40 protein-coding genes, 3 pseudogenes and 1 riboswitch are annotated in these 50,307 nt (G+C 63.0%); of the genes and pseudogenes, 19 read left to right on the forward strand and 24 right to left on the reverse strand.

The window, feature by feature from the left end:
* The first annotated feature begins 227 nt into the window (after positions 1 to 227).
* Positions 228 to 698 (forward strand): GNAT family N-acetyltransferase, encoded by a 471-nt coding sequence (locus E3O47_RS08540; protein ID WP_134420211.1) that lies wholly within the window; start codon positions 228 to 230, stop codon positions 696 to 698.
* A 178-nt stretch (positions 699 to 876) separates the two neighbouring features.
* Here the strand turns inward: E3O47_RS08540 and E3O47_RS08545 are convergent, their stop codons facing one another.
* Positions 877 to 1,350 (reverse strand): hypothetical protein, encoded by a 474-nt coding sequence (locus tag E3O47_RS08545; protein WP_134420213.1) that lies wholly within the window; start codon positions 1,348 to 1,350, stop codon positions 877 to 879.
* A 570-nt stretch (positions 1,351 to 1,920) separates the two neighbouring features.
* Here E3O47_RS08545 and E3O47_RS16530 point away from each other — a divergent pair.
* Both E3O47_RS16530 and E3O47_RS08550 read left to right on the forward strand, forming a co-directional pair.
* Positions 1,921 to 2,010 (forward strand): annotated as a pseudogene (locus E3O47_RS16530) (DUF2510 domain-containing protein); the annotation flags it as partial.
* Positions 2,011 to 2,022: 12 nt separating this feature from the next.
* Positions 2,023 to 2,316 carry a DUF4177 domain-containing protein gene (locus E3O47_RS08550; RefSeq protein WP_241986147.1) on the forward strand — a complete coding sequence of 98 codons (294 nt, stop codon included), beginning with the start codon at positions 2,023 to 2,025 and terminating at the stop codon, positions 2,314 to 2,316.
* A 66-nt stretch (positions 2,317 to 2,382) separates the two neighbouring features.
* On the opposite strand, the gene E3O47_RS08555 is transcribed toward E3O47_RS08550, so the two are convergent.
* A complete protein-coding gene (locus E3O47_RS08555; RefSeq protein WP_134420215.1) occupies positions 2,383 to 2,820 on the reverse strand; it encodes a GNAT family N-acetyltransferase in 438 nt (145 codons plus the stop codon).
* 63 nt (positions 2,821 to 2,883) lie between these two features.
* Positions 2,884 to 3,480, reverse strand: a complete 597-nt coding sequence (locus E3O47_RS08560) for a dihydrofolate reductase family protein (protein WP_134420217.1) — start codon at positions 3,478 to 3,480, stop codon at positions 2,884 to 2,886.
* A gap of 278 nt (positions 3,481 to 3,758) precedes the next feature.
* Between E3O47_RS08560 and E3O47_RS08565 the strand changes: the two genes are divergently transcribed.
* Positions 3,759 to 4,403: a 2'-5' RNA ligase family protein gene (locus E3O47_RS08565; RefSeq protein WP_134420219.1), complete on the forward strand. Its 645-nt coding sequence runs from the start codon at positions 3,759 to 3,761 to the stop codon at positions 4,401 to 4,403.
* Between the two features lie 235 nt (positions 4,404 to 4,638).
* On the opposite strand, the gene E3O47_RS16535 is transcribed toward E3O47_RS08565, so the two are convergent.
* Complete coding sequence (locus E3O47_RS16535) at positions 4,639 to 4,878, reverse strand: hypothetical protein (RefSeq protein WP_241986139.1); 240 nt, start codon at positions 4,876 to 4,878, stop codon at positions 4,639 to 4,641.
* A gap of 1,363 nt (positions 4,879 to 6,241) precedes the next feature.
* On the reverse strand, positions 6,242 to 8,554 hold the full coding sequence (katG, locus tag E3O47_RS08575; protein WP_134374929.1) for a catalase/peroxidase HPI: 2,313 nt from the start codon (positions 8,552 to 8,554) through the stop codon (positions 6,242 to 6,244).
* Between the two features lie 671 nt (positions 8,555 to 9,225).
* Here katG and E3O47_RS08580 point away from each other — a divergent pair.
* On the forward strand, positions 9,226 to 10,143 hold the full coding sequence (locus E3O47_RS08580) for a S41 family peptidase (RefSeq protein WP_166785356.1): 918 nt from the start codon (positions 9,226 to 9,228) through the stop codon (positions 10,141 to 10,143).
* A 127-nt stretch (positions 10,144 to 10,270) separates the two neighbouring features.
* Here E3O47_RS08580 and lepB read toward each other — a convergent pair whose 3' ends face one another.
* Complete coding sequence (gene lepB / locus E3O47_RS08585; protein ID WP_241986141.1) at positions 10,271 to 11,029, reverse strand: signal peptidase I; 759 nt, start codon at positions 11,027 to 11,029, stop codon at positions 10,271 to 10,273.
* Between the two features lie 210 nt (positions 11,030 to 11,239).
* On the opposite strand from lepB, the gene E3O47_RS08590 reads away from it, so the two are divergent.
* Genes E3O47_RS08590 through E3O47_RS08600 form a run of 3 tightly spaced genes read left to right on the forward strand, consistent with a single transcriptional unit; the run spans position 11,240 to position 15,737 of the window.
* Entirely contained in the window at positions 11,240 to 11,716 is a 477-nt protein-coding gene (locus E3O47_RS08590) for a DUF2975 domain-containing protein (protein WP_104099213.1), read from the forward strand.
* Entirely contained in the window at positions 11,716 to 11,988 is a 273-nt protein-coding gene (locus E3O47_RS08595) for a helix-turn-helix transcriptional regulator (protein WP_104099214.1), read from the forward strand. The genes E3O47_RS08590 and E3O47_RS08595 overlap by 1 nt, the downstream gene beginning before the upstream one ends.
* Positions 11,985 to 15,737 carry a hypothetical protein gene (locus E3O47_RS08600; protein ID WP_134415294.1) on the forward strand — a complete coding sequence of 1,251 codons (3,753 nt, stop codon included), beginning with the start codon at positions 11,985 to 11,987 and terminating at the stop codon, positions 15,735 to 15,737. The genes E3O47_RS08595 and E3O47_RS08600 overlap by 4 nt, the downstream gene beginning before the upstream one ends.
* An 87-nt stretch (positions 15,738 to 15,824) precedes the next feature.
* Here E3O47_RS08600 and E3O47_RS08605 read toward each other — a convergent pair whose 3' ends face one another.
* The 11 genes from E3O47_RS08605 to E3O47_RS08670 all read right to left on the reverse strand — a co-directional run bounded on the left by E3O47_RS08605 (position 15,825) and on the right by E3O47_RS08670 (position 32,958).
* Positions 15,825 to 16,193, reverse strand: coding sequence for a DM13 domain-containing protein (locus E3O47_RS08605; RefSeq protein ID WP_134374923.1), 369 nt, complete (start codon positions 16,191 to 16,193; stop codon positions 15,825 to 15,827).
* A gap of 329 nt (positions 16,194 to 16,522) precedes the next feature.
* Positions 16,523 to 16,756, reverse strand: a complete 234-nt coding sequence (locus E3O47_RS08610) for a PLDc N-terminal domain-containing protein (protein WP_158250188.1) — start codon at positions 16,754 to 16,756, stop codon at positions 16,523 to 16,525.
* Between the two features lie 655 nt (positions 16,757 to 17,411).
* A complete protein-coding gene (locus tag E3O47_RS08620; RefSeq protein ID WP_134343079.1) occupies positions 17,412 to 18,959 on the reverse strand; it encodes a 5'-nucleotidase C-terminal domain-containing protein in 1,548 nt (515 codons plus the stop codon).
* A 1,301-nt stretch (positions 18,960 to 20,260) separates the two neighbouring features.
* Positions 20,261 to 21,916 carry an ABC transporter ATP-binding protein gene (locus E3O47_RS08635; protein ID WP_198411497.1) on the reverse strand — a complete coding sequence of 552 codons (1,656 nt, stop codon included), beginning with the start codon at positions 21,914 to 21,916 and terminating at the stop codon, positions 20,261 to 20,263.
* Positions 21,917 to 22,057: 141 nt separating this feature from the next.
* Complete coding sequence (locus E3O47_RS08640; protein ID WP_134420225.1) at positions 22,058 to 23,014, reverse strand: ROK family protein; 957 nt, start codon at positions 23,012 to 23,014, stop codon at positions 22,058 to 22,060.
* 85 nt (positions 23,015 to 23,099) lie between these two features.
* Positions 23,100 to 25,580, reverse strand: coding sequence for a glycoside hydrolase family 2 protein (locus E3O47_RS08645; protein ID WP_241986143.1), 2,481 nt, complete (start codon positions 25,578 to 25,580; stop codon positions 23,100 to 23,102).
* Positions 25,577 to 26,512, reverse strand: coding sequence for a carbohydrate ABC transporter permease (locus tag E3O47_RS08650; protein WP_134343075.1), 936 nt, complete (start codon positions 26,510 to 26,512; stop codon positions 25,577 to 25,579). Before E3O47_RS08650 ends, E3O47_RS08645 begins: the two co-directional genes overlap by 4 nt.
* Entirely contained in the window at positions 26,509 to 27,444 is a 936-nt protein-coding gene (locus E3O47_RS08655) for a sugar ABC transporter permease (protein ID WP_134343074.1), read from the reverse strand. Before E3O47_RS08655 ends, E3O47_RS08650 begins: the two co-directional genes overlap by 4 nt.
* Before the next feature lie 88 nt (positions 27,445 to 27,532).
* The gene (locus tag E3O47_RS08660) at positions 27,533 to 28,852 is read right to left on the reverse strand and encodes an ABC transporter substrate-binding protein (protein ID WP_241976919.1); all 1,320 of its coding nucleotides are present in this window, start codon (positions 28,850 to 28,852) and stop codon (positions 27,533 to 27,535) included.
* Between the two features lie 83 nt (positions 28,853 to 28,935).
* A complete protein-coding gene (locus tag E3O47_RS08665) occupies positions 28,936 to 31,920 on the reverse strand; it encodes a carbohydrate binding domain-containing protein (RefSeq protein ID WP_134420227.1) in 2,985 nt (994 codons plus the stop codon).
* A 174-nt stretch (positions 31,921 to 32,094) separates the two neighbouring features.
* Complete coding sequence (locus tag E3O47_RS08670; RefSeq protein WP_134420229.1) at positions 32,095 to 32,958, reverse strand: substrate-binding domain-containing protein; 864 nt, start codon at positions 32,956 to 32,958, stop codon at positions 32,095 to 32,097.
* Between the two features lie 217 nt (positions 32,959 to 33,175).
* Between E3O47_RS08670 and E3O47_RS08675 the strand changes: the two genes are divergently transcribed.
* The 5 genes and pseudogenes from E3O47_RS08675 (at position 33,176) to E3O47_RS16545 (ending at position 38,730) form a co-directional block, all read left to right on the forward strand.
* The gene (locus tag E3O47_RS08675) at positions 33,176 to 34,357 is read left to right on the forward strand and encodes an ROK family protein (RefSeq protein WP_198418024.1); all 1,182 of its coding nucleotides are present in this window, start codon (positions 33,176 to 33,178) and stop codon (positions 34,355 to 34,357) included.
* Positions 34,350 to 35,891: a carboxylesterase family protein gene (locus E3O47_RS08680; protein WP_166785357.1), complete on the forward strand. Its 1,542-nt coding sequence runs from the start codon at positions 34,350 to 34,352 to the stop codon at positions 35,889 to 35,891. The genes E3O47_RS08675 and E3O47_RS08680 overlap by 8 nt, the downstream gene beginning before the upstream one ends.
* Positions 35,892 to 35,986: 95 nt before the next feature.
* A complete protein-coding gene (gene manA, locus E3O47_RS08685; RefSeq protein WP_166785358.1) occupies positions 35,987 to 37,159 on the forward strand; it encodes a mannose-6-phosphate isomerase, class I in 1,173 nt (390 codons plus the stop codon).
* 696 nt (positions 37,160 to 37,855) lie between these two features.
* Positions 37,856 to 38,242, forward strand: a pseudogene (locus E3O47_RS16540) (SDR family oxidoreductase); the annotation flags it as partial.
* A 236-nt stretch (positions 38,243 to 38,478) separates the two neighbouring features.
* Positions 38,479 to 38,730 (forward strand): SDR family oxidoreductase, encoded by a 252-nt coding sequence (locus E3O47_RS16545; protein WP_241973010.1) that lies wholly within the window; start codon positions 38,479 to 38,481, stop codon positions 38,728 to 38,730.
* A 32-nt stretch (positions 38,731 to 38,762) separates the two neighbouring features.
* On the opposite strand, the gene E3O47_RS08695 is transcribed toward E3O47_RS16545, so the two are convergent.
* Positions 38,763 to 39,641 (reverse strand): alpha/beta hydrolase, encoded by an 879-nt coding sequence (locus E3O47_RS08695; RefSeq protein ID WP_134420235.1) that lies wholly within the window; start codon positions 39,639 to 39,641, stop codon positions 38,763 to 38,765.
* A gap of 221 nt (positions 39,642 to 39,862) precedes the next feature.
* Between E3O47_RS08695 and E3O47_RS08700 the strand changes: the two genes are divergently transcribed.
* Positions 39,863 to 41,077 carry an MFS transporter gene (locus tag E3O47_RS08700; RefSeq protein ID WP_134420237.1) on the forward strand — a complete coding sequence of 405 codons (1,215 nt, stop codon included), beginning with the start codon at positions 39,863 to 39,865 and terminating at the stop codon, positions 41,075 to 41,077.
* A gap of 91 nt (positions 41,078 to 41,168) precedes the next feature.
* Positions 41,169 to 41,738 carry a GNAT family N-acetyltransferase gene (locus E3O47_RS08705; protein WP_134420239.1) on the forward strand — a complete coding sequence of 190 codons (570 nt, stop codon included), beginning with the start codon at positions 41,169 to 41,171 and terminating at the stop codon, positions 41,736 to 41,738.
* On the opposite strand, the gene E3O47_RS08710 is transcribed toward E3O47_RS08705, so the two are convergent.
* Positions 41,666 to 41,959, reverse strand: coding sequence for a CPBP family intramembrane glutamic endopeptidase (locus E3O47_RS08710; RefSeq protein WP_166784743.1), 294 nt, complete (start codon positions 41,957 to 41,959; stop codon positions 41,666 to 41,668). The genes E3O47_RS08705 and E3O47_RS08710 overlap by 73 nt on opposite strands.
* Before the next feature lie 551 nt (positions 41,960 to 42,510).
* On the reverse strand, positions 42,511 to 43,089 hold the full coding sequence (locus E3O47_RS08715) for a hypothetical protein (protein WP_134420241.1): 579 nt from the start codon (positions 43,087 to 43,089) through the stop codon (positions 42,511 to 42,513).
* Between the two features lie 65 nt (positions 43,090 to 43,154).
* On the opposite strand from E3O47_RS08715, the gene E3O47_RS08720 reads away from it, so the two are divergent.
* A complete protein-coding gene (locus tag E3O47_RS08720) occupies positions 43,155 to 43,742 on the forward strand; it encodes a TetR/AcrR family transcriptional regulator (RefSeq protein WP_134343064.1) in 588 nt (195 codons plus the stop codon).
* Positions 43,743 to 43,871: 129 nt separating this feature from the next.
* Here E3O47_RS08720 and E3O47_RS08725 read toward each other — a convergent pair whose 3' ends face one another.
* Both E3O47_RS08725 and E3O47_RS08730 read right to left on the reverse strand, forming a co-directional pair.
* On the reverse strand, positions 43,872 to 44,633 hold the full coding sequence (locus E3O47_RS08725; protein WP_134420243.1) for a hypothetical protein: 762 nt from the start codon (positions 44,631 to 44,633) through the stop codon (positions 43,872 to 43,874).
* 244 nt (positions 44,634 to 44,877) lie between these two features.
* Positions 44,878 to 45,168 (reverse strand): hypothetical protein, encoded by a 291-nt coding sequence (locus tag E3O47_RS08730; RefSeq protein WP_134420245.1) that lies wholly within the window; start codon positions 45,166 to 45,168, stop codon positions 44,878 to 44,880.
* Between the two features lie 769 nt (positions 45,169 to 45,937).
* Positions 45,938 to 46,031, forward strand: a riboswitch (TPP riboswitch).
* On the opposite strand from E3O47_RS08730, the gene thiM reads away from it, so the two are divergent.
* The 3 genes from thiM (at position 46,025) to E3O47_RS08745 (ending at position 48,983) form a co-directional block, all read left to right on the forward strand.
* Positions 46,025 to 46,831 (forward strand): hydroxyethylthiazole kinase, encoded by an 807-nt coding sequence (gene thiM, locus E3O47_RS08735; RefSeq protein WP_134420247.1) that lies wholly within the window; start codon positions 46,025 to 46,027, stop codon positions 46,829 to 46,831. (Overlaps the previous riboswitch by 7 nt.)
* A complete protein-coding gene (gene thiE / locus E3O47_RS08740) occupies positions 46,828 to 47,481 on the forward strand; it encodes a thiamine phosphate synthase (protein WP_166785359.1) in 654 nt (217 codons plus the stop codon). The genes thiM and thiE overlap by 4 nt, the downstream gene beginning before the upstream one ends.
* Positions 47,478 to 48,983: a bifunctional hydroxymethylpyrimidine kinase/phosphomethylpyrimidine kinase gene (locus E3O47_RS08745; RefSeq protein WP_134343060.1), complete on the forward strand. Its 1,506-nt coding sequence runs from the start codon at positions 47,478 to 47,480 to the stop codon at positions 48,981 to 48,983. The genes thiE and E3O47_RS08745 overlap by 4 nt, the downstream gene beginning before the upstream one ends.
* A gap of 74 nt (positions 48,984 to 49,057) precedes the next feature.
* Here E3O47_RS08745 and E3O47_RS08750 read toward each other — a convergent pair.
* Positions 49,058 to 49,222, reverse strand: a pseudogene (locus E3O47_RS08750) (recombinase family protein); the annotation flags it as partial.
* Between the two features lie 834 nt (positions 49,223 to 50,056).
* A partial coding sequence (locus E3O47_RS08755; protein ID WP_241986145.1) for a transposase occupies positions 50,057 to 50,307 on the reverse strand: 251 nt, incomplete at its 5' end.

The following is a 50,307-nucleotide window of genomic DNA, read 5'->3' on the forward strand; positions in this document are numbered from 1 at the left end:
CATGAGTAACGTAAGAGATGAGGGCCTCCGTTGCATCGTGTTGAGTGTGGTAACCCAATCGATACCGGAGGTCCTCACCTTTTTAGCTCACGCCACGCTCACAACCTGTATGGGAACAACATCTAGGCCAGGGTCTCATCCAATAGTTCATGCCCTCCGGCCCGTCCCCGCCCTGCCGTCGGAATGCGTCGGTGAAACCCGACGGCTCTGCCTGGAAGAATTGAGAGGTGACCGTAACCCTTCAGCGAATCCTCGCCAGCGACTTCCCGACATGGATTGAGCAAAGCTGCGCGGAGTACGTCGGTGACTTACTTGCCCAGGGGCGATCACACGAGGAAGCTCGGCGCATAGCGGTCGAGAGCATGGCTCGTTCATTCCCTGAGGGCACTCAGAGCCCCGGCAATGAGGTCTTTCACGTAATGAACGAGGTTGGCGCGGCAGTGGGATATCTGTGGATCGGGCAGGATGTCACCACCGATCCGGGGGCGTGGTGGGTCTGGGACGTTTTCATCAACGCAGACCAGCGTGGCCAGGGTCATGGGAGGACAACGATGCTGCTCGGCGAGGAATATGCACGCTCCCACGGTGCGCACTCTCTCGGCCTCAGCGTCTTCGGATTCAACACCGGCGCCAGGGGACTTTACGATTCCCTCGGCTACGAGACAACCTCGGTGAAGATGCTCAAGAAGCTCGAATGAGCCTTCTCGTCGCTATCGCTGGTTGGCGTCACCGCAGGGCGGCGCCGAGATGGACACCCATAGGTGGAACCCCTTACGGCAAGCCATTCATCCCCATTTATGCGACCTCTGCGGGCGCTCGTTTAGGCCCGTGTACGCGAGAGCGACCTGCCTCCTTCTGCGGAGTACGACGCGACCTTCAGCCGACAGAGGCGTCGTGGGTCCGAAGGCCGGCAAGGAATTCGCGTCGCTGGAGCAGTTGTTCAATCGAGTGCAGAGCCTTGAGAACGAAATACAACGCCATCTGGTCGGAATTCGTCAGTCGCAAGACGACGTTGTCGCCGTCGCCCAACGGAAGCTCTTCACGCTCCAGAACTCCCATGCTCGCCCACGACCGGCCGTGAGCGAAGCCAGACGCAAGACGCCACTCAAACTCAGCCGCCTCGCGGCCAGCTGCCTTCAGCTCTGTGAAGACGGGCGTGATCGTGAAGTTGCTGATCGCCGAGCTCGCCGAGATACCCCTGACTTCAGCGATGGCGCCCAGACGTTCAAGTTTTCCGGCGAGGTCTACGGCGCTGAAATGTGCTGTAGCCCGGTGTTGATCGCGGGCATCCTGTGCATACCAGCGCAAACTCCGACTGATGCGCTCATTACGACTAGCGGGCGAGATCACCCACAACCCCGTTACCGCGTTCTCAATTGCGCTGCGCGCAAGTGTGGCCGGCGGTCACGTGTGCAGCAGCCGGGCGTCCCAAACAAGGGCCTTCAAAGCATGAAGGTGGTCAATCGCGGAGGAAAGGCACGCGTTGGCGACGTACGTCACCGAATATGGAGCCGCTCCTCGATCGTCACCTGTGAAGGCACTGCCAGTGGCAACCGGGAAAGGCTCCGATTCTCCAATCCGGGTGGCCAGAACATCGATGAGCGGGGCTATCTCTCGCCACTTCGAATGAAGAACCTCGTCGGGGATTCGGGCTAATTGCTCCATTACGCGACAGTAGCGCGCTCACCGAAGTTTCAGCGACGAAGGAGATCCTCGACATCCGCTCCGGCTGCGACTCCGCGCGGCTGGGGGGACAAGATCGAGACTTTCACCTACACGGCAGAACCGTCCGTGCTGCTTCAGCCGGTGCGGATGGGTTAGGTCTCGACGCCTGAGACAATCGGTGCCGCCAGCGATACCGGCTGATACGTTGTAGCGCACGTCCAGGCGCGTCGCGACCTGACGGACTGAAACGAGGCAATGGTGACGAACGCAGCAGCAGGTTGGTACGACGACGGTTCGGGTCACCAGCGACGGTGGGACGGCGAGCAGTGGACGAATGTCTGGCAAGAGGAGGCGCCGGTGAACAGTCCCGCCGCGCTCATCGACCACATCAAGTCGGAGTCCGTCGCGATAGGTCGACCACGCCCAGCGCAAAACGGGCAGAGCTACGTCGTGTTGCAGGTGGTGCTGAAGGAGAGACTATTCGGTAGCGGATCTGGCAATCTCACCGAGCTAGAACAGTCCATCAACGCGCAAGCCGCCCTCGGCTATCGACTGCACACCATCACGACGTCAGCCTCAGGCAGTAAGGGCCTCGGGGGCGGTGACCGCATCCAGGCCACGCTGGTCTTCGAGCGACTGGGGATCAGCTGACGTCTATCGGCACCCGATCGGACCTCAGGCACCCACTGACCGCCCGTAAGTCGGAGCCTTCGAGCGCTACGGGCGGCGCAGGAGAAAGTGTGTCGCTGTCTCTCCGAAGGGGGTGAATCCTTCGCGCTCATAGAGTCGCTTCGCGTCTCGGTTCACCCGGTGGACCTGCAGCAAAGTACCTTGCCCTTGGCTCGCCGCCTGATCAGCGACAAGTCCAAGCGCCGCTGATCCGACGCCCAGGTTTTGCGCGGCGGGAGCCACCTCGATCAGTTCCAGCCAAGTGTCTTGATCCCTGGTGCCGAGATACACAGCGCCAACGCTCCTGCCGTCGGCTTCTAGGATCTGGATGTCGTGTTCGCTGACCAGCGACGCAAAGAATCCGATCTGTTGTTCATGATCCCAGGGCCCGTAAGCCTGTTCGACGAGGGCGCGATGCGCGCTCTCGTGGAGATCGAAAAGCCAGGAGTGATCGGCGGAGGTGGCCTGCCGCATGGTGATCTTCATACGGAATGCTTGCACAGCGGCGCTATCCGCCGCGATAGGCGCACAGCGACGCAAGAGGAAGGTCTAACGCGCCCCACGCACCGAGTAGCGGTGCATCGTCACGCCTTGGTCGAACGAACCCTGTTCCAAGAGGTCGAGTTCGACGGGCTGGTCAAGTGCATCGAAGAGGGGTCGGCCGGCTCCGAGCACGACCGGGTGCGTGAACAGCCAGAGCTCGTCGAGCAGGTGAGCCCGCAACAGCTGAGTGGCGAGGTTCGCCCCGCCAATGCCGATGTCTCCGTCAGTCTCCTGACGCAGCACGGCGAGCTGATCGATCGCGTCGTTGTCGCCACCGATGATGCGCGTGTTGTGTTCGGCCGTCGTGCGCGTGCGCGAGACGAGCACCTTGGGGATGTCCGTCCAGATCTCGCCGTATTCGCGCAGGAAGCCGGGAAGCGATTCGTCCGTGCGGGCGTTCGGCCAGAACGGATCCATCATCTCGTACACCTTCCGGCCTTGAACAATCAGTGCCAGAGCCTGCGCGCGAGCGTTGAACTCGCGGTGCAGTGGCTCGCCAAGACGGATCCAACTCGGCCCTCCGATGTCACCGTGCTCACCCGCCTCGCGCTCGATGAAGAGATCGAGCGAGACATTCATCCAATACACGAACCGACCGGCCACGACCACTCCTTCGGCGGGCCACGATTGCGGTAAAGCTCCCCACTCTCACCGGGTGGGCGAACCCGGGGCGAGTTCGGCACCACCCTACAACTCGCGCATGGCTCCAGGTCGACCGCGCTCATTGCTCCGCAAGCCGGACGGTTCCCGGCACTCGTTTTGCCCGAAGTGGGGGAGCGGCTGATGATCGCGTCCAGGGCCCGCGAGGGAACCGTCAGCGCATTCAGGCCGATCTGTTGCATACGCTGTCACTCGGGACTGAAGTTTGGGGAAGGACCGTCATGCCGGCCGAGGCCAGGGAAGGCGCAATCGATCTACGAGACCATTGGTGGTGGCGCTCCGGCTGGGAGAGAGGGACTCGCTACTACACCTGGCATCTCACCTTTGAACATGAGCCCGCGCTGCAGCGGCTCGTCCTCGACTATCAAGAGGTCCTGAGCGGCTTCTCGTTTCTGGACCCTGTACCGATCGAATGGCTGCATCTAACCCTCGTCGGGGTAGGGAATGCAACGACTGTCAATGATCTGCAAGTGCGCACGGTCATTGATCAGGTTCGAGGCGAGATCGCTGGGGGGCCACCGATCTCACTCACCTTCCAGAAACCAGTTGTTCTGCGGGAGGCGGTCTCGCTCATCGTCGAACCGACCGAATCCCTTTCGAGGCTGAGGGCAACGCTCCGCCGCGCAGTGACTGGCTCCTTGGGAGCAGCGGCTCCACCTGAGGATGCCCGCTTTCCGTTTGTCCCACACGTGACGATGGCCTACGTCAACGCTGACGCGGACGGACAAGGAGTCAGACAAACCCTGGAGCAGAAGTCGGGGCGGGTCGCGGCCGGGGTCTCGCCGGTTCTCGCACTCATTGAGCTCCACCGTGACAACCGGCAATACGAGTGGCGAACCCTGGAGGAGATCCCGCTAGCGGATTAGAGGACATTGAGCTTTTGGGGCCCCACAGCGTGCCGTCGCGCAGCCGAACGTTCATCGAAGCGGGTGGGAAACTCGATACACGGAGAATCCGTGGGGGGAGAACGATTTCGTGTTCCGAAGTGGCACTGCAGAGGATGCGGCGGCTTGCGTTTCGCTTTGGGTCGCGGCGTGCGTTGCTCGGGATGGTGAAGCGGTCGATGGAGTAGCCGAGCGAGCTCGACTCAAGTTCGACAATTCAGAATGTTGGATCGTGGCCGAGGATGCAGTCGCTGGGCTCATCGGGTTTGTACTCGCCACTAAACCGGGTTCGGGTCTGGCCAGTGATCCGCCCGACTCGCCTGTCATCGGTCTGCTCGCTGTCGCTCCTGGCGCTCAGGGGCGCGGGCTCGGCGGCGCACTTCTTACTGGAGCAACAGTCGAGCTTGCTGGGCATGGCCATGAGCGCTCTGTCCTTCACGTTCTTGCCGATCATCACGGTGCCGTGCACCTCTACGAGAAGAACGGCTGGCGACCGCTGGGAGAGCCATACCCGCATTCTCTGTTGGGACGTCCGTCGCAGACGTATGTGCTGGACCTAGATCTTCCGGGTGTCCGATAGACGGACGCTTACCGCAGTACCGGCAGCTGAGAGCTGGAGGTGTCGCCGGCCGTGAGATTTATCGTGATGAACGTCGTCAAATTCTCGGTTGATGGCACGTCGAACTCGAATGTCGTTGGGGCAGAATCTGCCGTGCAGGGGCCTTCGGTATCGACCGAAAACCCGAACGTCATCGTCTCTAGATCCGCTGAGTCCGCGTGGGGCGGACAGCTTGAGCTGCCCAACAGGACAATCGCCAGCCGCCCATCGACGACTGTTGCGTAGCCCGCAGATGGGTCGACCAGACCACTCGGCCGAGGTGTTGGCTCGCCAGGGTACGCGGTCGTTGCGACGCCCGCCGGAATATCCGTCGACGGCTCAGTCGTGCACCCACACATGCCGGCTGCTACGGCAATCGCGATCACGATCAGCCACCGTCGCTTCTGACGCATGGTCACAATGTACGGGCGAAGAATGCCCCCTCACGGAAACGAGAGGCGATCGTTACAGGGGCTTGACCGCGCTTCGAGTCTTCTAAGTCGGCGCGCATAGGATCACTTTTGCGTGGGTGTGACCTCGACGGATATTTCCGCCAAGGTCACACCTCGCCGACATGCTTCGCCCGAGATCGAACTAGGGGACGAAGTTGAGTCCGTAGCCGTTTGCCATCAGCTCTGTCACCGGCGCGTGGAGAACTGTCGCGCTGCAAACGCGTCCGCTGTCTCCCGGCTCGCCTATGCAGTTCGTGCTGTAGTTGGACACACCAATGATGATCCCAGCGGCAGAGATTCCGTGCGACGTCACGTACACCGGACGTCTACGGGCACAGATTCAGCGCCAATTCGCCGAAGCTCCGAAGTAACGGGGGGAGTGGCGTTGGGGAACCTCTACCGGTTACGCGTATTCCTCATCGGGATATGACCTCGGAAGGCTCAGGCCTTACGAGCCGCCATAGAGAACATCAGCGGCATTCTCTCGCGATTCGAGGCCAAAGCAAATCCGGCCGGCGTCTCTACGAGTGAGGGCAACGGCTTCCAGGGCATAGCGGCCCGTCCACCCTCGCAGGCCGTCGAGGTGCGAGTGTGGTCGACCACGTGCTGCCCGCGGAGGTTCCTTGGCCGTCCCCAGCCTGATCAATCCGTGCAACGTTCGGCTCGCGGCCTCAAGCGACATTCGGTCAAGGCCTCGACGGCATGGAGGCTCAGCGCGTGATCGCGCCGTGCCTCCACGCCGTCAGCTCGCCGGGACGCGACCTCCGGGGTCAGGCGGCCATCGCCCCGTAACGCTTGTGGCCCTTGACGTCGTAGCGGTCGAGCATCATGACCTTCGACCAGACGCGGATGAATTCGCGGACGAACCGCTCTTGCCCGTCGCTGCCCGCGTAGGCGTCGGCGATCGACCGCAGTTGCGCGTTCGAGCCGAATACCAGGTCATTCCGGGATGCCCTCCAGCGAGCCTCGCCGGTCGCCTGAACCCGACCAGTGAAGGTCATCGCGGTCTCGTCGTCCTTCGTCCAGATGAGGTCGGTGTCGGTCAGATTCACGAGGAAGTCGGTCGTCAGGGCTCCGACGTGATCCGTGAGCACACCCACGTCGGACCCGTCCCAGTTGCTGCCGAGCACGCGGAGCCCGGCGTGCAGGACGGTCCACTCCGGTGCGGTGAGAGTGAACAGGTTCGCCTTGTCGAGGAATGCCGCCTCGGGCGCGACGCCCGGAGCAAACTCTTCGAAGCGCTCCGACACGAAGTTGCGGAACCCGTCCGCAATGGGTCGCAGCCACTCGAACATCTCGATGTCGGTCAACTCCTGCGTCGTGTCGACACGGCCTGGCGTAAACGGCACGCTGGCGTCAGATCCTGCTGCCCGTGCCGCTTGCTCCACGGCGGCGCTGCCGGCGAGGACGATGAGGTCGGCGAGAGATACCTTCCGTCCGTCCGACGTCGCCGTGAAAGCCGCCTGCACGTTCCGCAGCGCGTCGATGACTGGGACGGTGCGTCGGTTGACCGCCCAGTCTTTCTGCGGCGACAAGGCCAGGCGGGCACCGTTCGCCCCTCCGCGCTTGTCGCTGTCGCGGTAGGTCGAGGCGGCGGAGAACGCCGTGTAGACGAGGTCGGACACGGACAGCCCGGTCGCGAGGACGGCTTCCTTGAGCGCTGCCACGTCGGCCTCGTCGAGTGAGGATCCTGCTGCGTCCGGGAGCGGGTCCTGCCAGAGCAGGTCGTCGGCGATGGTGACCTCCGGGCCGAGGTACCGGTGCTTCGGCCCCATGTCGCGGTGCGTGAGCTTGTACCAGGCCTTCGAGAACGCGAGGGTGAACAGATCGAAGTCGGCCAGGAAACGCTCGCATATGGCCCGATACTCCGGGTCGACCTTGAGTGCGATGTCCGAGGTCATCATCATGAGCGGGTTCATCTGACCGGGTACGTGGGCGTCCGGAGTCTTCGGCGCCTCCGGGTCAGTCGGTGTCCACTGCAGCGCGCCGGCCGGGCTTTTCGTCTGCTCGTAGTCGTACGCGAACAGGTTCTCGAGGTAGGTGTTGTCCCACTGTGTCGGGTTCGGAGTCCAGCTGCCCTCGATGCCGTTGGTCGAAGTGTGTTCGGCACTGCCGGTACCCACCGGGTTGTGCCAACCGAGCCCCATCGACTCGATCGGGGCTTTCTCGGGTGACGGTCCGATGTCGGATGCCGGTACCTGGCCGTGGCTCTTACCGAACGCGTGGCCACCGGCGATCAATGCCACCGTTTCCTCGTCGTTCATCGCCATCCGCGTGAACGTGATGCGAATGTCGCGTGCTGAGCCCAGCGGGTCGCCGTTCGAATAGGGCCCCTCAGGGTTGACGTAAATGAGCGCCTGGTGCGACGCGGCCAGGGGGCTCTGCAGGTCGTAGTCCGCGTCGCCGTTCTGACCATGCCAGCGTTCGTCGCGGCTCACCATCTCGTCAGGGCTCGCGACCGCGTGCGGGTTCCAGACCTCCGGGCCCCACCAGGTGCCGTCGTCCGGTTCCCACGCATCGAGTCGTCCACCACCGAAGCCGTACGTCGGCAGGCCCATCAACTCGAGGGAGCAGTTGCCGGTCAAGACCATCAGGTCGGCCCACGACAGAGCGTTGCCGTACTGGTGCTTGATCGGCTGTAGGAGTCGTCGTGATTTGTCGGTGTTGCCGTTGTCCCACCAGCTTCCGATTGGTGCGAACCGCTGCATCGCGGTGCCCGCTCCGCCACGGCCGTCGGCAATTCGGTACGTGCCGGCGGCATGCCACGCCATTCGGATCATCTGTGGACCGTAGTTGCCGTAGTCCGCCGGCCACCAGTCGACCGATGTGGTGAGCAGTCGCTTGATGTCCGACTTGAGCGTCGTGAGGTCGATCGTGGCGAAAGCCGCCGCGTAGTCGAAGTCCGCGCCGAGCGGGTCGGCGTCTACGCCATTCCGGTGGAGAAGCTCAACCCGGAGACGCTGCGGGTACCAACTGTCCAGGGTCGGCGACTGACCGAAGGTGCCACCGAGGTGGTCGCCACCTGCTGGCAGCGCACCGCTCATGTGGAAACTGCATGTGTTGGTCTGGTCGTCAGTGCCCATTGATGCTCCCTGTGTGCTTTAGCTGGATGAGAAACGGTGTCGTCGGGGTCACAATTTAACGATCAGCCGCCGCATCGCAGCAGCGTCAATCTGTGGTGCAGCGATGCTTCGACGCTGCTGTGAGGCGGTGCGTCGCGGGCTGCCGACGTGACGGGAAGCCCGATAGAAAGATCGTATTCCCGCAAGGTGTGCGTGGCATGCCAAGAAAGTGACTGACTTCTAGACGGCGGTGGTGCGGTGGCCGAGCGCACGACGGCCAAACATAATAAAGCCCTGCGCCGATTGCTGCGGTGCGGGCGATGCGAAGCCCGGTGAAACCGACGCCGGAGGATGGGGGCTGTCGAGAGCTTGATTTCCGCGAATCGTGTTCCGCTCGCGGTGACCTGGGAGCACCCCCGCCAGAGGCTCCTAGTGGGGAACGGTCAGCGGGTAGCCGAGTCGAGGTGTTTTAGGACGCGGCGCAAGTAGGTGCCCCCTATGCTTGCGGCAGAACAGGACAAGTCGCTCCATGGCGAGCGGGCTTTATAACGGGGAGACGTGCCATGGCTGCCAGTAGATGCTCTGGTCTCCGCTCTCTCGTTCTAGTCGCACTGGCCTTCGGCCTGACTGTTCCTGTGACAGGTTGCGTGCCGGCCGTGCCAGGCAAACCTCCGCCTTCGGGAAATCCCGCGGTGCGCGAATACGTGGAGTCTGCCCTCGACTTCATGAATGAAAACGGCCTCTACGCCACTCGCAGGAAGTGGAAAGAAGCTCGAGCTCTCGCATCGGTGAGCGCGTCCTCCGCAGAGACCATCGCGGAAACCCACAGTCCACTGATGCGGGCAGTGTCGGCCGCCGGAGGAAGAGCGCATAGTCGCTTCGTCCTGCCCCCAGGCCAGTTGGGCTCGGTCCAGTTGCCGCCGACGGGCGAGAACCGGCCAGTCGTCAGCTTTGCCACGGGTAGCATCGCTGCCATCGATGTTCCCTGGTTCAGTAGCAGCGACACGAGAGAAGGCCAGTCCTACATCGACGCTGGTGCGCGGGGGATTTCAGACGCAGAAACGCGGGCACGGTGCGGGTGGATCGTGGACCTGCGCGGCAATGGGGGCGGCAATTCCTTCCCCATGCTCGGGACTGTGACGCCATTGCTCTCCCAGGGCACCGTGTTGTCGTTCATCCGCCGGAATGGCAAGTCGGAAGTCGTGCGCATAGATGGCTCCGCCGTAACATACGAATCGGACGGATCAACCGAAACGCTTGCCACGTCACCCGTGACCGGCTCATCGCAAGCCGGTCGGAACATCGCCGTCCTGCAGGGTCCTGAAACCGCCAGCGCAGGCGAGTCGACACTCCTGGCATTCCGGGGTCAATCGGGCGTGCGCACTTTCGGAGAAACGACGACCGCGGGTTTCGCGACCGGGAACACGTTAAAGACGATGTCCGACGGCGCAGTTATCGTGCTGACGGTAGCCCGCATGGCGGACCGCACTGGGCTCACCTATCCAGACGGTATCGACCCCGACCAGCAAACAGGCGCCGCGGCCCTTGGCGAGGATCCGACCTGGGCCGGCGCGATCGACTGGCTCAACGCGAACTGCGAGCATCCGTAAGGCGGACGTCCATGGACGCAGAATCGGCGCCAACCGGCCGAATTTTCGACATCTCGGGGGAGTGGCGTTTGGGAACGGCTATCGGGAATCCCTCTCGGTCATGGGACGAAACCCTGAGTCGTGTGCATCATCGGTCCTGGCCAGTCTCTCGGAAGGTGTTCGGGTAGTTGTCGAGCCAGGACCAGTGACCGACGGGCCAGGTGATCACGAACGCCCGGCCGACGACATTGATAATGGGCACGAAACCTTTGCTGGGCGTGGTGGTGTGGAGCCTGCTATCCGCCGAGTTGTCGCGGTTGTCGCCCTCGACCCATAGAGAAACTGCGGGGACTGTCACGGTGAAGTACTTCTCAGGAGAACGCGTCGTCCCGGAAGATGCTTTGAGGTAAGGCTCGCTGAGAGGCGCATCGTTGACGGTGATGTGGCCGGTGGCGTCGCAGCAGGCGACTTTGTCGCCGGGCAGGCCGATGACGCGTTTGATGAGATGGTCGTTCGTTTCTTGCGCGCCCAGGCCCACCTCGGAAAAAAACCATCGGATGCCATCGGCTACAGGATTGCCCGGCTGGACAGTGCCGTGTTCGGTTGCGCTTAGCCATCCACCGGGGTCTGTGAACACAATAACATCGCCACGGGCGATGGGGATGAGGTCGGGGACGAGTTCGTTGACCATGATTCGGTCTTTGACTTGCAGGGTGTTTTCCATCGATCCCGAAGGGATATAGAAAGAGCGAATGAGGAATGTTTTGATCAGGAACGATATGAGCAGGGCAACAAAGAATATGACGAAAAGGTCTCGGAAGAAGCGCACGATTCCGTGCTTACGGTTGGAATCACCCTGGGTTCTCTTGTCCCGCCTCAGGCGCATAAGTACGTCGTGATTCGTCAACTTTCCCCCTGCGCTGATGCTGCTGGGTTCAGTGTCACCCCTCTGCACTCCCGAACTCTTTTGCGGAACCCTCACCGGGACACCTCCACGGCGTCGACGGTTACGCCTTCTCGCGTTGCGGTTAAGCCGCAGGGTGCCGTGGCTTCCATTCAGCGCAGGCAGGATGTATCGTTTGTCGATAGCAGAGCACCGATTATCGATAGGACTCACATGCACAAGGCAACCATCGTCTCGTTGAAGGCCCTCATCGTCGCGATGATCGTCCTTCTCCTGGCCTGCCAGCTATTCATGGTCCCCGGTGTGGCACGGCAGTCCGCCGAGACCTACGCAGACCTCGGCTATCTCCAGACGCCGGGCATCATCGTTGCCGTGCTCTTCCTGCTCTGCGTGCAAGTCGTGCTCGTGTGCGTGTGGCGGCTCCTGTCAATGGTGCGCACGTCCGTCATCTTCAGCGACAACGCGTTCTTATGGGTCGACGTCATCCTCTGCGCCATGGTCCTAGCGACCCTTCTCATCGGGGTGTCGATGGCCACCCTCGCATCGGCGAATGTCGCCTCCCCATCGGTGATGCTGCTGTGCGCACTCGGCGTCGTCGTCGGCGCAGGACTCGCTCTGCTGATCCTGGTGCTCCGGGGACTCCTGCGAAACGCGCGACAACTGCAGCAGGACCTGTCGGAGGTGGTCTGATGCCCATCGTCATCAACCTCGACGTCGAACTCGCCAAGAAGAAGATGTCCGTCGCTGACTTCGCGGCCGCGATTGACATCACGCCGGTGAACGTATCTGTGCTCAAGAACGGCCGGGCCAAAGCGGTGCGCTTCTCGACCCTCGACGCGATCTGCCGCGTACTCGAGTGCCAGCCCGGCGACATCCTCATCTGGGTGCCGGACGACTCGGGGCCAGATGCCTCGGATCCGCACAACCCGGCGCGAACGAGCGATGCGGCGGAAGCCTCGTGAGCACGCCTGCCCCGATGAGCCAGTGGAGCGACATCGCCGTCGCGCGTCTTCTGGACGATGCGTCCTGCCCGTCCTGCGGGGTCGATGCCCTGCAGAACAGGCGCTGCCGCAACTGCGGCGCCGACCTCAACGGGAGAATCGGCCTCGAACTCTGGAGCGCCTCCCGGGACGCGGCCACCGCCCTGCGAGCGCGGCAGGCGGTGCTCGAGCGTGTGCCGCGCTTGCTCGCCGAGCCGTCTGGAGCCAGTGCAACCGAACCGTCGCCGGCGGCGACTCCGCCAGCATCTGCCGCCCTCGCTGCGCCCGCCGCAGCCAGCCCAGCTGCCGCTGATCCGCGCTCGAGCGCCACAGTTCAGTCGGTGCTGGCGGTAGCGGGTGCCGGGCTGTTCGCGATCTCGGCGATCGTCTTCACCTTCTTCAACCCCGACCTCAGCGATCGTGCGCTGCGCAGCGTGATCGTCGGCCTCATCACACTCTTGTTCCTGGGCGGCGCCTGGCTGCTCGCGCGGCGCAGGCTGCAGTTCTCAGCCGAGGCCGTCGGTGCGCTTGGAATGCTGTTCGTCGCCCTCGACGTGTACGCGCTTTCCGAACTGACCGTGAGCGGCCTCAGCCCGTGGGTGTTCACTGCGGTCGGCACACTCGCCAGCGGCTCGGTCATGGTGGCACTGTCGCGGGTGGTGCGCATCCGGACCTGGCTCTGGATCTCCCTGCTCGGCCTTTCCGTGGTGCCTTCGATGCTCGGGTACGCGGGCGGCACCGTGTTGTCGGCGGTCATCGGACACCTCGGCACCGCATTCGTCGCTCTCGCACTCGTCGCACTCGTCCGCGCCACGGCACGCAGATTCGACGGGCGCCTCCGGGCGGAACAGGTGACGCTGACGGTGGTGCAGGTGGTCGCCGTCGCAATCGTGCTCGCTCAGGCGAGACTGATCGAGGCCGACAGCACCACGGGATACTGGCTCGGGATCTGCGCCATCCTTGCCGCGATTGCGGTGCTCGCCGGCCTCGCCAGCCGCTATCTCGCACGCGGTCTCTGGAGCTTCGTCGCCGGGGCTGCCGGCGTCGCCGCATTCACCGGGCTGCCATTCGCCCTCGACCTCGGGGCCCATGGCGCCGAGCAGTGGTACTTCGCCTTCATCGCTGTCGCGGGCGCCGCAGGACTCATCGTCCTCGGCGCCCTGGCCCCGACCCCGGCGACGATCGAGCGGCGACGGTTCACCGGCGGCGCGTTCGGGATGGCCGTGGTCAGTGTCCTGGCGACGGTGCTCGTGGCGCTGCTGATCGGCGCCGCGAAGGTGCTTGGTTCCTTCAACGGCTCCGATCTCGTCGCCTCAGTGATTGACACAGGCGGCGTGCTCGCGGTCGTGCTCGGCCTCGCCGCCGGTGCCATTGGCTTCGGGGTCTTCGCCGCAATCACCCTGCACCGGGACATCGCCCAGGCGCCCCTCGCGAACGGGGGCGCAGCGCTCGCTATCTGGCTGGCGGCGCTCTCAGGGCTCGTGGTCGTCTGTGCCCCCGGCCTCTTGCCCTGGGCTCAAATCGCGATCGCCCTTGGGCTCGCGGTGGCCACGAGCGCCGCGCTCGTTCTCGTCCCGGGCATCCGGGCGGCTTCGCTCCGCTTTCGCCTTCCCCTGATCCTCGCGGCTCATGTGGCGGTCCTTCTCGCCGGCATCATCTCGTGGACCGACGTTCGCCTCGCGGCGTGGGCGGGCATCGCAGTCGTCACGGCCATCATCGCGCTCGCGCGACCCGTGCCCGCCGGGACTCGTTTTCTCCACGTCGCTGTCGGCTACGCCTACGCCCTCGTGGTCGTGGCGACAGCGCTCGGACAGCTCGGCATCGGCACGATCGCGCTCCTGTGCCTCACCACGTCGATCGGGCTGATCGGCGCAATCGTCGCGACCGCCCTTCCGCAAGTAAAACCCGCAGCCTGGTACTCGATCCTGGTCGTGACATCCGTGCCCTTTGTGATCGGCGTGATCCAGGTGGTCTTCGAGCGCAGTGGCTGGACCGCTCTCTCAACCGGCATCATGTTCCTGCTTGCGATGACCCTCCTCGTTTCCCGCCGGCCCGGACTCGGCATCGTGCTGCGCGCGATTGCCGCGGGCCTGCTCATCCCGTCCCTGGCCGTCGTCGTCGTATGCCTCGGCGCCCAGGTGCTTGTGGGCAGCGCCTCACCCGTGACGCTGCCGGTCATCGCAGCGATCGTCGCTCTCGCGCTCCCGAGCACTGGGGTGATTCGCTCGGCCCTCAAGCGACGCGGCATCGGCGAACCGGACGCCACGGTCGCGCGGATCGCCCTCGAGGTGTCTGCCATGCTCACCGGCGTAATCGCCGTCGGGCTCGCGCTCATTCGGGTGGCGGCTGGCTTGCCGACGACATTCCTCGTGCTCATCATCCTCGCCCTCGGCGCAGCGGCGACATCGTTCTGGGCGAAGCGCCGCTACGGATGGTGGACCGCGGCTGCCTGCCTCACGGGAGCCTTGTGGTGTGTGTGGGCTCTGATCGGTATCGGCCTGCTCGAGCCATACCTGCTCCCGCCGAGCCTCGCAGCCACGACCATCGGCCTGCTCCTCACCGCGCGCGGCGCACAAGGCGTGCCGCTGTACACCGGCGGGCTCCTCGTCGCCGTCGTGCCGACCTTGGTGGTACTGGCGGTGTCGGAGGCAGGTGAAACCGTCGGTGCAGCATGGCGCGGCTTCGGGCTGGTCGCCGCGTCGTGGGTGCTGCTCGGGCTCGGCCTGCTGCTCGACCGGTGCGTGTCGCCTCGCGCCGAACGGCTGCGCACACTCTGCACGCCGACCCACGCGGTCGCGATCATCGCCGGGGCTGCCGGGGCTATCCAGGGCGTGCGCTTCGGCGTCGGTGCCGACGTGGTCCAGATCGCAGGAATACCGTTGGTCGTGGTGTGTCTCGGGATTGGCCTGGCCGGCGCCGTGCCAGCTGCCGCAGCGGCGCGGGCCATCTTGTCCCATGCCGAGATATCTCAACCGGCGCGCATCCGAGGGTGGTCTTTCGGTCGCCTGTCTGCTCGCTGGCTTTATGCCCCCGCCGCCCTGTACGTCGGGCTCGCTACCTGGACGGCCATCGAACGAGACTGGTTCACGATCTGGCTGATGTGGTCGCTCATGGTCGCCTACCTCGCCGCCATGGTCATTGTCGCGGTGCGGCTGCGAAACGGGCGGACAAGCCTGCCTCCCGTTTGGTTCATCTTCACGCTCGCGTTCGTCACTGCGATCGTGGCTTGGAGTCCGCGTGACTTGCGAGTCGAGTGGTTCTCGCTGCCCCTGGGCCTTTTCCTACTCTTCGCCGGCGTTGCCGCCATGCGCGGCAGGCAACGGGATACAGCTGACACCCAGCGCGGCACGCTCAGTAGCTGGCCCGCCCGCTGGCACGGCTCGTGGCCGCTGCTCGCCCCCGGGCTCGGCGTGATGTTCCTGGCCTCGATCCTCGCGACTTTCACCGACCCCCAGACCTGGCGGGCCATCCTCGTGATCGCGATTGCGCTCGTCGCCATTCTCGTCGGCTCGAGCCGGAAACTCGCGGCACCCTTCCTGCTGGGCATTATCGTGCTGCCCATCGAGAACATCTTCGTGTTCGTGGCGCAGATCGGCCGCGGCATCGAATCGGTGCCGTGGTGGATCACGCTGGCCGTCGTCGGCGCCGTGCTGCTCATCATCGCCGTCACCTATGAGCGTCGAGCCGGGGACGACAACAGCATCGCGGCGCGATTGGGCGACCTGGCATGAATTCCGCACGCCGAGGCGCCGCTGAGACGTAAAGGACGGCGACAACGGATACGGGAGCGACTGCAGTGTCGCCGGATAGATAGTGCGCTACCCGAGTGGGGCCGAGCCAAAATGTAGATAGTCGGGACCTGTGTAGTCGAAAATTGTGACGCTGTGAATCTCGTCCATGTGTTGGCTTCCCCGAATCTCGATCTCTTGCGTACTGGCTGATGCCCTGACGGTGGAGATGTCATAACTGAGGCCGCCATCGGTGGTCCAGGCGCTATCAGTGTTCTTGACCAGCTCCCCTTCATTGAGGTAGAGCCTCAAGTTCGGAGAGGCTCCCGTGCTGAAGTCGCTGAGGGTCGCCCAGACAGTGCCATCGCTGCGACGTTCGATCTCAACGGAGCCGACGGTCTCGGTCCATTGAGTCACGAATTGCCCTGCAAGCGGGAGTTGCCGCTCGAATCCGCTCATTCCGGCGGAATTGTTTTGGCTCGTCTCCGTCGTCGGAGACGTTGAAGGCGTTGAGGTGGGCGTTGGCGTTGGCGTTGAAGCTTGCGATTCAATGCTCGGATTCGGGGCGCTGCCACAGCCGCTGGAGCAGAGCACGATCACCCCAGCCAGCACTAATGCCGATGTCTGACGCAGAGCGAATCGCATGCGCTCGAACCTACCGGTCAGGCGGCCGTTGCCGGCGCATTCGGATACAAGGAGTTTCACAGAGGTTGTTCGCGCTACAACGCCCTTCCTGCCCCGTGGGCAGTCACCCAACCCCCTCCGCGAAGAGAAATGAAGGTCGAGGTCTACCGAACCTTGTGTGTGAGTCGAAGGCCGAATGGGTGTGGCCCGGCGAGGTACCAAACGAGCGCGCCGAGCAGAGGCGCGAATACGACGGCGATCATCCAGAGGGCCTTCTCCACCTCGGACAGGTCGCGGGTTCGCGCAATCTGGACGATGGCGTACGCGATCGCAGCGAGGTAGAGGACGGCGACGACGGATGCGAGAGCGACTGCAAGTGCGGCTGGACTGTCCACCACGGTTCCGTTCGTTTGGATACTTCAAGATAGGGCCCCAGTGAAGATGCGTCTCCGGAACCTCCTGTGGGGGACTTGCACTCGCTACTTACCGGCAGCGGGCCCGTGACCTTCCGTGGGTTGGCTCGCCTCAAGAATGGCGCTCTTGCGCCGCCCCCAGCGGATGAAAAGCCCCAGAGCCACGAAGACCCCAACCACAACGAGAACCTGGACTACCACCCAGAAGTTCCACCAAAAAAGAGCACTGAATTCCATTTCGACCCCGCCCTCGATTCGCGGACACCTGAGTGCCCTACTCAGCGCGAGCCTACGACCGCGAGGTCGTTCGGGGAAATATGCCGTCGATTGCTTCGCCAGGAGGGAACATCCGGAGCAGCTCGTAAGACGAACGCTTCATTGGCACGGAATTCGCCGCCAGGGCTCCGAGCCGACGTTGACCGGCGGGGTGCCATTTCGGAACCCTTATCGGGACGGTCTATCCCTCAGACGGTGAGATCTTCCCAAACGAAGTTTGTGGTCTCGCCCGATTTCCAGGCTTGACGAAGAATCGCATAGGCGACTGATGCCAACGGGTGCGCGCTGGTCACGAGCCAGCCCTCGCGGTAGTGAGCTTCCTTGATGAACGCCGTGCGCGAGGCCGCCGATTTCGGCGTCGGTCTTACGGCAGGACGGTGATCCGTCCCTCCGTCGTCGCGTCGACGACGCCGAGCGACTTTGCGTGGGCCATGATCGCCTCCGCGTCGCTTGGCGCTCCCGAAGCTGGGACCAGCACTGATCCTCCCGAGAACCCGGCGACGCCGTCGCCGCCACCGACGACGTAGTTTGTTACCGCCACCGAGTACGTGGATCCGACGTCGATTGGTTCCCCGGCGACCCGGACGTCGCTGACGCGTGAGCCGACGGCAGCACTGGGGGAGTAGGAGTAGGAAATCCCCGACACCTGGGGGAAGCCGCCTCCCAGAATGTCCACGTGTCCAACGCCCTGCTCGAGTGCTGCGACGATTCCGGCCCCGGACGCCTGCACGACCATGACTTTGTTATCGAAGGGTGCGATGGAGTACGCGTCCCGCGTGGTGAAGTCCGGCCCTGGTGCCTCTGCGCGCAGGCCACCACCATTCATCCACCCGATCTGGGTGCCGTGGTACGCGCGGAAGGCATCCGCAACCCAGTTGCCGAGAGCTGTTTCCTGGCGGCGGGCGGCGTTCTCAGGGTTGAGCAGCGGGGTCTGGACAGTGGCGAGGACCGTGGAGAGGTTGGCCGCCATATCGGCCTCGTAGAACTTCTCGAGCTGGCGCAGACTCGGGTCCGGGGTGACCGTGTGGTCCACCTCGATCACGGACGGGGCGACGATGTACTCGCCGCCCTCTTTGGTGATGTCGAGCCGGATGAGCGAGCCGATGTTCCCCTCGGGAGCCATCAGAGGGACCGCGCCGGAGTAGGAGATGACGGACTCGTACTCAGCCATCTCCTCGCCGAAGATGGCATCGATCTCCGGTACGGCCTGCGCCAACACCCGGTTGTCGTCCATCGAGTGCTGAGTCACTGCCACCACGACGTCCACCTTCTCTGTCGCTGTCATGTCAGCCACGGCGGCCCGTGCGGCTTCGACGGGATCGGTCTCGTCGAGCTGGTCGCTGGCCAAGGTCGTATCGATGGCGTCGGTCAGGCCGATGAAGCCCACTCGCACCTTGCCGATGCGCTGGACCTCCCACGTGCCTCCCGCCACGAACGGCTCGCCCTCAGCGTCGACCAGGTTGGAGGTGATCCACGGAAACTCCGACGCGGCAACGAGCTCGCGGGCGATATCGATCCCGAAGTCGAAGTCGTGCTGGCCGAAATTCGCGAGGTCTACGCCGATCTTGTTGAAGGCGTCGACCATCGGGAACCCCTTGTAAAGCCCGCCGAAGAGCGTGCCTCCGGCCAGATCGCCGCCGAAGACGACGGATGTCGCTGGATTGTCCTCACGCACCGTGTCGATCGCAGCGGAGAGACGGGCGACACCGCCGCGGTCCTGTCCGCCGGAGAGTACCGGTCCGATCTCGTGGGCGTCGTTAAAATACAGCAGGGTCGCGGAATTCGACGCGCGCGGGTTGGCGGCATCGGCGCCCTGATCGGGCGGGGCGGCCTGGGCCTGGGCCGGTGCAGACGCCGCCAGTACTATCGCAAAGGCCGGAATGGACAGGAGTCGGATCAGGGGGCGCGTCAAGGTGTGGTCCCTTCGAATTCGGAGCGTGCGTACCCGACCAAGGTCCCCGCAGGGTGTGAACGTGACCTCTCCTGCCAAGGTCATTTCAACGTCCTACTGATTAACAACTGACTTCACACTTTCCAGCGCGGCGGCTTCCAAAATAGCGGAACTCCTGATGGTCTGGTTTTTACTACACGGTGCAAGAACGGTGACGCCGACCGCGGACTTTCGCACTCTCCCGGTAGGTCAGGCGGCTCGGGGGCGGGTTGATGAGGGCGTCCACGATTTGTGGGGTGAGGCGCTGCAGGCCGGAGATGGCATTTATTCGTTGGCGCCACAGGGTTGAGCGTAGTTCGGCGAGGTCGTCGCCGTGGGTGGGGATGTACCAGCACCAGATCTCGTTGTAGATCCAGAACGAGAGCGCATCGGCTGCTCAGATGCTGGCGGGTGATGTGCGCGTAGTGTGACCGGCATGGACGACGACCTGGGTGTGCCGAACTGTCAACGATGCTTGGTCCGTATGGTGATCTTGGGCACCGATGAAGGCCCTTTCTGATGCTGCCTGGAGTGCGGATTCGTTCGCTTCGTGTGACGTTGGCCGTCCTCGCACTACCCAGACAGCGCCGGGTTGATCCCATTGCTGACGAAGCCGGGGGAGAGCTAGTTTCAACTGCATGTGCGGCAGATACGTGGTTCCCAATACGACAGACGAGCTGCTGAGCCTCTTCGACGCCACCGGCGCCAACGCCGCCGACTGGAAGCCCTCGTACAGTGTTGCGCCCACCGACCCGGCACCTATCGTGCGGGAATGGACCCGTGATGAAACAGTGCAGCGGGACGTGGACCTGGCCTCGTGGGGATTGAAGCGAGGCTGGGCAAAGCCGGGAGGCCCGGCCCCCATCAACGCACGCCTGGAATCGGTGGCCAGCAACGGCATGTTCCGCAGCCCGTTTGCCAGCCAACGGTGCCTGGTGCCTATGCCCGGCTACTACGAGTGGCAGCAAGATGGAAGACGGGAGACAGCCCTACTTCATCCACGGCGATGGCGATGTGCTGGCTGCGGCCGGCCTCTATGCGGCGATCGCGGAAATGGGGAAGGTTCCGGATAGTGCCTTGCTTTAGAGCCAGACACGCTGGTCTTACTTCGTGATGTGGTCTGAGCAGCTATGCGGGAACAACACGAATGCGGCGATATAGAGTACCTACTTTCATCCGCGTTTTCTGAACCAGGGTGAGGTGACTCTGCGCTGACAGGCGCACCGGTTGAGGTCTCAGGCTGGGGCCTCCCTGCTTGTGCAATTCGGTTCGAGGAAGATTAGTTAGGCCGCGGCCGACATCTCTGCGTAAGCTCCACCCGCGGAAAGGAGCTGTTGGTGGGTGCCCACTTCGACGATGCGGCCGGCGTCGAGAACTACGATGCGGTCCGCGTCACGGATGGTGCTGAGCCGGTGCGCGACGATAAGGGTGGTCCGCCCGTGACGAAGGCGTTCGAGGGCATCACGGACTTCGGCTTCCGTTTTTGGGTCGAGAGAGGCGGTCGCCTCGTCCAGAATCAGCAGTCGCGGATTACGGATCAGCGCGCGCGCAATTGCTAACCGCTGTCGCTGACCGCCGGAAAGCTGTGCGCCGCGCTCTCCAACGGGCGTGTGCCATCCCTCTGGCAAGTCGAGGACGAATTGTGCGTTGGCGGCGAGAAGCGCATCCTCGAGCCGTGTGTCGCTCGTCTCGGGCAGTCCGTAAAGAACGTTGTCTCTGATGGTGCCTCTGAACAGGACGGGCTCCTGAGGGACAACGGAGATGAAACGGCGGGCGGTGCGCATGTCGAGCGTGCTGACGTCGAGCCCATCGAGAAATACGCGGCCGTCGGTTGGCCGCAGCAACCCGAGGGCGATACGTGTGAGGGTGGATTTTCCCGACCCGGAAGGACCGACGAACGCTACCGTCTCTCCCGGCCGGATCTGAAGGCTCACATTGGTGAGAACATTGTGTTCGCCATAGCGGAAGGTGACCGATTCGAAGTCGATCCGACCGGAGGTAGCGAGGACGACCATCTTTCCCTCGTTGTCCTCGATGTCCGGTTCGGTCAGGACCTCAGCTATGGATCGCCGGGATTCCAGCCCTCGGGTGATAATAGGCGCGGTTTGGAACGCGCCGGAGATGGATCCAGTGAGTAGAGCGAAGTAGGAGCTGAGGAGGACAACTTCGCCTACGGTGATCGGAAGGAGACCGGTCATGGCGACGATGGCTGCTCCGAATAGGCTCCCCAGGGTGATGAGCTGGTAGCTACTCCATGACAATGCGCCGAAACGGCCGTTGAGCCGATCCAGGGCGACTCCCGCAGTCTCGACACGGCGTGCGGCATCTACGACTCGCCCCACGGACACGCCTTCGAGACCGTGGGCTCGAGTGATTTCCAACAGGGAGGACATCTCTCCCACGGTCGAGGACATGGTCTCGACGTCGCGTCGGAACGAAGCGTTGCTCTCGGCTGTTCGGCGTCGCAACCAGATGATGAGAGCGGCTGCAAGGGGGATGGTTAGTGCGAACACCCCCAGAAATTGAGGCACTCGCGCTGCGGTTACGACACCCGCGCCGATGAGGATGGTTATGGCATTCAGAAGCGGGCCGGATGCCTGTTGAAGCATCAGCTCCAAGTTTTCAACGTCGCGTACTACCTTCGTTTGCACGATCGACGCGCTGCCGCGGGCGTGGTATTCGAAAGACATGAGTTGAAGGCGCACCGCCAGCGCTTCCCGGAGCCGAGAGCCCATCGAACGCACCGCGGACGAATACAGTCGGACGTAGATGTTGTTGGCGGCGATGTTCGCAATGATGGTGGCCGCCCCGACGGCGGCCGGCAGGATCAGCGCGTCTGGTGCCTTCTGGTCAACTAGGGCGTCGACGACTGCCGCCGTTACAAGAGGAAGGAGCCACAGAGGGCTTTCTTTCACAACAAAGGCTGACGCTGCGACCATTATGCGTCCGGCCGCCGGACGCAGGGCCGAGCGAAGGAGCTGGTCGGGTCGGATCTCACAAAAGGGTGCCATGGTGCTCCGCATGTTGTTGGTGACCGGTCGTGGGATGTCAGAACCTACCCAGGGATGGATGGCGGAGAGTCAGAGGGTTGAGGCTAGCGTGACCTCGCCAGGGTGACCGATCAAATGTGGTCGGTGGATGAGGGCCGCAGCGCCGATCAGGGGGCCGTCGCTGCCTAAGCCTGACGAGAGGATCGCGACGTCGCGGGAGTAGTCGAACACCGCATGGTCGCGCGCCGATCCGTGGACTATGTCCAGGTAGGAGGGGGACACATGGGAGAACCCTCCGCCAATTGCCACTGCCTCAAGGTCAAGGAGTGTGGCGACGTTCGCAATAGCGCGTCCCACGGCTGCTGCCGAACGCTGAACCGCGGCGATAGCAATGGCGTCGCCGGCGCCTGCTGAACGTCCAAGGTCCTCACCGGTCTGCCCTGACCACCCGTGCCTCCTAGCCCAGTCAACGCTTCTGAGTCCGGAGGCGATCCCTTCGAGTGTTCCGCCGTCCGAGGTCCCGTCGTCCGAGCGGTCAAGGTGAATCTGCCCGATGTGGCCAGCGTTGCCGGAGCGGCCGAAGACTATCCGGCCGTCCAACATTATGCCGCCGCCGACACCGGTCGACACAACAATGCTCATGGACGATGAGGTCCCGCGGGTCGCACCAATCCAGTGTTCGGCGAGGGCGAGGCACGTGCCGTCGAGGCGCAACTCGACAGGACGGTCGGGGACGAGGTCTTCGACGAACGAGCGGACTGGGAAGCCGCGGAGAAGAGGCAGGTTTTTCGGAAGGATCATTCCTGCGGCGAGATCGACGGGGCCTGCGGATCCGATCCCGACACCGACGATCACCGTGCCGCCCGACTTCGCAGTGGAGGCCATCACGCAGCCCTCTAGTGCAAGGCCGAGGCCGTGTGAATCCATATCCCGGCCGGTCGGGACGCGGTGCCTGCTCTGGGCGACGATGTGTCCGTCATCGTCGACAAGAGCAGTCTCGATCTTGGTCCCGCCGATATCGATTGCAAGCGCGAGTGAGTTGGGCATTGGTGTTCCTTAGGTTTGTAACGCATCCGGGCACACGAGGCCCGGCGGATGGGGGCATCCGTCAGGCCTCGTGTGTGACGGTGAACTAAGCCCAGTCCGCCACGAGCTGGTTGGCGGTGCGAAGTACCCGGTCTGACACCAGTTGGCGAAAATCGATTGGGCGGTCAGTAGTGACATGTAAGGTGACGGACTCGCCCGGGAGCAGGGTGACGAGCTGATCGTCTACGACTGCCTGGGGGTCGACCTTGTCGATCAGCAGAGTGATGTCGCGGACGAGGTTGTCCGCTGTCACCGTGACGTCCACACCTCCGTCGACCGTCTTGACTGTGGTCGACAGGCGGGCGGCTTCGAGGGCGGAGTCGCGATACTCGGCGAAGAACCAGAATGCACGCGTGTCACCGAAGTCGACGACCAACAGCTCATCGTTAACGTCTCCAGGTGTGCCGGTCTCCTCATCGATCGCGATCGTCGCTGCGGAACGCGCGTCGACGTGCACGTCCTGCCGGTTCTCGGCAAGGACGGTCCCGTCGAACCGTAGGCGACGGATCACGTACTCACCATCCCAGTCCTCGGCGCTGTCGTTGACGGCGACGGTTGCGAGAGAGTCTGCGCGTGGCTGGACGGTCAGAAGGCGGTCCTGGTAGACGTGCTTGAGCGCGTAGAGCAGCGGTTTGGCGACACCGTAACCGTCGATGGCGGCCCAGGACGTGACCGGCCAGCAGTCGTTGAGCTGCCACACGATAGAGCCCATGCACCGAGGACTCTCTGATCGCATGTGCTCGATTGCGAGGGTGACTGCGAGCGCCTGGTTGAGGGACATGGCCCAGTGCCAGTCCTCGGTGTTGTCCGGAAGGGGTAGGTGCGCGACGAGGCCGTCGGTGAGCTTGTCGTTGCCGTCCGTCGCCTTTTGGTGATGGATCATGCCGGGCGACTCCGGGGTGAGGGGGTTGTCAGAAATCGACCGTTGGATGCTCGACCAGGATGCCGGGCCTTGCCAGCCGAACTCAGCGACGAATCGGGAGTGGATGTCGCGGTAGGCCGGGTAGTCAACTCTGTTCCACAGCTCCCACAGGTGCACTGATCCGTGGTTGTAGTCGTTGGCAAAAATTTCCGGGTCGCCCGACCAGGGGCTTCCAGGCGTGTAGGCGCGGCCGGGGTCGAGTTCGGAGACGAGGCGGGGGAGGAGGTCGAGGTAGTACCCCAGCCCCCAGGTGCGTCCCTGCAGGCGCTTGGCCCATCCCCATTCCTCGTAGCCCCAGATGTTCTCGTTGTTGCCGTTCCAGAGAGCCAGGCTCGCGTGTGGCATGATCCGAGTCACGTTGTCGCGGACTTCAGCTTCGACCTCGCTCCACAGCGGCTCCTCCTCGGCGTAAGAGGCGCAGGCAAACAGGAAGTCCTGCCAGACCAGGATGCCGCGCTCGTCGCAAAGTTCGTAGAAGTCGTCGGACTCGAAGTAGCCGCCACCCCAGATGCGCAGCAGGTTCATGTTGGCGAATTCCGCCTGGTCCATTCGCCGTGCCAGGCGGGCGCGGTCGACGCGGGTGATGAAGGCGTCGTCCGGGATCCAGTTCGCGCCTCGGATCCATACCGGTTCGCCGTTCACGACAAATCGGAAGGAGGAACCTTCAGCGTCTGGCTCAAGTTGCACTTCGATGGTGCGGAAGCCGATCCGGGTGGTCCAGGTGTCGACGAAGGCGCCGCTCACGCTCGCGTCCACGGCGAGGTCATACAGGGGCTGGTCTCCGAATCCGCGTGGCCACCACAGATCAACGTTGGCGATGGCAATCTCGACTGTTGCTGTCGTGCTGCCAGCGGGGATGGTGGCTGAGGACCTCTCCCCGGCGATGCTTGCCGTGAGGACGACTGGTTCGTCGGAGGTGCGGTCGATGGCCACGTTCACGCTGACTCGCCCGGTTGACTCGTCGACGACCACCACGGGTCGCACCGTCGCCAACCGTGCGGTGCTCCAGGCGTGCAGAGATACGGGCTTCCAGATGCCGACGGATGCCGCATCCAATCCCCAGTCCCAGCCGAAGTTACAGGCGGCCTTGCGGATGGCGTTGAAGGGGTGGGTGTAGGTGTGCGGCCGGTAGCCGATTTCGAGGCTGGCCCGGTCGGCTTCAGCAACGGGGGAGGCGAAGAACACGGAAAGCTCGTTCGGTCCATCGATGAGAAGTTCATCAATCGCGAGGCGGTAGGTGCGGTGCTGGTTGCGGGTGGTAGCGATCTGATGACCGTTGAGGGTTACCGTGGCGATAGTGTCCAGTCCCTCGAAGACCAACTCGTGGCGGTCGTGCCCGTCGGCAGTCCACTCGAATGTTGTGGTGTATTCCCAGTCGCTTTCGCCGATCCAGGTCACCTTCTTCTCGTTCTGATCGAGGTAGGGGTCGGGGATCAGGTTCGCGGCAAGCAGATCGGTGTGTACCAGTCCTGGGACAGTTGCGGGGAATGACTTTCTGGCTACCGAGGAAGGGATGGGGCCGCGCTGCGCGCGGACGCTCCAGCCGTCGTGCAGGGGGCGCACGGCCGCGCTTATGAGAGTCGGATCGGTGATGGTGTCGGTCACTTTGTTGCTCCTGAGGTGAGTCCGTTGTAGATGAAACGCTGAAGGAAGAGAAAGGCGATGAGCGTGGGAACGATGACGAGGATGGTTCCGGCGGCGATGACTTCCCACTGCGCCCCGAATGGGCCCATGAATCGGAAGAGGGACGTGGAAATCACGCCAAGATCCCGTGAGGGCATATAGAGGAAGGGGATGTAGAACTCGTTGTAGACGGCAATGCCCTTGATAATCACGACCGTGGCAACGGCGGGTCTTAGCAGCGGCAGGATGATTTTCCAGTACACGGTGAATCGACTGGCACCGTCGAGCGTGGCGGCCTCATCGAGGGAGATCGGGATCGACTGCATGAACTGCAGGAAAATGTAGATCGCGACGATATCAGTGCCGGTGAACAGAAGGATGGCCGACCATCGGGTGTTGAAAAGATCGAGGGCGTTGATGACCTGGAAGGTCGCCACCTGGGTGGTAACGGACGGGACGAGGGTCGCGAGCAGAAACAGTGCGGTGACCAGGGACCGGCCGCGGAATCGGAACCGGTCGATAGCGTACGCAGCCATGGTACCGATGAGCACAGTGCCAGTGATCGAGATCACGAGGATGATTGCCGTGTTCACGAATCCGGTGATCATGTCGCCCTGGGTGAAGGCGATGACGAAGTTGTCGAAGTTGAACCAGTTGCTCGGGGGAACGAGGGGACCCGTGCTCCGATACTCCGCAGACGTCTTGAAGGCGAGCATGAATATCGTCACGATCGGAATTAGCGCGAACAGGCAGGCGATGACCAGGGACGCGTACTTGCCAAGCCGGCCGAAAAATCCACCTGCACGGCGTCGCCGACGGGGGCTCTTCGTACCCGAACTCCCAGACGCTGCGATTGCGTGGTCCGTCACGGGCAGTCCCGTGGCGTCCACTGGGCTGGGCTGGGTGCTGGTCATTCCTGGCCCGCTTTCTCGTCGGGGAAGACGCGTCGTTGCACTGCGGTAATGATGAGGACAATTGCGAGGAGGACAACAGCCATCGCCGAGGCGAGACCTACCTTGGAGTAGCGGAATGCGGTGTCGACGGTTTGGATGACGAACGTCTCAGAACCGTTGGCACCGCCGGTCATGATGTAGGGCATTTCGAACGCCGAGAGGGCACCCGCGATGGCGAGAATGAACGACAGGCCCAGGATGCGCCGGATGCTCGGCACGATGATGTACCGGAACTTGTCCCAAGAGTTCGCCCCGTCCAGATCAGCCGCTTCGTACTGCTCCGCAGGAACGGATTGGATGGCGCCGAGGAAAAGTACGAAGTTCAACCCCATGTATCGCCACACTGAGGTCGCAGCCAGCGACGTGTTGACAACCGACGGATCGCCAAGCCACTGCGGGGTGTTCTGCACGCCGAAAGCGCCGAGGACGGCGTCAAGCGTCCCGTCAGGACGGAAAAAGTACAGAAACATCAGCCCGATCGCGACACCGTTGATCAGGTATGGGAAGAAGATAACGCCCTTAAAGAAGTTACGGAACCGTGTCTGAAAGCTCAGCAGGGCCGCGAAGAACAGCGCTAAGCCGAGTTGGGCGATGGCGCCGGCAAGGTAGAAGAGGCTGACCAAGAAGACGCGGAAGATCTCCGGTTCAGTGAAGATTTTGATGTAGTTGTCGAGCCCGACCAAGCTTTTCTCTGGATCAAGGCCGTCCCAGTCAGTGACGCTGTACCAGAACATATTCGCGACGGGGATGTAGGTGAGAACGATGAGGAACGCAAGCGGGACTGCCAGGAACAGCCACGGCGTGATCCGTCGGCCGGCCAGCCGCTGTTTGCGTTCCGGCCGGATCCGTTTGCTGGCTCCCACCTCGAGGGAAGGAGTGTCGGTGATCGACATGTCGATCCTTTCGGCATCTTCGGGGGATGCGGTTGAAGGTGGGAGGAAACGGGCGGCCCGCTGCTAGGCGGACCGCCCGTCGAGTCGTTTATTCGACGACGGCGGCGCGGGCGGTAGCCCAGCGCTCGTTCAAGTCATCGAATAGTGACTTCTTGTCGCCGTCTCCCGCGCCGCGGGCGGCGTCAATGAGCCCCTGGCGGTAGGAGTTGCCGAAGAGGTCGATCTCGGCCTCGTTGGCGATATCGGTGATGACGGCCTCTTTGCCGACCGGGTCCGGAGCGAGCTCGAGGTACTCAACGCCGATCTCGGTGAAGTCGGAGAGGGTATCGGGAGCAGCGGCGTCGATGACGGGGCTGATCGCGCCCTGGCTCGCGGCGAATCCGGACTCATCTGTGAACCAGTCGACCCAGGCACGGGCAGTGGCCTTGTTCTCGGAGTTCTTGTTGATCGCGAGGAATTTGTCGGACGCGGTCACCGAGGTGAACGTGCCGTCCTGCGCCCAGGGCATCGGCCAGAAGCCAATGAGGTCGCGCGATTCGCCGGCCTTTTCTGCCGCATCCTGCATCTGCGCGACGGCCCACGAACCAAGAACCATCGAACCGATCTTGCCGGTGGCGAGGAGGTCTTTGGATTCCTCCCAGTTGGTAGTGGTGGGGTCATCCTCGCTGAGGCCAGCCGCGACCGTGTCAAAGAGCAGACCGTCGATGTTGAACTGGTCGTTACCTTCCGTCCAGGGGGCATCGTCAGCGATCATCTGGCTGCGCACGTCGGCGCCCTGAACGGTTCCGAGATTGCCCTCGATCGTGGCCAGTGGCCAGCCGTCCTTGTAGTTGGTGTAGTAAGGAGTGACGCCGTTGTCCTTGATTTTCTTCAGAGCCGCCAGGTATTCGGCCTCCGTCGTTGGGGGACTTGTTATGCCAGCATCTGCCCAGACATCGCGGTTAAAAACGTAGCCCATCGCTGAGCCGAAGGTGGAGATGCCGTAGGCGGTGCCGTCGAAGGAGCCTTCGTTGGTGAAGCGGTACTTCTTTGCCAGGTCTTCAGTCGAGCCGAGAGGCTCAAAGTAGTTCGCGAACTTGTCTTTGGTGACGTTTGAGCTGGGGATGAGCAGAACGTCGCCGAAATCCTTGGAGTTGAGGCGGATCTTCGTGTCGCCCTCGTAATCGGTGAGAGCCTCGAACTTCACCGTGGTACCCGGATACTTCTTCTCGAAGGTCTCGGCATAGTCGGCGAAGGTGGTGTCAACGAGGTCGGTGCGGTTGGTGAGCACGGTGATCTCGCCGGCCGGTTCTCCAGAGTCGTTGGCTGCGGAGTTGCCGGTGCATCCGGTAAGGGCAAGTGCGGCCGTCACAGCGATGGCCGTAGCGCCCATCAGTGCGTTTCGTCGGGTGTGTGGCGTGTGTTGCACGATGATTCTCCTTGGTTGGCCGTCGCCGTCATCGGCGCCGGGGCGTTCGGATTGATGTACAGAGGGGTAGAAGCAGGTTGGTGTTAGTGGGCGACCACGACGGTGGTGATGTCGTCGATAGTCATGGTTCCCGTGCCAGTCCCGTTGATATACAGCGCGAACTGGGTGACGGAGGTGAGGTCAAGATCGGCCTGTGGTGCCCACGACGGTGGCGCGAAGTCAGTGAAGGGGATATTGACTGTCTGTGGTCCGTTAGTCAGTGGCGTCACAGACGCTTCCCAGTAGGCGCCGTTCGCGACGAACTGCACTGAGAGGGAGTTGCTGACGTCGGCATCGATGTTCAGGGTTAGACCGGAGTATCCCCACCAGTTTTGTGCGCCGCTAAAGGTCTTTGCAGTGCCGGCGTAGCCCGCGGTACCCAGATCGTAATCGAACTGAGCAGCCCTGGTACCGTTGGCGTCGTTCGCGGTGAGCGAGAGGTTGATTGCGCCGCCACCAGCATTTCGGACGTAAGCGGCCTGCAGGTCCGAATCAGCTGCGTAGTCGTCGAAGTCGTCGACAACTGTGGGTTCAGTGGGTAGGGCTGCGGTAAAGAAGTCGCGCCGTTCTGACGCTGTCGATCCGGCGCCATTCACCGCGGTCACCTGCCATGAGTAGGTGGTCTCCGGGTCCAGCTCGAGAGCCGGCCGATATCCCGTCGCGGTTAAGCCGGTTGCGGACGTAACGGGCGTACCGGGGGCGTTTGTCTTCCAGAGCTCGAACCGGTAGTAGGCGGCGGAGACGGCGGATTCCCAAGAGAAGGCTGGTGTGGCGGTGACCGATGCCGCGGCGGCTGCGGGAGTTCCGAGCTCCACCGCTCCGGGTGCAGTCAGTGGTGCTGCGTTGGGAGAGTAGATACTGACCGAGCCAATCTGGGGGGTCCAGATTTCGCCCGCGAACTGGGGCCAGGAAACTCGGAGATGGTTGACGCCCGTCAAGTCCTCGACACTGTAGGTGTAGGGCTTCCAATTTCCAACACCGGCGCGCGTCTGCGTTTGCAGAGTTGTCCAGGTAGACCCATCGGCGGAGCCCTCGACCGTGAGCGCGGCCACGGCTTGGTCGGGCCAATACCACGCGTCGATGTTGGCGCCGCTGATGTCATCAAACGCCCAGGAGAGACTTGCCAGGTTACTGCTGTCGCGTTTCACCCGTGAGGTATCGCCGCCGAATGATGTCGGGTTGCTGCTGTCGAACGAGAGGTTCCCGTTGTGTTGCGCAGTCTTCGAGAAGTCGTTCAGGGGGTCGAACAATGCGATAGTCACTGCTGCGCTAGTGATGGTGGCGCGTTCAACCTTGCCGTTGCCCTTCCAGCTCAGGCGAACGGCGTCTCCGGATAGACCGTTCGCGATCACGAAGCGGTGCCCTGCTCGCACCACGTTTTTGGTAGGAACGTCAGTCCAGTTGACTCCATCGACGCTCGTGGACACGACGACAGATTTAGAATCGGTGACCTTGAACGTCGCGCTGAGGAGACCATCGCTCTCCCAGGTGATGCTGGCGGTGCCGCCCTTTGTGCCTGCGGCAACGCCGCCGGCAGGTGTGGCGAGGATGTCGGTCCCGTCGTGTGTGGAAGTAAGTGACCAGCTTTCAAGCGGGTCGACGAGGACAGCTCCTTCATTGGGTGCCGCGACCGCGTCGGAGGCAGTCCGGCGTCGGTCATTGGCGTCGACCGGGATCACCCGGTAGGCGGCACCATCCGGAGATTCGTAATCGGTGACGGGTGACGCTGAGGCGGACACCGGCCCGTCAGTCACGTCGGCCCATTTTCCCCCGTCGGTTGAACGCTGCACGATGTATCCGGCAGCACCCGCTGTCCCGCGCCAGGCGACCACGTTGATACCGTAATTCTGATCGATTGTGGTTATGAGAGGAATGCCGATTTTGAGACGACCCGGCTCGCTTCCTGTCGCGGCGCTGTAGTGCTGGATGGCGGCGACGTTTTCTTTCGCCCGCTCCAAGACTCCCGGATAGTGAAGGGTGAATCCGTCGTCGTGCTGGACCTGGCCGCCGCGGTCGTTGTTGCCGAAGAGCGACCAAAAGAACATGCCAGAGACGTTCGGATCGGCGGCCGCGGCATCCAGGAGTTCTCCGGTGGCGGCCGTGGAGGCGTACTCGCCCGCGATGTAAATCTTGCCGGCGGCAGCAACGACTGCGGCGTCGGCGGAGACACGCTCGGCCGTTGGAGGGTAGTAGTGAACGTCAACGATGTCGAGGTCGGGGGCCGCGAGGGTGTCCGGGTCAATGTCGAAGCGGCGACCCGCTGCGACGAGCTGCTGCGGAGCCCGATCCTTAATATGGGCGACCTGGCTGTTGATCCAATCGAGGGTCATTCCCTCGAGTTCGTTGCCGAGCTCCCAGGCCATGATCGTCGGGTCGTCAACGAAGCGTGTACCGGTGATCGAGTTGGTGTGCGTCAGGATGTGGTCTACGTAGTCCTGGTAGGCGGCGATGGCGGATGGGTCAGAGTAGAACTGGTCTGCGTTAAGCCCGAGCGGAGTTGTGAAATCGCGGTGGCCTCCGTGGTAATACTCCCACTCGTCGGTCAGAGGTAGCACCAAGCGGATGCCCAGTGTTCCGGCGTAGGCCACGGCAAAGTCAATGGTGCGGAAGGCCTCATCGTTGTACTGACCGAGTTTAGGCATGAGCGCCAGCGGATCTGCATTGTCCTGACTGGTAGACGTGGTCATGTGCGAACGCACCACGGTGATGCCCATCACAGCGGCGGTATCCAGTGCGTCCTTGATCCGGAAGAACGTCGGGTAGTCGACTCCGCCGACGTTTTCATCGAGACCGAGCCAGTAGATGTTGGTTCCGCTAGCGCGGAATTGCTCGCCATCGAGGGTCAGAGAGCTTCCATCGCGTTGCACGAAGGCCTTGTTTTCGTTCTTCCAGTCGGACCCCTTCTCGGTGGCGCCGGCGGGAGCGGCTACGACGAGGGACGCGGCGGTAATCGCAACGAGAGCTAGTCCCGCAATGGATGAGCGATGTTGCTGCCGCGGTGACGCGGACTGGTGGGTGGCAGATTTCATGTTTTGCCAGGGCTCCTTCGACCGGGGACGTATCTGTTGCCGAGCGGTCCGAGCGAGTGCACGGTGCTGTGGCGTAACCCATGGTCGCGGATTGGTTAGCAGGAGTCAAGAACATATATAAATTACTTATGTAATACTTTTTGAGGAGGTATTCTCATGCAAGAGATTCGACGGCTAGCTCGAAACGTTCAATATCGGCGCCCCGGTCGATTCGCGGGCGACGACTACCACCGGGGGACTCGCGATGGATTGCCCCGAGACCGAGACAATCTCTTCGAGCAGTCCCTGACCGGCGAGCATTCCGATGACCTGGACATCATGCGATACCGCCGACAGCGAGGGCTCGCTCAGTTGGCATTGCGCGGAGTCGTCCCAGGCAAGCAGGGAAAGGGCACCTGGAACCGAGATCCCCAGCTCTTGCGCCGAGTCCAGCGCACCGAGCGCCATCAGATCATTGTCAAGGATGGCGGCAGTCGGTGGCTTCTTGTGCCTGATCAGGGCGCTGATGCAGCGCCCGCCGGATTCGCGGGAGTAGTCACCGTTTTGCTCGATCGGTTCGATACCGAGACGTGCGCATTCGTTGAGGAAGACGTCGCGCCGGATTTGGCTATGCAGCAGATTGGCGGGGCCGCCGACGTGAGCAATCCGGATATGGCCGAGTCCGGCAAGATATTCGACGGCATCGCGCATGGCCATATCGTCATTGGTCCATACGGCTCGAAAGCCCGGAGCTGCCGTGGGCGGGCCAACGACAATCGCGGGCAAGCCAAGCGCGTGGACCAGCTGGGGTCGAGGGTCGTTGACAGTGAGGTCGACAAGAATGACGCCGCTCACTTCGCCGTCGGCGCTCCATCGGCGGTACGCCTTCGCCTCCGCTTCCGTATCTGGAAGCACATTCAAGAGAACCGAATATCCTGCAGGTCGCACGGCCCGCTCCACGCCCGCAATGAACTCATGGAAATACGGCTCTGCGCCCATGATCTCCGTCGCCCGAACGAGGGCGAGGCCGATCGGGCGCAGCAAGGGGAAATCGCTCACGGGGTCCTACTTTCGGTTAGACATCTCCAGCGTAGGTGCCTCATGCACTCATGCCGCCGCAGCAGCAGTCGGCAGAATGGTGACACACCGGTTGCCAGAGGACAGACCGGTGCGCCTGCTGCTTTACCGTACGCTAGCGAGCAGATCGAGAGGAGAAACGATGGCTCGTCCTGAGGCCACAGCGGCGGCGCCGGGCAGCCGGGCCCTAGTTGTCGACTTGATCCGCTCCTCCGGTCCGATTAGTCGTGTCGAATTGACTGCGGCGACCGGGTTGACGCAGCCGGCGATCTCTCTGATCGTGCGCAAATTACTGACCGACGGAATAGTCCGTTTAACTGGATCCACCGCAACCGGCGGTAAGCCGCGCCAGATGCTCGAGATCAACGCCCGTGCTCGCATCGCGGTCGGCATTCAGCTCGCTTTCGAGGCGATTACCCTCGTGGCCACCGACACCGCGGGTGGCGTCATCGCACGCCAACAGATCGACGGTGCGGCACTGGACCCGCCAGAGGAGGTCACTCGCCGCATCGTTCGCGGGTACGAAAACTTTGTACGCGGGAGCGGGCTGGACCGAACCACGATTGCCGGCGCCGCCGTCGTCGCCCCGGGGCCGATCGACCAGAAAGCAGGACGAGTGCTTGGCCCTCCGACGCTCCAACATTGGCGGGACTTCCCGCTGCGCGAGGAAATCGGCTCCGGGATCGGTGTCCCCTTACTCGTCGAGAACGACGCCGCTGCGGCGGGGATAGGCGAGTTTTGGAGCCGCGGCGTCTCCCGGCACGAGACTTTCGGCAGCATATACATCGGGTCGGGAATTGGTGCCGGGGTCGTGCTCGACGGGGCGTTGTACCGGGGTGCAAGCTCCAACGCGGTTGAGATCGGTCACGTAACGGTCGTTCCCGGCGGTCGCGAGTGCTTCTGTGGCAACATCGGCTGCCTGGAACGCTACGCCGCCCCATCGGCCGTGGTCAAGGAAGCAGCGGAGAATAAGCATGCATTCGACGACCTGGACCTCACCTTCGAAATCGAACGGAATGCCCGCGAGTTCGACGTCATAGGACTCGCCGCCATCAACGGACACGCTGCAGCCGGCAAACTCCTACAACGATCCGCGGCGTACCTGGCCGAGGGCGCCGTGACTCTGGCGAATCTATTCGATCTCGACGCCCTCATATTGACTGGACCCGGCGTCGCCATCGCCGGGTCCATTTACACCCGCGTCATCAGAGCCCGGCTCGAGTCGCAGAGATTCGCCCGCCGCGCACATCCCATCAGCGTCGAACTCTCTGCAAATCCGCGCGACGCGGCCGCCATCGGCGCGTCTTCATTGGTCCTGCAAAGCACGCTGTCGCCCGGACACGGACCAGTCCTCCATCAATCAGCCATCGACCGTGGCTGACTCCACAGCTTCGCTAGTCCACACACCAGACGGTATTCTCCGCGGCCGCGTCGTCACCACGCCCGACGGTGTAGCGGCTGCGTTTCGCGGTGTCCCGTACCGCGTGGCAACCCAACGGTTCCGACCCGGACGTCTCGTCGAACCGTGGAAAGGCACTCGAGACGCCGTACAAGCCGGACCAGCTTCGCCCCAGCACGTCGACGACCCTGGCGGGCTACTCATCAATGAGCGCGACTGCCTGAACCTGAACGTCTGGACGCCTGATCCGTCGGCGCACAAACTGCCTGTGTTCGTCTGGATACACGGTGGCCTGCACATCTCCGGGTCTAACGCCGACCCACTTCGCGACGGTGTACGCCTTGCTGCGTCTGGCGGAATCGTCGTCGTCTCAATCAACTATCGCCTCGGCGCCCTGGGATACCTCACTCTCGACCACCTGCTCGGTCCGGACTACAGCCAATCCGGCAACCTCGCGCTGGTCGACATCATCTCCGCGCTCGAATGGGTGCGCGACAGCATCGCCCAATTCGGCGGTGATCCCCTTAACGTCACCGTCGCCGGCCAGTCCGCGGGGGCGACCATGGTCGCCACCCTTCTCGCATCACCACGCGCGGCAGGGCTGATGCGCCGCGCCATCGTCCAAAGCGGAGATCCCGAACGGGTGGGCTCACGTGCCTACGGAGAGGCCGTAACCGACGAACTGCTCGATCTGCTCCACCTCGGCGGCGATCCCGCCGGCATCATCGACCTGCCGTGGTCCACTATTATCCGCGCGCAACAACACCTGCTTGCAAAGCACTCCGCCGGGCGACCCCAACCTGTTCCGGTCTTTCGCCCATCGATTGATGGGCGTCTGCTGCTGAGCAACCCTGTGGCCGCTGTCGCTGGGGGAGCGTCGGCGGCCATTGACCTGATCGTGGGAACGAACCTGAACGAGGCAAGCGGGCACGTGGATCTGCGTGAACGCGGCACACACGCGTCACAAGCAGTCCTAGATGGCTCCCTCAGCACACTGCTGTCCAAAGAACCACTCGGAGAAAGATCCCTCAGCCGATTCGAGGCTTACAGGGATGCCTTTCAACTCGACACCGGCCGCGGCGCAACACCCGCTGAACTACTCGAAGCCTGCCTTACGGACACCACATACCGCCAACCTAGCCAGCGCCTTCTTGACGCGCGTACACAGGCGACTGGCTCGACGAGGTCATATCTCTTCGTTTGGGAACAACAGGACGCAACGTGGGCTAGAGGGGCCGGGCATTCCCTCGAATTGCCCTTTCTTTTCCGCCACGTCGATGACTCGCAACGGGCCCGCGCTGAAGCGGGGCTCAACGCCCCATACTCCCTGCGCGACGTCATTAGCCAATATTGGGTCGCTTTTGCAACGACAGGTGCTCTCGACTACTGGCCAGAATACGAGCCCAACCGCCGAAGCACACTAATTCTTGACAGCCCCACCCGGCTGGCAGACGCCCCGCGTGACAATATTCGCCGACTGGCCGATGAATCGTACATGACCAAATCCCCCAGTTGAGCGCTCCGTAATCTAACGCATCGCAGATGAGCGTCCGCTTCCCTTCGCCATCCTCTCGAGTTCTCCTGGTACAACTACCGTCCCTTGGAGTCACCATGTTCAACCGAATTACCGCTACGCCGAAGACCTACGCTTGGGGGTCCACCACGGCTCTTCCGCAGCTTCTCGGCGTCGCGCCCGACGGGTCACCGCAGGCGGAGCTCTGGATGGGGGCCCACCCGGACAGCACCACCTACATCCTTGATCCTCATGCCGGCCAGCCGGCCACGCTGAACGAGTGGATCGCAACACAACCGGAGGCAGCGCTGGGCGAACGGACCCGGCTGCCGTTCCTGTTCAAAATTCTCGCCGCCGCAAAGCCGCTCTCCCTGCAGGCACACCCGTCCCTCGAACGCGCCCGAGAGGGCTACGCCGAAGAGAATCGACGAGGGGTACCGAGAGACGCCCCAGATCGCAACTACAAAGATGAATGGCACAAGCCTGAGCTCATCGTGGCCTTAGCCGATGGGTTTCAAGCACTCTGCGGATTCCGCGCTATTGACCAGTCTCTGAAGCTCCTACAACACCTTGCAGCCCTCGCAGACGCGAGGCCGTCAATCCTCATTGAGGGGTTCCGGGACCAGCTCGAAAACGTCGGGATCGAACCGACGGTCAGGGCTGTCCTCACACGTCAGCCCGCTACTCTAGTAAGGGCGCTCGTCGGCGCCTCACGATCGAACGATAGCCAGGTCTGGGCAGCCGAGGCCCAGCTATTGCTAAGCCTCGACAAGTGCTACCCCGGGGACCAAGGGATCGCGATCGCGGCCCTACTCAATTTCGTGAGCCTTCGAAAAAACGAGGCACTCTTCCTGCCCGCTGGAAACATCCACGCCCACGTTGCAGGCCTGGGCGTTGAGATTATGGCCGCCAGCGATAACGTCGTTCGGGGTGGGCTCACGAGCAAGAACATCGATGTCCCAGAGCTCTTGCGGGTGCTGGATTTCCGGCCTACACGCGTCCCGTACGTTAAGCCGGTTACCCGTGTCGACGGCTTCGTGGAGTACCACGTACCCGTTTCCGACTTCCAAGTCATGAGGGCCGATGCCGGCACAACGGTCAACTTCATCCCGAACGAATCTGCCGTGGTCTTCGCGACTACTGGATCCACGACCGTCACCCAAGGCAGCAACGTTTGGGTGCTAAAGCAGGGAGAAGCCGCATACATCGCACCAGGTACAGTGCCGTTCTTGCTCAAATCAGAAGGGGACACTTTCATCGCGACAAGCTGAGCTATCGCGCCACGAAGCAGATAGGCCCGAAAATGAACACGACCCTGCGCAGCATCACCCACAATGATCGTCAACCGACCCGTTGACGATAATTACCAGGTCATGATCAGCGTGACCCGGGATATAGAAACCTAGCCGCGCTAGCCGGCCAGCGCCGAATAAAAAGTTTGGTCAGGTATCTGAACTTTATGCCTAACGCTAAGAGCTCGTTGTTGACTCGCTGGGGTCAGGGCCAATCGGACGTCGACCGCGTCGTCTTCGGGGTGGGCCGAGTCGTAATCGTCGTGCTTAGCCATGAGCTGCCGCCTCCGCTGCAGTGGTGTCATCCGGCGCTGGGATCGGCGCTGGCGTGGGGTTTGGTGTCCTGGTCGGGGTGCGGTTGATGATGGTGGTGAGGGTATTATCGCGGAACCAGCGGCCAGTGTTGACCATGATGGGTCGGCATTTGGAGCTAAAGACGATGGCGCGCCATTCGAGGAGGGAGCCGAGGGTGGCGATGTTGAGGGTGCTGACCTTGCGTTGGCGGGCAAACAGGACGATCCCATTGCTGACGAGGCCGGGGGAGAGCTAGTTTCAACTGCATGTGCGGCAGATACGTGGTTTTGTAGGGCATGACGCCCAGTAGTGAGTCCGCGCGTCAGCGGGCCAGCATCCCTTCTTCTTGCTGTTTTTCACTACACATATTGGAGTCTCCACATGCCGTTTTCCTCATTGCCCCTCCTCCGCAAGACCGCACTCGTGACGGGCGTATCGCGTCGCAAGGGCATCGGATTTGCCGTGGCCCATCACTTCGCCGAACTCGGCGCTAACGTTTTCATTCAGCACTATTCGCCCCACGACGACGAACAGCCCTGGGGAAGCGACGACCTCGGCGAGGTCCTAGTAGGCATCACATCAGCGCAGATTGCAGACGCAGTCTTCGGTGACGTAAGCCTCGACTTGGCCGTGCCGGATTCAGCCAGCCTGCTTATGGAGGCTGCCTGCGGGCTCACCGGGGGAGTCGACATCCTCGTCTGTAACCACGCCCGCAGCGGGAGCGATGGCGCCATCTTCGACATGACCCCGGAGCTGCTCGATGGTCACTGGCAGGTCAACACCCGCTCCACGCTTCTGCTGACAAGAGCGTTCGCTGAGCAGTTCTCCGGTCACAGAGACACCGCACCAAGACGTCCGGGAGAACGACCCGAGCACGCCGTCCCGGTCGACGAATTCGCGACTGGTCGAGTCATCTGGATGACGTCGGGTCAGCTCCACGGCGCGATGCAGGGCGAGGTTACCTATGCGGCAAGCAAGGCAGCCCGGGCTGGGGTCACACCAACGTGGCCAGCGAACTCTTGGCGCGGGGCATCATTCTCACCACCATCAACCCCGGACCCGTCAATACGGGATATCTGGATCCGGAAACGACGGATCGCCCGCTTGAGGAGATTCAAGAATTCGTGCGGAACACTCCGTTCGGACGTTTCGGGTTTCCCGCCGACCCCGCGCGTTTGATCGGATGGCTCGCCACTGATGAAGGCCGATGGATCGTCGGGCAGGTCCTGACGACGGACGGTGGCTTCGGACTCTAGCCAGTTCTCGGTCGGGAACCTTTTCCGGGCAATCAGCCTCTCGTCGCGGGCGATTTGGACGGCTGCTTGAGGAACGCGTCGATCGCTCCCCGGAAGGCAGCCGGCTGTTCGACCCACGGGTAGTGCCCGCTCCCTTCGATGACCACGCATTCGCCTGTGGGAAAGAGGCGTGCCAACGCGGTCACCGGCGCTAATCCGGTGAGGCAGTCCTCGGCTCCGGCAATCACCAACACAGGGGCCAACACCTGCCCCAGCCGCACCGTGAGGTCGCGAGGTGGGGCGATACTGAAATACGCCTTCGTGGCGGGCAGGCTCCATCGCCCGACGGTCGCATGGGATCGCTCTGTTGCGCCCCAGTTGGAGTATCCGGCCGGCGCCGTTTCCTGTTGCCAGGCGTTGAACCCGTCATCGTCAACCGTCTGGGGCCCCGCTTCCAAAGCTGCGAAAGCGGCTTCGAAAACCAAATCTCCGCGCCGCTTCTCGCTCAGCGTATGGGCATCGGATGGCTCATCGACGAGATAAGCCGCCGGAGGAGTGATCAGCACTAACCTGGCAACGCGGAGCGCGAATTGGGCCGCGTAGGCGATGGCCATTCTCGTTCCCGCTGAGTGAGCCACCAGGACGACGCGATCGAGGCCGAGATGGACACGCAGGTGTTCGATGTCGTCGGCTTGAGACCAGAACGAACCCAGCTCTTCCTGATCGGGCGCGGCCGTGCGTCCGACACCTCGTAGGTGGGGCACGATGAGCCGGTGCCGATCGCTGAGCCCGGCCAGATCACCAAGGTAGCTGGGGTGGCGGGCCGCTCCTCCTGCAAGGAGAATAACCGGGCATTCGTCGCCGTCGCTGCCCTTGCGGCGCACGTCATCGTAGTGAAGTGCTGACCCGTCGGAGCTTTCGTAGCTTGGCATCACTCGACGGTACACGGCACACATAAGGGAACGGTTTGCGCGGCATCTCCGCTGGCCAGCCGGGTCGGTCAGTGTTGGAGGGTGGACGTCGGTCTGGCCACCCGTCCGCTATCGTTACGGCATGCTCCCCATCTGTGATTGAAGACCGGGCTGACTTCTTCAGCTAGCAGGTCCTCATTCACTGCGCGCAAAAGCCGCGCCATTTCTCACGGAGCTCAACCATGCCCGCAACGACTCTGTTCGCGACCTACGCGGATGTTCTCAGACTCAAACACGTCCCTTTTGTTTTCTCGAGCGCCCTGACCGGACGTTTCGCTTATCCTCTCGTTGGTCTGCCTCTCCTCTTCGCTATTGAACAAGCGACTCAGTCCTTCTCCGCCGCCGGTATAGCGGTCGGCGCATACGGGGCTGGTGCCGGTTTCCTCGCACCAGCCAGAGCCCGCCTCATCGATCGATTCGGACGCCGCCTTGTCCTCCTCCTGCTCAGCAGCGTTTTCGGGTTGAGCTTGGTCGCTCTCGCACTGCTCACGAGCTCGGGCGCACCAGTCTGGTTATGCGTGACGGTGGCCGGCCTCCCCGGCGCGTTCGCTCCACCGTTGGGCCCGACAATGCGGGTCGCCTGGGCGTCGTTGACCCCGACTCCAGTTCTGCTGAAAAAGGCTTTGAGTCTGGACGCAGTCCTCGAGGAGTTGCTCTACCTTGTCGGCCCCGCCTTGTCCGGCCTGCTCTTGGTCATCATCGAGCCGAGTACCGCCCTACTCATCCCTGCCGCACTGATTCTGGTCGGGACAGCACTGATGATGTCTTCCCCCGCGATGGCCGCGACCCCGGTCGACGCGTCACGCAGGGACGCAGCCAGCGCTGCGCCCCTGCTCACAGAACCGCGATTCATCGCGCTGCTCCTGCCGGTGCTGGCAGTCGGCCTTGTGGTCGGCACCGTCTACGTTGCGGTCCCGGCCATGATTGCTACCCTCGGTAATGCCGCAGCGGTGGGGGTTGTCCTCGCCCTGTTCGCGGCCGGCAGCGCCGTTGGAGGCCTTGCCTATGGCGCTCTTCAGATCACGGTGTCCTCGCAGCGCCAACTCGTGATCCTGGCGATATTGTTCATTATGGCCTCTGCCGGTGCTGGCCTCGCAACGTCGACGATCTCCCTGGGACTGGTCATTTCGGCCGCTGGACTTTTCCTTTCCCCGGTCATGATCGTGGCGTATTTTGCAGCCAACGATTTTGGTGGGACGACCCGACAGACCGAGTCAACAACGTGGGTGAACACCGCTCACAACGTCGGTGCTGCGGCCGGGAGCGCGCTCAGCGGCTTCCTCGTCGAGAGCTGGAACGTGAGTTCAACTTTCCTCACCACAGCTGCGGCAGCCGCCGTCTTCGTCGCTCTCAGCGCCGGCATCTCCGCGAGACTCTGGCGACGACCCTCCGCCTAATTGAATGATTGCAGGAACGACGGGCGGGCATACTCCTTGCATTACGGCGATTGGTCGGGCGCAGTCCGCCCAAGACCGATTAGATGGGCGGATGGATTCGAACTATAGGTTCTCAGCCGACGTTGCCGATATAGACCGTGACCAAGTGCACCGCTGGATCAGCGAACAGTCCTATTGTGCGCCAAGGAGGTCACGTGCCCGGCAGGATGCAGCCATAGACGGCTCACGAAACTTCGGCGTCTACGACACCGAATCGAACAAGCAAGTCGCCTACGCGCGGGTCATCACGGATGGAGTGACTTTTGCATGGCTTTGCGATGTGTTCGTCGACCCCCAGGTTCGAGGCCGCGGCATTGGCGCTGTCCTCATCAAGGGAGTCTTGGAAGAGTTCGAGCCGCTTGGTCTGCGGCGCATCGCTCTCTCGACCAACGATGCGCACGGGTTGTATTCCAAATCAGGGTTCACCGCTTTGGGTATCCCGAGACATGGATGGAACGAATCGGCAACCCAAGCGCTTAGTCATCAGCAGGCTTCGGGTCAAGAACACACCTATTCCCGCCTTTCAGGTTGGGTGTCAGGAGGGAACGCTCAGTGCGTCATTTCGGGTACCCGGTTAGACGTTGCTTCGCCAGCTCGTGGCATGATGCCGAAGGAGCCCTGAACGATGATGACGGCCGCAATCTCGACAAGAAGCCCGTTGCCTTGTCGGTCTCCTCCAAGGTGCATGATCGCGAAAGCAAACGATGCCAGAACGACGCCGCCCCAGCGTCCGAGGAGCGCTTCCGCCCGTGTCTGCAACCAGTACCGGTAAAACAGTTCCTCGCCCACGCCAGCGGTAAGCGCGGTCAGCGTTGCGCCAACGATTAGGTAGCCCAGGTCCACGCCTTGAAAAGTAGGGACCGCTATCCAGGGGCTCGCTTGCGAGAGGATTGTCCAGACCACAATGAGAACAATCGGCGCCCACCACTGCCAGGCCATGCGGGGGCGGGCAATCTTGATATTGCGTCAAGATCTCCACACCAATGCTGCGGGTATCCCGTCCAGAATGACTACTTTGGCTGGAAAGTACTCGGCCGAGTCGTCAATTTCCGTGATGCCAATGACCAGGGGAAAGAGGACCGCGCATACCAGGAGCGCCATGCCGCTGCGTCGAATCGCACGGGCATTAGAAACCGTAGGTTCGAGCGCTGGAGCGCTCCACGGCAGTGCACGTGTCAGGGCAATTGCGACCAAGGGAGGCACGAGCACGACCCACAGAGGGGTGATCGGTGACCCGGGATCCGAGGATTGACGAATCCCGTCGGTTGAGAGAGTCAGTAAAACGATCAGTGCAAGCACGCCCAGCGCCCCGGCTGACCAGATGAGGACTCGACCGAGCTTGGTGACAGTCCGTCGATCGCTCCCCGGAGGCGCTGTCGGCAGAGTCACGGCTTCTACTGCTGCCCGGATGTGGCGTTCGCGTGCACGTCGACCAATGGGCTCAATGTCGGTCGCTTCTTCGGCCAGAGGGTATACCCGAGGGCCCACAACACTTCGATCGCAACGACCAGGAGGAAAATGCTGTTGAGGTCGTTGAGCGCGCTGGTTCTGGTCTCGTTATCGACGACCACGGTCAACAGCCAAATGGTCCCCAGAGCCACGGCCACAGCCAACGCTGTGCGCGCGACGTCTTTCCAACACTCGGCCGCATAACCCCGCCCGTAGAGCTTGATCGGCTGCGGCCCATTCGCGAACCGATAGGCGAAATGGCGGTCGGCCCACGCGATCATCTTGTGCCCGTGAGCCACGGAGAAGCCGAGGTAGATCGCAGCGATCCCGTGGAAGACCGTCGCCGTCGCGCCCGATGTCAGATCCATCGCCGTGACCACGAGCAAGATGACGTCGACCACCGGCGTCATCGCCAGCAAGGTCAGTCCGGTCCTTTTCAGACGCAGCATATATCGGGCGACGAGACCCAATGCGATCAAAACCCAGAAGCCAATTTCGGAGGCGACGATGATGGCAATGATCATAAATCCCCCAGTCGATGCGTCTAGGCCCTGAAAACAAACTAGCACGCCCGTGCTAATATCAATTTATGGCGAGAACGATCGACCGGGACGCACGCAAGGTACAGCTCGCTCAAGCGGTGTGGCAGATCATCCTCGACCAAGGAATCAGCGCGGTATCGGTGCGCACCGTTGCCGAGCAGGCTGGCGTGGTGGTCGGCTCCCTGCGTCATGTTTTCCCCACCCGCGCTGAACTCCTGCAGTTCTCCGCCGAGCTCATGGTGCAGCGCGCCACCGACCGCGTTCTCGCTATTCGTGAAGGCTCGAACCCAGCGGAGTACGCGCTGGAGGTCCTGAAAAACTTCTTGCCTCTTACCGCTGATAGTCGCGCGGAACTCGAGGTCAATATCGCGCTGATTGCGGAAAGCCCTGCGTTGCCGCAACTTGTTTCCATCAGAAATCGCGCTTACGAAGAACTGGGGAACGGCTGCCTCCGACTGGCCGAAAAGTTGGCCTGCAGGCCCAGCGGCCCTGAACTGGTAGAACGAGCGCGCCATTTGCACGCCGTTCTCGATGGCCTTGCCATTCACCTACTCATGGAACCACCCGGAAACGACAGCACCTGGGCAACCGTCATCCTCGAGAAAGAGCTTGCACGCATCATCAGAAACCGCTGACCAGCACCTAGTGCGGAGTCACCTGCGATCGGTGCATGCGGCCGGGCAATCCACGGATCCGTGCGGAGTTCCGCAAGAGGACCGTCTTACGGGCAAGAGCTTATGGTCTCGGCGTGGCTGACTCTCACGTCAGTGCGGCGATCGCAATTGGTCAGGGTCAGTGAGTGCCGTCTCGGGCGTGCAGCCTAATTCACCTGGCTGCAGCGTCACCGGGGGTGGGTAGACGTCGTCGACCGTCCCGTTCTCGCTCTTGATCAGGACGCAATCTTCGGCGGAACCGAACGCGACGCCGACCCGATCTCCGGCGCTGCTCACCTGGACGACGACCCGCGGCGGAGCGACGACCATGAACTCGCCGGTCGGAGTGGTGAGTTGCGCGGAAATCGCGCCGATGATCGCGTCTACCGTCGCCGGCGAACCAGTCTGCACTCGCGCGAGAAGCACCGCCGATGCCACCTCGCGCGCGGTGTCCGACACGACAGGGACGATGCTGTCGTCGACGCGAGGCGTCACGATGGCGGCATCCGGTGGGCAACCGATCGGGTCGATGCCGTCAGACGATTCCCATGTGCCGACCTTGCCGTAGTAGTCGAACTCGATTCGGAAGCAAAAGGGGCCAGGTGCGCCCGTGGACGCGTTCTTGAGCCCTGGCACGAAAACCCGGAAGTCGAGGCTGCCGAACGGTTCGCTTAGGTCGGTCGACTGCCGGGTGTCGACGCCGACCAGCTCGATGTCCGCGCTGTCGCTAATGGCTTGAGCGACCGCAGCGCGCGCCCAGCCGTCGATGTCGTCGGGTCTCTCCCCGCCGATATCGCGCGCGAGGTCGGCCGCCCGCACTTGCGCGACGACCTCCGGGGTGGCGTCGTCCGTGGAGGCTGACCCGGTCGTCAACGATGTCGGCTGTGAGCATCCGGTTAGGGTTAGCGCGCTGACCGCCATGAGGCCAACGAGGCGGGGAGTTGCCGTCATGAGAAAGGATGGCCTCAAGCCGGGCAATCGTGGTCGCGTGCGGTGCCCATACGACGACGCGCCTAGGTCGCGAAGAACCATGAGGGTGACTCCAATTTGCGACGCCATAACGTGGAGCCTATTCCTCGACGCACCTGAAACCGCGTCGTGGCTGTACGTCTGGCAGCTAGGGTAGCCCGCTGCAGGCCGACGTTGCGCTGATGGAGACGCCCTCGCTGGTGCCGCGGATGTGTAGTTGCAGACTATCGCCGGTGTAAATTTCGGTGCCTAATGCTCGATCGCTTCGGACGAAACCTTGTGCCTCCTCTGCTTTCGCGATCTCGGTGAATATTTCTTCCTGGCTGAGGCTCTGCCCACTGACGGGAAGAAGCACCGAACCCGTCGCCTTCATCGGATGCTGCCAGATTGCCCTGGCAGCCGAGTGACTGTCCCACATGTTCAACGTGAACGTCACCACAGCGGATGCACTTAGCTGTTTCTCTCTTGCGATCTCCGCGCGTCGAAACCTATGGGATACAAGACACTGACACCTGCTCCGGAGCGACGCGGGCATATAGCTAAATGCGCCAAATAGCGATCACAGAACGCCGCCACAGCGCGCTAAAGTCACAAACAAGATCGCCCGAGGCAACGTCGAGCGGGCGCGGATCAACGCAGCGACGTCACCACACACGCCGCCAATACCCGGCAAGGTCGTCGCCGAACTCATGTTTGGCTTCTGGACCTACCTCTTCGTGGACGCTCACGAGAACCATCTGGGTTCCTCATCTCCACAAAGCCTTCCCACCAGGTACCGACAGAAACCCGCTCAATGACGCATTGGCCGCGCTGCGAGATTTCCGAAACAGAGTGGCTCACCACGAGAACATCCTCAACGGTTCTGAAAGCAAACGCCGCCGAATTATCCACATCATCCGGTTGCTCTCTGCTGATGCGCTCGCTCACTTCAAAGCCAACAGCGAGGTAGCCACGATCCTGGCTGGCCGACCGTAGGGAAGCTTCTGAGACCAAGGTGCGCCGTCCTGGCGCGTCCCCGGTCAGCATCAGCCATCTAATTCTCGGTGTCTCGCAACTAACGATAAATCCGCCGCCCATGGAATACGAGACGCTCGGCCAGCTCTTGGAGCGCTCGCGCAATGACCTCGTTCCGTCGGCCAGTCGCCAAGATACTGGCTGCGTCCAACCATGAATTAGAACGAAGACGCTGCGATACGCTGGGCCATAAGCCAAGTGACACGGGGTGCTCCATCTGGAGCTGAGATAACACCCGTTGAACCTGATCTAGTTAGTACTAGCGAAGGGATGTCGCGCAAATGCGCACGCCAGAAGAACTTATTTCATTCACCTGTTCAGCGCTTGACGAGGTGCGGTCCCGCCCGCCCCTCGTGCAGTGCCTCACCAATAGCGTCGTGGTGAACTTCACCGCTAACGTGCTGCTGTCGCTCGGTGCGGCGCCCGCGATGGTCGACATTCCGGGCGAGGCGGGCGCGTTCGCGCGGATCGCATCTGGGCTGCTCGTCAATCTCGGCACGCCCACCGCCGAACAACGCGACGCGATGGTCGAGGCCGTCACAGCCGCGAACGATGCTGGAACACCGTGGGTGCTCGACCCCGTTGCCGTCGGTTTCCTGCCGGTGCGCACGCCGCTGTCCTTCGCCCTTCGCGACCTGCGACCCACGGTGGTGCGCGGAAACGCGTCGGAGATAATCGCGTTGGCGGGCGCCGGATCCGGCGGCCGCGGGGTGGATTCATCCGACGAGGTGGATGCCGCCCTGGCCGCGGCGCACGCGCTGGCCGGGATGACCGGTGGGGTGATCGCCGTCTCCGGGCCGGTCGACATCATCACGGATGGCCGTGAGTTGGTGCACATCGACAACGGGCATCCGTTGCTCACCCGCGTCACCGGCGGGGGCTGCGCCCTCGGCGCGGTCATGGCCGCGTTCGCCACGGTCGACGCCGACAGGTTCTTCACCACGGTGGCCGCGGCCACGGTGTACACCGTCGCGGCCGAGCTCGCGGCAGAGTCCGCCGCCGGTCCGGGCAGCTTCGCTGTCGCCTTTGTGGACGCCCTAGCCACCGTCAACGCGCAGGACATCGCACGCCGGGCGGTGCTCCGATGATCCTCGACCTGTCGCTGTACCTGGTGACAGACTCGGGGCAGGCCGCGGCGGCCGGGCGCAGCATCGTGGACGTGGTGCGGCACGCCGTTGCCGGAGGCGTGAGCGCCGTGCAGGTGCGTGAGAAGGAGACCGCCGGGCGGGAGTTCCTCGACACCGTGCTGCGCATCGCGGATGTGCTGCCCGACACCGTGGCGCTGATCGTGAACGACAGGGTCGACGTGTTCCTGGCCGCCCGTGCCGCTGGGCGCCGGCTGATCGGGGTGCACGTCGGGCAATCCGACCTGCCCGTCGGCGCGGTGCGCGACCTCATCGGGGGTGACGCGGTGATCGGGCTCAGCGCATCGACGGATGCCCAGCTGCGCCGCGCGGCCGAGGATCCTGCCCTGATCGACTACGTCGGCATTGGCGCACTGCACGCCACACGCACCAAGAGTGACGCGCCCCCTGCCCTGGGGCTGGCCGAGTTCGCACGCCTGGTCGGGGTCAGCACGCTGCCGAGCGTGGCCATCGGCGGGGTCGGCCTGCGCGACCTGGCCGCCCTCCGTGAGTGCGGAGCGGCGGGCGTCGCCGTGGTGTCGGCGATTTGTGCGGCACCGCATCCGGAGCAGGCGGCCCGCGAGTTGCGAGCCGCGTGGGGCGTGACGGCATGACCGGCGCATCCCCCCGCATTGCCCGCGTGCTGAGCATTGCTGGTACCGACCCGACCGGCGGAGCGGGCATTCAGGCCGACCTCAAAAGCATTGCGGCGAACGGGGGCTACGGTATGGCCGTGGTGACCGCACTGGTCGCGCAGAACACCCACGGTGTGCGCTCGGTGCACGTGCCGCCGGTCTCCTTCCTGCGCGAGCAGCTGCACGCCGTGAGCGACGACGTCGACATCGATGCCGTCAAGATCGGGATGCTGGCCGACGTGAACGTCACCCGCACCGTGAGCGGGTGGCTCGGCCAAGTGAAGCCTGGGCTCGTAGTGCTCGACCCGGTGATGATCGCCACTAGCGGCGACCGCCTGCTAACCGAGGATGCTGAGGAGGCTCTGCGCGACCTGCTGAGCGTCGTGCACCTGGTGACGCCCAACATCCCGGAGCTGGCCATCCTTGTCGGTTCTCCCGTGGCGACGAGCTGGTCGGCGGTGCTGCGCCAGGCGCAGCACGTCGCCGAGACGTACGGGGTCCTCGTGCTGGCCAAGGGCGGACACCTCGCCGGTGACCTCGTACCAGACGCCCTCGTCGGCGCCCACACCGTGCGGGAGTTTCCCGGGCTGCGGATCGACACCCCGAACACCCACGGAACCGGGTGTTCTTTCTCCTCCGCTGTCGCGACCCGGGTAGCGGCTCGGGCCGGCACGGTAGGGCCGAGCCTGGCAGATTGGGGGGACGCGGTAGCCGAGGCGAAACTATGGTTGAGCGAGAGCATCGCCCACTCTGGCGACCTGCAGGTTGGCTCTGGCCACGGACCGATCCAGCATTTTGCCGGCCTGTGGCAGCGCGGCGGCCTGCACACCAGCCCCAGCCCGGCCCAGGTCGCCGAGGAATGGTGGCACGACATCCGTGACATCCGCACCGACACCGACGAGCTGCCGTTTATCCGAGCGCTCGGGGACGGATCCCTGAACCGGGACGCCTTCATCTGGTACCTCGCCCAGGATGCCCTGTACCTGCGCGACTACGCCCGGATGCTGGCCGTCGCGAGCCGGCTCGCCCCGACCGCCACCGAGCAGGCGTTCTGGGCGGCCAGCGCGCACGGCGCGATTGCCGCCGAACTCGACCTGCACTCCAGCTGGATCGCCGAGGAGACCCTGACCGGCGTGCAGCCCAGCGATACGACAACGGCCTACCTCAACCACCTGTCGACCGCTGGCGCGAGCGGCGACTACGGCGTCCTCGCCGCGGCGCTGCTGCCGTGCTTCTGGATGTACCAGGATGTCGGCACGCGGCTGTATCCGCTCTCGCACGACGCGCATCCGTACCGCAGCTGGCTGGACACCTACGCGGATGAGGAGTTCGCCGCTTCCACCGCACGTGCGATCAAGTTTGTTACCGCCGCCGCCGCAGCAGCGGCTGAACCGGCCCGGCGCCGCATGGCTCAGGCGTTCCGCGCCTCGGCCGCGCACGAGCGAGAATTCTTCGCCGCGCCCCTGACCAACCCCCGGTAGGAGTGCAGGTTCCTCCGTTCGCCCCGTTACTTTCTTCGTATCCCTTGATCGTGTAGTTATGTGAGGGTGTTGGGCTCGAGCAGCTTCTTCATCCCCGGCCGCTCAATCGCGGTCTTACTCCCAGACGTGACATCGGCGAACACATCTCGCTTCTGCACCCCGGCGGCGATAAGCGCATCCAGCTGGAGTTGAGCGTCCTGGCTCGAAGTGTTGATGCGGGTGTAGCGGAGCAATCTCATACGCCCCACTCTGCCTCGAAAAACCCCAACCAGAACGGTGAGATATGAATTGTGATGAGATGACTTTCTGAGACGTTCAGGCACCCCGAGATTTAACGGGAAGTGACGAGCAAGATCCAGGCTCGCTTGGTGTCTTGGAAAACTGTACTTTTCTGAGACTTCCCGTGGCACACGTCTGGCCTCGGTACTGCGGAGCGTCGCGCAAGGTCGGGCCCAGCGAGCGGACAGGCGGGAGGCGAAGTGCTGGCGGCTCGGCGCCGAGATCCCTGCAGGGATCTCGGGGGGAGGTAGTTGAGATACCTCCCCTTTCGATCACATGCCGGCGCAGTGCTCACATAGTGGCCAGTTGTTGGTGCCGGGCCGCTTGTTATAGGCGGGGATCTGCTGTCCGCTGGGGCAGTTGTCGTGAGTGTGGTGCACGTCGGGATCGGTTGCATTCGTGGAGTGGTATCAAAGTACGCGCATATCAGGCTCCTTTGCCTTCGTTTCGCCGCGAGGTTCGGCAATCTCAAGCGTAGAGAGAGGCGCAGACATCGGAACGACGAACGCCTGCACAGCTGTGCGTTCTGCGCTGTGCGTGTTTCAGACGCAAGCTTCAGTCCTCTATTTGGAGTGCCTGCTCCAGCACGCTTCGTGTCAAAACGGTGACGAGAGGTGCGGCAGTGGATCTGTTCCGGTAACAGGCGGCCCACTGATAGTCCAGTCAACTCAACCCACAGCTCTCGGGGGTCGGCATCGTCTTGGATCGTTGGCAGGGGCGCCAAGGCATCCTGCTCGGTCACGTCCCGCTGAGTGGTGGAATTTCTCAACACCATGCAGGTCAGTGGTTCTAGTTTAGGCGGCGGCGAGTTCGGGGAGGATCACCGCCTCGTCGAGGACCTCAATCGGGTTGTTCATGACGGCCAGCTCGAGCATTGATGCTTCGGAGAAGTAGCGGCGTTCGCCGGCTTCCCACTCGTCATGCTGCTCGATCAACACCGACCCGGCCAGGCGCAGCAGGGCCGCGGTGTTGGGGAACACGCCGACGACGTCGGTGCGGCGTTTGATCTCCTTGTTCACCCGTTCGAGCGGGTTCGTGGACCAGA

Source organism: Cryobacterium sp. TMT2-17-1, from assembly GCF_004402765.1.
In the GTDB taxonomy this organism is placed as follows: domain Bacteria; phylum Actinomycetota; class Actinomycetes; order Actinomycetales; family Microbacteriaceae; genus Cryobacterium; species Cryobacterium sandaracinum.

Bases quoted from the DNA above. Each gene is read 5' to 3' on its own strand.
- E3O47_RS08665 (WP_134420227.1), bottom strand. From the start codon at position 31,920: ATGAAATCTGCCACCCACCAGTCCGCGTCACCGCGGCAGCAACATCGC.
- E3O47_RS08555 (WP_134420215.1), bottom strand. From the start codon at position 2,820: ATGAAGATCACCATGCGGCAGGCCACCTCCGCCGATCACTCCTGGCTT.
- thiM (WP_134420247.1), top strand. From the start codon at position 46,025: ATGCGCACGCCAGAAGAACTTATTTCATTCACCTGTTCAGCGCTTGAC.
- E3O47_RS08590 (WP_104099213.1), top strand. From the start codon at position 11,240: ATGCACAAGGCAACCATCGTCTCGTTGAAGGCCCTCATCGTCGCGATG.
- E3O47_RS08705 (WP_134420239.1), top strand. From the start codon at position 41,169: ATGGATTCGAACTATAGGTTCTCAGCCGACGTTGCCGATATAGACCGT.
- E3O47_RS08565 (WP_134420219.1), top strand. From the start codon at position 3,759: ATGCCGGCCGAGGCCAGGGAAGGCGCAATCGATCTACGAGACCATTGG.
- E3O47_RS08655 (WP_134343074.1), bottom strand. From the start codon at position 27,444: ATGTCGATCACCGACACTCCTTCCCTCGAGGTGGGAGCCAGCAAACGG.
- E3O47_RS08720 (WP_134343064.1), top strand. From the start codon at position 43,155: ATGGCGAGAACGATCGACCGGGACGCACGCAAGGTACAGCTCGCTCAA.
- E3O47_RS08650 (WP_134343075.1), bottom strand. From the start codon at position 26,512: ATGACCAGCACCCAGCCCAGCCCAGTGGACGCCACGGGACTGCCCGTG.
- katG (WP_134374929.1), bottom strand. From the start codon at position 8,554: ATGGGCACTGACGACCAGACCAACACATGCAGTTTCCACATGAGCGGT.
- E3O47_RS08595 (WP_104099214.1), top strand. From the start codon at position 11,716: ATGCCCATCGTCATCAACCTCGACGTCGAACTCGCCAAGAAGAAGATG.
- E3O47_RS08745 (WP_134343060.1), top strand. From the start codon at position 47,478: ATGACCGGCGCATCCCCCCGCATTGCCCGCGTGCTGAGCATTGCTGGT.
- E3O47_RS08640 (WP_134420225.1), bottom strand. From the start codon at position 23,014: ATGCCCAACTCACTCGCGCTTGCAATCGATATCGGCGGGACCAAGATC.
- E3O47_RS08695 (WP_134420235.1), bottom strand. From the start codon at position 39,641: ATGCCAAGCTACGAAAGCTCCGACGGGTCAGCACTTCACTACGATGAC.
- E3O47_RS08700 (WP_134420237.1), top strand. From the start codon at position 39,863: ATGCCCGCAACGACTCTGTTCGCGACCTACGCGGATGTTCTCAGACTC.
- manA (WP_166785358.1), top strand. From the start codon at position 35,987: ATGTTCAACCGAATTACCGCTACGCCGAAGACCTACGCTTGGGGGTCC.
- thiE (WP_166785359.1), top strand. From the start codon at position 46,828: ATGATCCTCGACCTGTCGCTGTACCTGGTGACAGACTCGGGGCAGGCC.
- E3O47_RS08605 (WP_134374923.1), bottom strand. From the start codon at position 16,193: ATGAGCGGATTCGAGCGGCAACTCCCGCTTGCAGGGCAATTCGTGACT.
- E3O47_RS08635 (WP_198411497.1), bottom strand. From the start codon at position 21,916: ATGGTCGCAGCGTCAGCCTTTGTTGTGAAAGAAAGCCCTCTGTGGCTC.
- E3O47_RS08715 (WP_134420241.1), bottom strand. From the start codon at position 43,089: ATGATCATTGCCATCATCGTCGCCTCCGAAATTGGCTTCTGGGTTTTG.